The sequence below is a fragment of the Acinetobacter suaedae genome, assembly GCF_008630915.1.
GTDB classification, from domain to species: domain Bacteria; phylum Pseudomonadota; class Gammaproteobacteria; order Pseudomonadales; family Moraxellaceae; genus Acinetobacter; species Acinetobacter suaedae.
Genome location: NZ_CP043909.1, coordinates 980,415 through 1,038,085, shown reverse-complemented (window position 1 = coordinate 1,038,085; position 57,671 = coordinate 980,415). Strand labels below are relative to the sequence as shown.

Annotated in this window: 54 protein-coding genes (1 of these 54 only partly in view); 28 read left to right on the top strand and 26 right to left on the bottom strand. The window is 39.3% G+C overall.

Features of this window, described 5'->3' with window-relative positions; translation table 11 throughout:
• Window positions 1-510 carry the 5' portion of a phosphoribosylformylglycinamidine synthase gene (gene purL / locus F2A31_RS04810; protein ID WP_150025431.1) on the bottom strand. The gene continues 3,321 nt to the left of window position 1, outside the view, so only the first 510 of its 3,831 coding nucleotides appear in the window; the start codon lies at window positions 508-510; its stop codon lies beyond the left edge, outside the window.
• Between the two features lie 352 nt (window positions 511-862).
• On the opposite strand from purL, the gene F2A31_RS04805 reads away from it, so the two are divergent.
• The 10 genes from F2A31_RS04805 (at window position 863) to pal (ending at window position 10,564) form a co-directional block, all read left to right on the top strand.
• On the top strand, window positions 863-2,203 hold the full coding sequence (locus F2A31_RS04805; RefSeq protein ID WP_150025430.1) for a deoxyguanosinetriphosphate triphosphohydrolase: 1,341 nt from the start codon (window positions 863-865) through the stop codon (window positions 2,201-2,203).
• A gap of 132 nt (window positions 2,204-2,335) precedes the next feature.
• Window positions 2,336-2,941: a Holliday junction branch migration protein RuvA gene (gene ruvA / locus F2A31_RS04800; RefSeq protein WP_005089630.1), complete on the top strand. Its 606-nt coding sequence runs from the start codon at window positions 2,336-2,338 to the stop codon at window positions 2,939-2,941.
• Window positions 2,942-2,948: 7 nt separating this feature from the next.
• A complete protein-coding gene (gene ruvB / locus F2A31_RS04795; RefSeq protein WP_150025429.1) occupies window positions 2,949-3,953 on the top strand; it encodes a Holliday junction branch migration DNA helicase RuvB in 1,005 nt (334 codons plus the stop codon).
• A gap of 207 nt (window positions 3,954-4,160) precedes the next feature.
• Window positions 4,161-5,501, top strand: a complete 1,341-nt coding sequence (locus F2A31_RS04790) for a M20 family metallopeptidase (protein WP_150025428.1) — start codon at window positions 4,161-4,163, stop codon at window positions 5,499-5,501.
• Window positions 5,502-5,704: 203 nt separating this feature from the next.
• Window positions 5,705-6,118, top strand: coding sequence for a tol-pal system-associated acyl-CoA thioesterase (gene ybgC, locus F2A31_RS04785; RefSeq protein WP_004640100.1), 414 nt, complete (start codon window positions 5,705-5,707; stop codon window positions 6,116-6,118).
• Between the two features lie 19 nt (window positions 6,119-6,137).
• Complete coding sequence (tolQ, locus tag F2A31_RS04780; protein WP_150025427.1) at window positions 6,138-6,836, top strand: protein TolQ; 699 nt, start codon at window positions 6,138-6,140, stop codon at window positions 6,834-6,836.
• Window positions 6,836-7,288, top strand: coding sequence for a protein TolR (tolR, locus tag F2A31_RS04775; RefSeq protein ID WP_150025426.1), 453 nt, complete (start codon window positions 6,836-6,838; stop codon window positions 7,286-7,288). Before tolQ ends, tolR begins: the two co-directional genes overlap by 1 nt.
• Before the next feature lie 3 nt (window positions 7,289-7,291).
• The gene (gene tolA / locus F2A31_RS04770; protein WP_150025425.1) at window positions 7,292-8,596 is read left to right on the top strand and encodes a cell envelope integrity protein TolA; all 1,305 of its coding nucleotides are present in this window, start codon (window positions 7,292-7,294) and stop codon (window positions 8,594-8,596) included.
• A gap of 98 nt (window positions 8,597-8,694) precedes the next feature.
• Window positions 8,695-9,978, top strand: a complete 1,284-nt coding sequence (gene tolB / locus F2A31_RS04765; RefSeq protein ID WP_150025424.1) for a Tol-Pal system beta propeller repeat protein TolB — start codon at window positions 8,695-8,697, stop codon at window positions 9,976-9,978.
• Between the two features lie 22 nt (window positions 9,979-10,000).
• Window positions 10,001-10,564: a peptidoglycan-associated lipoprotein Pal gene (gene pal / locus F2A31_RS04760; protein ID WP_150025423.1), complete on the top strand. Its 564-nt coding sequence runs from the start codon at window positions 10,001-10,003 to the stop codon at window positions 10,562-10,564.
• Window positions 10,565-10,605: 41 nt separating this feature from the next.
• Here the strand turns inward: pal and F2A31_RS04755 are convergent, their stop codons facing one another.
• Window positions 10,606-10,794: an NF038105 family protein gene (locus F2A31_RS04755; RefSeq protein WP_150025422.1), complete on the bottom strand. Its 189-nt coding sequence runs from the start codon at window positions 10,792-10,794 to the stop codon at window positions 10,606-10,608.
• Between the two features lie 178 nt (window positions 10,795-10,972).
• Between F2A31_RS04755 and F2A31_RS04750 the strand changes: the two genes are divergently transcribed.
• From F2A31_RS04750 to F2A31_RS04725, 5 genes are all read left to right on the top strand, one after another.
• Complete coding sequence (locus F2A31_RS04750) at window positions 10,973-11,947, top strand: class 1 fructose-bisphosphatase (RefSeq protein WP_150025421.1); 975 nt, start codon at window positions 10,973-10,975, stop codon at window positions 11,945-11,947.
• A gap of 53 nt (window positions 11,948-12,000) precedes the next feature.
• A complete protein-coding gene (locus F2A31_RS04745; RefSeq protein WP_150025420.1) occupies window positions 12,001-12,777 on the top strand; it encodes a TrmH family RNA methyltransferase in 777 nt (258 codons plus the stop codon).
• 158 nt (window positions 12,778-12,935) lie between these two features.
• Complete coding sequence (locus F2A31_RS04735; RefSeq protein WP_150025418.1) at window positions 12,936-13,547, top strand: RNA polymerase sigma factor; 612 nt, start codon at window positions 12,936-12,938, stop codon at window positions 13,545-13,547.
• Complete coding sequence (locus tag F2A31_RS04730; protein ID WP_150025417.1) at window positions 13,540-13,863, top strand: hypothetical protein; 324 nt, start codon at window positions 13,540-13,542, stop codon at window positions 13,861-13,863. Before F2A31_RS04735 ends, F2A31_RS04730 begins: the two co-directional genes overlap by 8 nt.
• The gene (locus F2A31_RS04725; protein ID WP_150025416.1) at window positions 13,853-14,242 is read left to right on the top strand and encodes a DUF3106 domain-containing protein; all 390 of its coding nucleotides are present in this window, start codon (window positions 13,853-13,855) and stop codon (window positions 14,240-14,242) included. The genes F2A31_RS04730 and F2A31_RS04725 overlap by 11 nt, the downstream gene beginning before the upstream one ends.
• Window positions 14,243-14,300: 58 nt before the next feature.
• Here the strand turns inward: F2A31_RS04725 and F2A31_RS04720 are convergent, their stop codons facing one another.
• The 4 genes from F2A31_RS04720 to cxpE form a co-directional block, all read right to left on the bottom strand.
• Window positions 14,301-16,808, bottom strand: a complete 2,508-nt coding sequence (locus F2A31_RS04720) for a CSLREA domain-containing protein (protein WP_150025415.1) — start codon at window positions 16,806-16,808, stop codon at window positions 14,301-14,303.
• 14 nt (window positions 16,809-16,822) lie between these two features.
• Window positions 16,823-18,697: a rhombotarget A gene (gene rbtA, locus F2A31_RS04715; protein WP_150025414.1), complete on the bottom strand. Its 1,875-nt coding sequence runs from the start codon at window positions 18,695-18,697 to the stop codon at window positions 16,823-16,825.
• Between the two features lie 114 nt (window positions 18,698-18,811).
• A complete protein-coding gene (locus tag F2A31_RS04710; protein WP_150025413.1) occupies window positions 18,812-19,510 on the bottom strand; it encodes a DnaA ATPase domain-containing protein in 699 nt (232 codons plus the stop codon).
• Window positions 19,511-19,530: 20 nt separating this feature from the next.
• Window positions 19,531-20,727 (bottom strand): chloramphenicol efflux transporter CxpE, encoded by a 1,197-nt coding sequence (cxpE, locus tag F2A31_RS04705; protein WP_150025412.1) that lies wholly within the window; start codon window positions 20,725-20,727, stop codon window positions 19,531-19,533.
• A gap of 133 nt (window positions 20,728-20,860) precedes the next feature.
• Here cxpE and purM point away from each other — a divergent pair, with 133 nt between their 5' ends.
• The gene (gene purM, locus F2A31_RS04700; RefSeq protein WP_150025411.1) at window positions 20,861-21,931 is read left to right on the top strand and encodes a phosphoribosylformylglycinamidine cyclo-ligase; all 1,071 of its coding nucleotides are present in this window, start codon (window positions 20,861-20,863) and stop codon (window positions 21,929-21,931) included.
• Complete coding sequence (gene purN, locus F2A31_RS04695) at window positions 21,928-22,557, top strand: phosphoribosylglycinamide formyltransferase (protein WP_171490632.1); 630 nt, start codon at window positions 21,928-21,930, stop codon at window positions 22,555-22,557. Before purM ends, purN begins: the two co-directional genes overlap by 4 nt.
• 46 nt (window positions 22,558-22,603) lie before the next feature.
• On the opposite strand, the gene F2A31_RS04690 is transcribed toward purN, so the two are convergent.
• Both F2A31_RS04690 and sppA read right to left on the bottom strand, forming a co-directional pair.
• Window positions 22,604-23,401: an alpha/beta fold hydrolase gene (locus F2A31_RS04690; protein ID WP_150025409.1), complete on the bottom strand. Its 798-nt coding sequence runs from the start codon at window positions 23,399-23,401 to the stop codon at window positions 22,604-22,606.
• A 145-nt stretch (window positions 23,402-23,546) separates the two neighbouring features.
• Complete coding sequence (gene sppA, locus F2A31_RS04685; RefSeq protein ID WP_005089605.1) at window positions 23,547-24,569, bottom strand: signal peptide peptidase SppA; 1,023 nt, start codon at window positions 24,567-24,569, stop codon at window positions 23,547-23,549.
• Window positions 24,570-24,708: 139 nt separating this feature from the next.
• Between sppA and F2A31_RS04680 the strand changes: the two genes are divergently transcribed.
• A complete protein-coding gene (locus tag F2A31_RS04680) occupies window positions 24,709-25,665 on the top strand; it encodes a lysophospholipid acyltransferase family protein (protein WP_150025408.1) in 957 nt (318 codons plus the stop codon).
• Here the strand turns inward: F2A31_RS04680 and F2A31_RS04675 are convergent.
• From F2A31_RS04675 to F2A31_RS04665, 3 genes are all read right to left on the bottom strand, one after another.
• Window positions 25,654-28,092: a DNA internalization-related competence protein ComEC/Rec2 gene (locus tag F2A31_RS04675; RefSeq protein WP_150025407.1), complete on the bottom strand. Its 2,439-nt coding sequence runs from the start codon at window positions 28,090-28,092 to the stop codon at window positions 25,654-25,656. The two genes, F2A31_RS04680 and F2A31_RS04675, sit on opposite strands and share 12 nt — an antisense overlap.
• 83 nt (window positions 28,093-28,175) lie before the next feature.
• The gene (gene lolD, locus F2A31_RS04670) at window positions 28,176-28,862 is read right to left on the bottom strand and encodes a lipoprotein-releasing ABC transporter ATP-binding protein LolD (RefSeq protein WP_004640139.1); all 687 of its coding nucleotides are present in this window, start codon (window positions 28,860-28,862) and stop codon (window positions 28,176-28,178) included.
• The gene (locus F2A31_RS04665) at window positions 28,855-30,090 is read right to left on the bottom strand and encodes a lipoprotein-releasing ABC transporter permease subunit (RefSeq protein ID WP_150025406.1); all 1,236 of its coding nucleotides are present in this window, start codon (window positions 30,088-30,090) and stop codon (window positions 28,855-28,857) included. The genes lolD and F2A31_RS04665 overlap by 8 nt, the downstream gene beginning before the upstream one ends.
• Window positions 30,091-30,115: 25 nt before the next feature.
• On the opposite strand from F2A31_RS04665, the gene F2A31_RS04660 reads away from it, so the two are divergent.
• Window positions 30,116-30,700 carry a PilZ domain-containing protein gene (locus tag F2A31_RS04660; RefSeq protein ID WP_150025405.1) on the top strand — a complete coding sequence of 195 codons (585 nt, stop codon included), beginning with the start codon at window positions 30,116-30,118 and terminating at the stop codon, window positions 30,698-30,700.
• A gap of 15 nt (window positions 30,701-30,715) precedes the next feature.
• Here the strand turns inward: F2A31_RS04660 and F2A31_RS04655 are convergent, their stop codons facing one another.
• Together F2A31_RS04655 and F2A31_RS04650 are read right to left on the bottom strand one after the other, a co-directional pair.
• A complete protein-coding gene (locus tag F2A31_RS04655; protein WP_150025404.1) occupies window positions 30,716-31,609 on the bottom strand; it encodes a DMT family transporter in 894 nt (297 codons plus the stop codon).
• Between the two features lie 7 nt (window positions 31,610-31,616).
• Complete coding sequence (locus tag F2A31_RS04650) at window positions 31,617-32,087, bottom strand: YaiI/YqxD family protein (RefSeq protein ID WP_150025403.1); 471 nt, start codon at window positions 32,085-32,087, stop codon at window positions 31,617-31,619.
• Window positions 32,088-32,297: 210 nt separating this feature from the next.
• On the opposite strand from F2A31_RS04650, the gene F2A31_RS04645 reads away from it, so the two are divergent.
• Together F2A31_RS04645 and F2A31_RS15760 are read left to right on the top strand one after the other, a co-directional pair.
• Complete coding sequence (locus F2A31_RS04645; protein ID WP_150025402.1) at window positions 32,298-33,236, top strand: hypothetical protein; 939 nt, start codon at window positions 32,298-32,300, stop codon at window positions 33,234-33,236.
• Window positions 33,237-33,271: 35 nt separating this feature from the next.
• Window positions 33,272-33,415: a hypothetical protein gene (locus tag F2A31_RS15760; protein ID WP_004757630.1), complete on the top strand. Its 144-nt coding sequence runs from the start codon at window positions 33,272-33,274 to the stop codon at window positions 33,413-33,415.
• 77 nt (window positions 33,416-33,492) lie between these two features.
• Here F2A31_RS15760 and serC read toward each other — a convergent pair whose 3' ends face one another.
• Window positions 33,493-34,572 carry a 3-phosphoserine/phosphohydroxythreonine transaminase gene (gene serC / locus F2A31_RS04640; protein ID WP_150025401.1) on the bottom strand — a complete coding sequence of 360 codons (1,080 nt, stop codon included), beginning with the start codon at window positions 34,570-34,572 and terminating at the stop codon, window positions 33,493-33,495.
• Between the two features lie 347 nt (window positions 34,573-34,919).
• On the opposite strand from serC, the gene F2A31_RS04635 reads away from it, so the two are divergent.
• From F2A31_RS04635 to F2A31_RS04620, 4 genes are read left to right on the top strand one after another with little or no spacing between them, the layout of a single operon-like run.
• Window positions 34,920-36,416 (top strand): TolC family protein, encoded by a 1,497-nt coding sequence (locus F2A31_RS04635; protein ID WP_150025400.1) that lies wholly within the window; start codon window positions 34,920-34,922, stop codon window positions 36,414-36,416.
• A gap of 12 nt (window positions 36,417-36,428) precedes the next feature.
• Window positions 36,429-37,589 carry an HlyD family secretion protein gene (locus tag F2A31_RS04630; protein WP_150025399.1) on the top strand — a complete coding sequence of 387 codons (1,161 nt, stop codon included), beginning with the start codon at window positions 36,429-36,431 and terminating at the stop codon, window positions 37,587-37,589.
• A 3-nt stretch (window positions 37,590-37,592) separates the two neighbouring features.
• Window positions 37,593-38,723, top strand: a complete 1,131-nt coding sequence (locus F2A31_RS04625) for an ABC transporter permease (protein WP_150025398.1) — start codon at window positions 37,593-37,595, stop codon at window positions 38,721-38,723.
• On the top strand, window positions 38,720-39,832 hold the full coding sequence (locus tag F2A31_RS04620; RefSeq protein ID WP_150025397.1) for an ABC transporter permease: 1,113 nt from the start codon (window positions 38,720-38,722) through the stop codon (window positions 39,830-39,832). Before F2A31_RS04625 ends, F2A31_RS04620 begins: the two co-directional genes overlap by 4 nt.
• 24 nt (window positions 39,833-39,856) lie before the next feature.
• On the opposite strand, the gene gyrA is transcribed toward F2A31_RS04620, so the two are convergent.
• The 7 genes from gyrA to F2A31_RS04580 all read right to left on the bottom strand — a co-directional run bounded on the left by gyrA (window position 39,857) and on the right by F2A31_RS04580 (window position 48,811).
• The gene (gene gyrA, locus F2A31_RS04615) at window positions 39,857-42,589 is read right to left on the bottom strand and encodes a DNA gyrase subunit A (protein WP_150025396.1); all 2,733 of its coding nucleotides are present in this window, start codon (window positions 42,587-42,589) and stop codon (window positions 39,857-39,859) included.
• 344 nt (window positions 42,590-42,933) lie between these two features.
• Window positions 42,934-43,581 (bottom strand): hypothetical protein, encoded by a 648-nt coding sequence (locus tag F2A31_RS04605; RefSeq protein WP_150025395.1) that lies wholly within the window; start codon window positions 43,579-43,581, stop codon window positions 42,934-42,936.
• Between the two features lie 239 nt (window positions 43,582-43,820).
• Window positions 43,821-44,777 (bottom strand): MBL fold metallo-hydrolase, encoded by a 957-nt coding sequence (locus F2A31_RS04600; protein WP_150025394.1) that lies wholly within the window; start codon window positions 44,775-44,777, stop codon window positions 43,821-43,823.
• 90 nt (window positions 44,778-44,867) lie between these two features.
• Complete coding sequence (locus F2A31_RS04595) at window positions 44,868-45,710, bottom strand: helix-turn-helix transcriptional regulator (RefSeq protein ID WP_150025393.1); 843 nt, start codon at window positions 45,708-45,710, stop codon at window positions 44,868-44,870.
• Between the two features lie 77 nt (window positions 45,711-45,787).
• Entirely contained in the window at window positions 45,788-46,723 is a 936-nt protein-coding gene (locus F2A31_RS04590; protein WP_150025392.1) for an FAD-binding protein, read from the bottom strand.
• A 12-nt stretch (window positions 46,724-46,735) separates the two neighbouring features.
• Window positions 46,736-47,485 carry an electron transfer flavoprotein subunit beta/FixA family protein gene (locus tag F2A31_RS04585; protein ID WP_150025391.1) on the bottom strand — a complete coding sequence of 250 codons (750 nt, stop codon included), beginning with the start codon at window positions 47,483-47,485 and terminating at the stop codon, window positions 46,736-46,738.
• 438 nt (window positions 47,486-47,923) lie between these two features.
• Window positions 47,924-48,811 (bottom strand): tyrosine recombinase XerC, encoded by an 888-nt coding sequence (locus F2A31_RS04580; protein ID WP_171490631.1) that lies wholly within the window; start codon window positions 48,809-48,811, stop codon window positions 47,924-47,926.
• A 157-nt stretch (window positions 48,812-48,968) separates the two neighbouring features.
• Here F2A31_RS04580 and F2A31_RS04575 point away from each other — a divergent pair, with 157 nt between their 5' ends.
• Window positions 48,969-49,580 (top strand): LysE family translocator, encoded by a 612-nt coding sequence (locus tag F2A31_RS04575; RefSeq protein WP_150025389.1) that lies wholly within the window; start codon window positions 48,969-48,971, stop codon window positions 49,578-49,580.
• Here F2A31_RS04575 and F2A31_RS04570 read toward each other — a convergent pair.
• The 5 genes from F2A31_RS04570 to F2A31_RS04550 all read right to left on the bottom strand — a co-directional run bounded on the left by F2A31_RS04570 (window position 49,577) and on the right by F2A31_RS04550 (window position 54,423).
• Entirely contained in the window at window positions 49,577-50,191 is a 615-nt protein-coding gene (locus tag F2A31_RS04570) for an alpha/beta fold hydrolase (RefSeq protein ID WP_215899260.1), read from the bottom strand. The genes F2A31_RS04575 and F2A31_RS04570 overlap by 4 nt on opposite strands.
• Window positions 50,192-50,250: 59 nt before the next feature.
• On the bottom strand, window positions 50,251-51,105 hold the full coding sequence (dapF, locus tag F2A31_RS04565) for a diaminopimelate epimerase (protein WP_150025387.1): 855 nt from the start codon (window positions 51,103-51,105) through the stop codon (window positions 50,251-50,253).
• Window positions 51,106-51,110: 5 nt separating this feature from the next.
• A complete protein-coding gene (lysA, locus tag F2A31_RS04560) occupies window positions 51,111-52,361 on the bottom strand; it encodes a diaminopimelate decarboxylase (protein ID WP_150025386.1) in 1,251 nt (416 codons plus the stop codon).
• Between the two features lie 22 nt (window positions 52,362-52,383).
• A complete protein-coding gene (lptM, locus tag F2A31_RS04555) occupies window positions 52,384-52,623 on the bottom strand; it encodes an LPS translocon maturation chaperone LptM (protein ID WP_150025385.1) in 240 nt (79 codons plus the stop codon).
• 300 nt (window positions 52,624-52,923) lie between these two features.
• Window positions 52,924-54,423, bottom strand: coding sequence for an alanine/glycine:cation symporter family protein (locus F2A31_RS04550; RefSeq protein WP_150025384.1), 1,500 nt, complete (start codon window positions 54,421-54,423; stop codon window positions 52,924-52,926).
• Window positions 54,424-54,777: 354 nt separating this feature from the next.
• On the opposite strand from F2A31_RS04550, the gene radA reads away from it, so the two are divergent.
• Entirely contained in the window at window positions 54,778-56,166 is a 1,389-nt protein-coding gene (radA, locus tag F2A31_RS04545) for a DNA repair protein RadA (protein ID WP_150025383.1), read from the top strand.
• Window positions 56,167-56,248: 82 nt separating this feature from the next.
• Window positions 56,249-57,265, top strand: a complete 1,017-nt coding sequence (locus F2A31_RS04540) for a Tim44 domain-containing protein (RefSeq protein WP_150025382.1) — start codon at window positions 56,249-56,251, stop codon at window positions 57,263-57,265.
• Window positions 57,266-57,671 lie beyond the last annotated feature (406 nt).

Genomic DNA, 57,671 nt, shown 5'->3' with positions numbered 1-57,671 from the left:
ATTATTCGCTTTAACTAATGCTTCTTTACCTTGACCCAAGATATCAATTGAGTTGAGTGGCTTCGGCGCAGTTTCTGAGAATAAAGCTTTTGCCTCATCAATTTGAGCAAAAACTGTTTCCGTCATACGGTCATGAAGTACTTGTTTCACTTCATTCGTAATTTCAGTCACACCTTTTAACGTGAATAAAAGACCACGTTCTAAACGGTGTACTGGTGTATTACAGTTTTGGAAAATATCAGTTGCTTTAGACGACCACGGAGAGATTGTGCCAACACGTGGAGTTACTAAAATTTGGATTTCATCACTTGCAGCTTGGCGAAGTTCGAAAGATTGACCATCGTTTAAAAGTTGTAATGCCGATTGATGTTGCTGCTCGTTGAGCGCTTGATCAAACAAATAAACCCACTGGCTGTCAAAAGATTGAACAGAACTCATTGACGCTAAACGGTTTAAGAGTTGAGCTTTCTTAAAAGAAGAATGTGCTGATGCACCGGCCACGATAAACATGTTGACTTTGGCTCCACGGGCAGATCGAACAGACCCACCGCAATGTGACTTATGAAAGAGCGCATATTCTACTGTGAAAGCCTCTTTTCAGCTAGCCATATCCAACTTAAAAATCAGAGTTTTCGACGATGAATGCCCTATTTCTGTCTCGCCTGATCTATTTTACTTTATTCGTAACAATTCTTTTATTTTGCAGAACAAATCACATTTCAGTTTTTTAAATATTTGACCGATTATTTTAGTGATTATTCTGATTTAGTTTTGTATCAACAAGACAATCTATGTCGCGCTAAGCTAGTGCTTTAATCTTTTTTTTGGCATGATGAAGCGAACTTAGTTTGAATAATGATAAATGGAACAAATGCGTTGGTTGGAATTGCTATCTGCAATTCGTTTAGGTAGTAAAAAAAGCAGCAATGAGTTGGCTCGAAGCCCATTCCACAAAGACTACGACAGAATTATATTTTCCCAAAGTTTTCGTCAACTGAATAGAAAAACACAGGTTCACCCTCTGACTCAACATGATGGGATTCATACACGTCTGACTCATTCACTTGAAGTCTCTTGTATTGGTCGTTCACTCGGTATGCTAGCTGCAGAAAAAATCAAAGATGAATTACCGATGTGGATTTCCCCTGCCGATGTTGGTGCAATTATTCAAGCAGCATGTTTAGCTCATGACATTGGAAATCCCCCTTTTGGTCATGCAGGTGAATATGCCATTCGTGAATGGTTTGATGATGCCTCACATCGAGACTTTCTGACCAAACTGACTCCAGAAGAAGAAGCTGATGTAAGACAGTTTGAAGGCAATGCTCAAGGGCTACGCTTACTCAGTCGTATTGATTATCACCCTAATGATGGTGGTATGCGCCTCACCTGTGCCACACTAGGTGCTTATCTCAAATATCCGTGGTTATCCAAAACCATTAATGAACAAGGTGACACACCTTCACATCAACGGGCAAAATTCGGTTGTTATCAATCCGAAAAAGAAATCTTAAAACAGCTTGCGGAACAACTCGGTTTGATTCAACTCGGTGACTATCATTATTGTCGTCATCCATTGACCTACTTATTAGAAGCTGCTGATGATATTTGTTATGCACTGATTGATTTAGAAGATGGCATTATTCTTAATATGTTGGATTATGATGAAGTTGAACCTATCTTTCTGAATTTAATCGCCGATTTTGGTCGCCCAGAAGAACTGCATTTACCACATACCACTTGGCAACAAAAAATTGCCGCTTTGCGTGGGCGAGTCATGAAACGCTTAGTTGACGAAGTAACGACTGCTTTTGCAAAACATCATTATGAGATTATTACAGGTCAACTCAAAGGTAGTCTTTTACAATATTGCTCACCAGATATTGAAGTAGGCATTCAAACGGCAAAAAACCTTGCACGCGACCGTATTTTTGAACATCCACAAAAATCTGGCTTAGAAATTATTGCACATCAAAGTTTGCAAACCATTTTGGATGCTTTTGTTCCACTAACAATGCCTCATAAAACATTAAGTTTTAAAGAGCAGCGTTTACTTTCTATTTTGCAGCACTCAGGCGCAAACTTCCAAAGCAACCATTATCAAAATATCATGCAGGTTTTGGATATTATTAGTAAATTCTCTGATCACCAAGCCTATAGCTTGGCGCAAGAGTTGAAAGGCAATAAAGTTGGATTCTTTTAATCAAAGAACTTACTTAGGCTATTTTATACTGTTTTATTTGCATAATAGTCACGCAAAATTCAGAAAGCCATTTTGCGTTTAGAACAAATGGCATCTACTATTCAACCATCAACAACTAAGTGAAAAGACTCAATGATCGGATGTTTAATTGGCGAAGTGTTTGCCTTAGAAGCCCCAACCGTCTTACTCAATGTAAATGGTGTTGGCTATGAAATTGACACGCCACTTTCAACATTTTGCCAATTACAAAAAGGACAGAAAGTGACTTTATGGACACATCTTGTGGTTCGTGAAGATGCCCAACAACTTTATGGTTTTAGTGATGCACAGGAAAAGACAATTTTCCGAACCTTACTAAAAGTCAATGGTGTTGGTCCTAAAATGGCTTTAGGTATCCTATCAACATTGAGTGTTGAGTTACTGATTCATACCATTGAGCATGATGATATCAATACACTGATTAAAGTTCCTGGTGTCGGTAAAAAAACTGCCGAGCGTTTAATGATTGAATTACGTGATCGTTTTAAAGCTTTGGCAAATTCAACTGGCGGCACAACAAATACGGCAGCCGCTCAAATTCAATTTATGGCAAACTCACCTGTTGCCGAAGCAGAAGCTGCATTACAATCGTTGGGTTATAAACCTGCTGAAGCACAAAAAGCTGTAGCTGCTGTGAAAGCAGACTATACTGAGTCTGCCGATATTATTCGTGCTGCGCTTAAATCCATGATGAAGTAATAGATATATGCAAGATCGTCTTATTAGCGGAACAGAAAAACCAGAAGATCATTTTGATCGCGCCATTCGCCCTACGTCATTGGCTGACTATATTGGTCAACCTGTAGTCCGTGAGCAAATGGAAATCTTCATCGGCGCAGCTCGCGGTCGTGGTGAGGCCTTAGACCATACCCTGATTTTTGGTCCACCAGGTTTGGGTAAAACCACACTGGCAAACATTATCGCGCGAGAAATGGGTGGCAATTTAAAGTCAACCTCTGGCCCAGTACTGGAACGCGCTGGTGACTTAGCAGCAATGCTGACCAATCTTGAAGAAGGTGATGTTCTGTTTATTGACGAAATTCATCGTCTTTCACCCGTAATTGAAGAAATTCTCTATCCGGCAATGGAGGATTATCAACTCGATATTATGATTGGTGAAGGTCCTGCTGCCCGTTCAATTAAGCTTGATTTACCACCATTTACACTCGTAGCTGCAACCACACGAGCTGGCTTACTGACCTCTCCTCTACGCGATCGTTTCGGTATTGTACAGCGTCTTGAGTTTTACTCTGTCGAAGACTTAACTCATATTGTTACTCGTTCAGCAAACCTCATGGATGTACCAATCACGCATGACGGCTCAATGGAAATTGCACGTCGCTCACGTGGCACACCTCGTATTGCTAACCGCCTATTACGTCGAGTTCGTGACTATGCTCAAGTCAAAGGGACTGGTGAGGTTACTCAAGACATGGCGCAACGCGCCTTAGATATGTTAAATGTTGATAAAGATGGCTTAGATACATTAGACCGCCGTTATTTGTCTATGCTTTTAGAACGTTTTGAAGGACGACCAACTGGTGTTGAGGCTTTGGCTGCGGCAATGGCTGAAGACAGTGGAACACTGGAGGATGTGATTGAACCTTATTTGATTCAGCAAGGCTATGTGATGCGAACTGCACGTGGTCGTATTGCAACCAATATGGCTTATTTACAATTTGGTATGACACCGCCTGAGCCTAAAAACTAAACAGAGGAAGAGAAAATTCTCTTCCTTGTTAAATTTCAGTTTTGTTTTTTAAAAGAATAAATATCGTCTTATCAATCAAATAAAACTTCCATACTTTTTAAGTATTTTTTTATACCTTATTGATTTTTTGATATTCTAAAAAACTGAATTATAAGAAACCTATAACAAACCAAACTTGATCAACAATTATATTTTGAGGATAAATATATGTATAAAAGAGTTGCTTTACTTCTTCCACTTACCTTAATAAGCCAATTGAGCTTAGCTGATTGGGTAAAAGATGCTACAAAGCAAAATGAAAATCACGTAATTCAATTAAGACAACACATTCACCAATATCCTGAACTAGGTAATATGGAGTTTAAAACATCAGCCCTAGTTCAAAAAGAATTAAAGTCTTATGGTATTCAAGTCAAAACAGGTTATGCAAAAACTGGTGTTATTGGCATATTAAAAGGAGATAAACCTGGTCCAATCATTGCGCTGCGAGCTGATATGGATGCTTTACCCATGGAAGAAAAGAGCGGTGTTCCGTTTGCCAGTAAACAAAAGGCAATTTATCAAGGTAAGGAAAGTTATGTCATGCATGCTTGTGGCCACGATGCACACACTGCAATGCTGTTAGGTGCGGCAAAAATTTTGGCTGCCCATAAAAATCAAATATCAGGCACAGTCATCTTTGTTTTTCAACCTGCCGAAGAAGGAGGTGCAGATATAGACAACTTCACACACGGTGATCAAATAGGTTCAAGAAAAATGATCGCAGATGGTGCATTTAAAGATTATAAACCCGAAGCAATTTTTGGAATACATGTCGCTGCTGGCATGAAAAGTGGTCACCTTTATTATAAAGATGGTGCAATTTTAAACAGCGCTGATCACTTACGTATTCAGGTCAATGGCAAACAAGTTCACGGTTCAACGCCTTGGTTAGGCAGAGACCCAGTTTATGCATCGGCTCAAATGATTAATAATTTACAAAGTCTTATTAGCCGAAGAACAGACTTAACTCAAGGTATGGGCGTAATCAGTATTGGCAATATTCAAGGTGGTACAGCAGGTAATGTCATTCCTGAACAAGTCAATATGGTAGGTACTATCCGTTCTAATAACGAACAAATACGAGACAATATCCTAAAAAGTTTACCATCGCTAGTTGAACATAATGCTCAAGCCAATGATGTAACAGCTAAAGTTGAAATTGCACCTTATGCCCCGGTAACCATGAATGATAAAGTACTTACTCAACTGATCCAACCAACATTAGCTAAAGTTGCTGGAGATTCTAAACTGCATGTTTTAGATCACAATGAGAGCGCAAGTGAAGATTTCGCCTATTATGGAAAATTAATGCCCTCACTCTTTGTTTTCTTAGGTGCAACACCAGAGAATCAAGATCTAAAGCAGGCAGCTCCGAATCACAACCCTTATTTTATTGTAGATGATGCGACATTAAAAACAGGAACAGAGTTACATATAAGATTTGTGTTGGATTACCCCAATATATCTAAGCAAGTTCAAGCAGCTTGGAAACAACCCAAGCAATAAATCACCTACCGCGTAGGATGTTCCGTTTTAGACAATAAATACGGCAATCGCAATTGAAAGGTTGTGCCATAGGACTTAGTATTCAATCTGCTAAACTGCCCCGTATTTAAAGCTGGTTTATGATATTGAATAGAACCAAAGTTTTATTCAATAGTCATATATTAAATACAAAGCTCCATAGTGAACTAAAACGGAATACTCTCATGGCGAATCATTTTGAATTTAACATCCGTGTATATATTGAAGATACAGATGCAGGCGGTATCGTCTACCATGCTAATCACATTCGCTTCATGGAACGAGCACGTACCGAATGGTTACGCGCAGCCGGTGTAGATCACTACTGGCACCAACAAGACTACAACTTCGTTGTGCACCAAATTCAAGTCAAATATGTACGCCCTATATTAATGGATGATTTGATTACCGTTACAGCACGTGTTATTTCGTGTAAAGCTGCATCTTTTGTATTGCAACAAAATATATATCGTGGTGAAATCTTGCTGGCTTCTGGTGAGGTCGTATTGGCATGTTTAAACAAAGAATTAATGCCTCGACGACTCCCTCAAGAGATTCGTGATCTGATTCAAAAAGAATTAGCACAGGACGAAAAATAAACCTTTGGCACAGTGACTTATGGCAACTAATTTAGAATCTTCAATGCACATTTCTGACCTTATTTTACAAGCAAGCCCTGTTGTACAACTGGTCATGCTGATCTTATTACTTGCCTCAATATACAGTTGGTATGTGATTGCTAAATTACATATGAGCTTTAAAAAAACTGGACAAGATGATGAGCATTTTCAAAAAATGTTCTGGTCAGGTGCTGAACTCAACACCTTATATAACAATGCTCAACTCAATACCAAACGTCGCGGCTTAGAAGATGTTTTTTACCAAGGTTTGTCTGAGTTTTTTAAACTAAAAAAACGCAAGGCAGATACGAGCCAAACCATTGAGGGCACTGAGCGCATGTTACGTGTTGGTTTAAGTCGCGAACAAGGTGATTTAGAGCAAAACTTAGGCGTACTAGCAAGTATTGGTTCCGTTGCACCATATGTAGGTTTATTCGGTACCGTTTGGGGCATCATGAATGCCTTTATTGGTCTTGCTGCAGTTGATCAAGTGACTTTAGCCACTGTTGCCCCAGGGATCGCGGAAGCATTGATTGCAACTGCAATTGGTCTATTTGCTGCGATTCCTGCAGTACTTGCTTTTAACCATTTTACAGCGAAAGGTGAAGCTATCTATTCAGATCGTGCTCTTTTTGCTGAAGAAATGGTGGCGCTGTTGCAACGTCAATCGATTGGAACGGCACAGGAAGATGCATAATGGCGATTCAACGATCAGGGCGCTTTGAACGCATTAAAAAGCCTCTCAAAAGCGATATGAATGTCGTTCCTTATATTGATGTCATGCTTGTGCTGTTAGTCATTTTTATGGTTACAGCACCAATGATTACTAGTGGAATCAAGGTTGATTTGCCACAAGCAAATAACAATCCAATAGAGTCAAAAGAACGCCCTCCTATCGTTACGCTCGGTAGTAATGGCAATATTTATTTAGAATACAAAGATCATGATAAAAGTCAGGTTCTATCATTTCAGGAGTTAGAAAGTATTTTAAATGATGCTCAAACCAAGGCTGAGCAAGAAAATAAAACGCTAACCGTCTTGGTCAATGGTGATCAATCACGCCCTTATGGTGATGTGATTGCTCTAATGGCAAGTTTACAAAATGCTGGTCTAACTGAAGTAGGCTTGCTGACTAAGCCGTTAGAATAAGCTATGAAAAGATTTCAAAAGCCACCTTTTAAACAAAAACAAAATGCGATCGCGCTAGGTTTTACGCTTGGTATTCATGCTGTAGCTATTGTTGGCCTATTGTATTTAGGTATGAGCAAACCTCTTGAGCAACCAAAAAAAGTAAAAACGATTTTGGTTAATCCAGATGACCTACCTCAAACAATGGATTTTGAGACGACAGCTGAAAATCAAGCCGAAGAAATTCAAAGTCCTATTATAGATGAAACGCTGCCACAAAATTTACCAGCAACACCATCACAGCCGACAGAAGATGAACTTGCAGCTGAAAAACAAAGGGTAGAACAAATCCAACGGGAAAAACTAGCTGCACAACAACAAAAAGCTGACGCAGATGCTAAACGCAAAGCCGAAGCAGATACTAAACGTAAGGCTGAGGCTGATGCTAAACGCAAAGCCGAAGCAGATGCCAAAGCAAAAGCGGAGGCTGACGCTAAACGTAAGGCTGAGGCTGATGCTAAACGCAAAGCCGAAGCTGATGCCAAAGCAAAAGCGGAGGCTGACGCTAAACGTAAGGCTGAGGCAGATGCTAAACGCAAAGCCGAAGCTGATGCCAAAGCAAAAGCGGAGGCTGACGCTAAACGTAAGGCTGAGGCAGATGCTAAACGCAAAGCCGAAGCTGATGCCAAAGCAAAAGCGGAGGCTGACGCTAAACGTAAGGCTGAGGCAGATGCTAAACGCAAAGCCGAAGCTGATGCCAAAGCAAAAGCCGAGGCTGATGCCAAAGCAAAAGCCGAGGCTGATGCTAAACGCAAAGCCGAGGCTGATGCTAAACGCAAAGCCGAAGCAGATGCTAAACGCAAAGCCGAAGCAGATGCCAAAGCAAAAGCGGAGGCTGACGCTAAACGCAAAGCCGAGGCAGATGCCAAAGCAAAAGCCGAGGCTGACGCTAAACGTAAGGCTGAGGCAGATGCTAAAGCAAAAGCTGAAGCCGATGCTAAAGCAGCAGCTGCAAAACAGGCGGAACAAGAGGCTGCACAGAAAAAGGCTGAATCTAGACGTATTGCTTCAACAGCTAAACGTGATTTCGAACAGAAAATTTACCGTGCTTGGAATATGCCATTAGGCTCATCAGGTCAAAGAGCTAGTGCCCGTGTAACATTAAGTGATAGTGGTGCGGTCTTATCTGTTGTTGTAACAGCAAGTGATCCTGATGTTAAAGCCAGTGTTGAAGCAGCGATACGGGCAGCAGCACCTTACCCGATGCCAGAAGATCCAGATGCAAGACGTGAGGCTCGAAGCTTTACTTCAAATTTCACAGCAAAATAGTAATAAATGGTTAACGTTACATGCTTGTAATAGCACAAAGCATGTAACTATGTTAAATAATCAACAGCCACAAAAAACGAGAGCAAGTAATTGTAACTATGGAAAAGACTCGTAAGCATCTCATCGCAATTGCCGTTTTTACTGCAATTAGTGCCGCTATTCCAATGACAGCTTTTGCGCAGCTTCAATTGGAGATTGCAAAAGCACCTGAAAAAGCACCCAAAATCGCTATTGTTCCATTTACAAATGACAATGCGATCTACCCCATTGTTGAAAGTGACCTGAATCGTTCTGGTCGTTTTACTAGTGCCTCACAAAACTTACCTGCAACTGCCAGCATGAATCAGATTCAGGCAAGTGATTGGCAGAACGCGGGTGTTCCGTATGTTGTGGTTGGTCAAAGTAAGGCGATCAATGCCAATACCTTTGAAATTCACTATCAGCTGTATGATGTACAAAAACAACAATACTTACTTAATGAGGTTTTGACTGTACCTGCAGGCCGTGTACGTCAAGCTGGGCATATGATCAGTGATGCTATCTATCAAGCATTGACTGGCATTCCAGGTGACTTTAGTGGTCGTATTGCTTATGTACTCCGCAATCAAGCAAACCCAGCTCAACGTTACACTTTACAAATTGCTGATACAGATGGCGAGCAGCCGAAAACCGTACTTTCGTCACGTGATCCTATCCTCTCTCCGACCTGGACGCCTGATGCAAAGAAAATCGCTTACGTTTCTTTTGAAACCAAACGCCCAGCCATTTATCTACAAGATTTATCTACAGGTCAACGTGAAGTACTCGCAAGCTTTAGAGGATTAAATGGCGCGCCGAGTTTCTCACCTGATGGTCAATCGATGTTATTTACCGCATCGATGCATGGTAATCCTGAAATTTACCAAATGAATTTAAATACACGTCAAGTACAACGTATGACCAATGATACTGCGATTGATACTGAGGCGCGTTATGCACCAGATGGTAAATCATTTATTTTCACTTCTGATCGCGGCGGTTCACCACAAATTTATCGCTATACCTTTGCTGATAAATCTGTACGACGCTTAACTTTCCGTGGTGCATTCAATGCACGTGGAACCATAAGTGCGGATGGTAAAAGACTCGCTCTAGTCCATCGCCCAAGTGGAAGCAGCTATAAAGTTGCACTCCAAGATATTAATACAGGGATTACAAATATCTTGACCCCAACCAGCTTGGATGAATCACCAAGCTTCTCACCAAACGGTCAAATGGTTGTTTATGCAACACGTGAAGGCAATCGTGGCTTGCTGTCAATCATGTCTACTGATGGTCGTTTCCGTATGAATTTACCAAGCGAGCAAGGTGAAGTTCGTGAACCTGCTTGGGCACCAAAATAAATTTACTTGATTGGAGAATCACATGAATATGAAGTATCTTAGTCTTTCACTTATTGCTGCAACACTAGTTTTTACAGGTTGTGCGAGCCGCAAACCAGCAACTGACGCTACAACGGGAAGTACCCCAACAGGCGCTACTGTAAGCACTGAAGGTCTAAGCGAAGATGCTGCACTAAATGCACAAAATTTAGCTGGTGCATCTGCTAAAGGTGTGACTGCTGCAAACAAAGCATTCTTGGCAAAACGCGTTGTTCATTTCGACTATGACAGTAGTGAATTATCAAACGAAGACTACCAAACATTACAAGCACATGCACAATTCTTAGTTGCAAATGCGAATTCACGCGTTGCCTTAACAGGACATACTGATGAACGCGGTACTCGTGAATACAATATGGCATTAGGTGAGCGTCGTGCGAAAGCAGTTGAAAGCTTCTTAGTAACCAATGGTGTAAACCCTCAACAACTTGAAGCTGTAAGCTACGGTAAAGAGTCACCTATCAATACTGGCCATAATGAAGCAGCTTGGAAAGAAAATCGTCGTGTAGAAATCAACTATGAAGCTGTACCACCTTTACTGAAATAAGCTTGCCCTAATAAAAAATGCTCACATCATGTGAGCATTTTTTATGTTTGTTGAGAAACATCATCTTCATTGGGCTGCATTGATTCGATCAAATCATGCTTATTAAATTTTTTATACTCGGGTTTAGCCTCGTACTCTTTCCAAGCATCCTTGACACTCTCTTTAGAAATCTCATCTAAATTAATCGGCTCACCTGCTGTCGGTGTCGCATCAAAAGTCTTAGTTGACATTTTCATTCTCCAACGTCCTGTTCAATATCTATTCAACATAGCATGTAATGCCATATTTGTAATCATAAAAGCAACATAAATAAAGTAAGATAATTTTTATTTTAAAACGATCTCATCTAGAATAGGCACATTATTTTTTTATCCATTTTTCGACACAGCTAAACCGGAGCTATTGAATATGTCAAACCTAACTTTGTCTCAATATTTAGAACAACAAAATGGGAATTTGACTCCAGAATTGGCTCAAGTGATCGAAACAATTGCTGAAACCTGCAAAACAATTGACCAGGCTCTACAAAAAGGCGCTTTAGCAGGAATTCTTGGTAGCGCAGGCAATGAAAATGTTCAAGGTGAAACACAAAAGAAATTAGATGTAATTTCAAACGATTATTTAATCGATGCGTTAAAAGTACACCCTCAAGTCGGTGGTTTAGCATCTGAAGAGTTAGACGATTTCACCCCTGCTCAAGAAAATGGAAAATATTTAGTGTTATTTGATCCACTAGATGGTTCTAGTAACATTGATATCAATATGTGTGTCGGTACAATCTTCTCAATTTTACCTGCAAAAAATGCAGTCACTCAGTCTGCAGACTTTATGCAAGCAGGTACTGAACAAGTCGCTGCTGGCTATGTACTTTATGGCCCATCAACCATGCTGGCGCTTACAGTCGGTGCAGGTGTGGTGTTCTTTACTTTAGATCCAAACTCACAAACTTTCTTATTAACCACTGAAAATGTACAAGTATCAGCAGATACCCAAGAGTTTGCAATCAACGCATCAAATCAACGTCATTGGGAAAATCCTGTAAAACGTTATATCGATGAGCTATTAGCGGGAAAAACATCAGTACGAGAAAAAGATTTTAACATGCGTTGGGTTGCATGCATGGTAGGTGATATTCATCGTATCTTATGTCGTAGTGGTATTTTCCTTTATCCATATGATTTAAAAGATCCGAAAAAAGCAGGACGTTTACGTCTTATGTATGAAGCCAATCCTATGAGTATGTTAATTGAACAAGCTGGTGGTGCCTCTACAACTGGTCGAGTTCGTATCATGGAAATTCAACCAACCGAGCTTCATCAACGTGTCCCTGTCATTATTGGCTCTAAAAATGAAGTTCAACGTGTAACGAGCTATCATTCATAACCTAATTACTTCGGGCATCATGTAATCTTGATGCCCTCTCGGATGTTTTTATTATGGCGGTTATTTTTTTAGAATCAAAAGACAATGCAAAAATTAAACATTTGCGTGGCTTAATTGAACTCAATAGTGCTCGAAAAAAACATCAACAAACCGTTTTAGAAGGTACTCATCTTTGTATCGCGTGGTTACAGCAACAGGAAAAAATATTTTCTTTATTTACGACTGAACAGGCGTTAGCCCATCCAGACCTACAAAAAGTGATAGAGCTACACCAAGGCCATATTTTTGTGATTAGTGAGGTACTCTATAAAGATCTAAGTACTCTAGGTACGACACTTCCATGCTTAGCCATTATTGATCTACCTAAAACAGCATCAACAATTGACTTTGGTGTTGATACCTTGATTTTGGAAAATATCCAAGACCCGGGCAATGTAGGAACATTATTACGTTCAGCAGCCGCAGCAAATATCAAACAAGTCATTTGTACGCAAGGCTCTGCAACACTATGGTCTCCAAGAGTACTGAGAGCAGGCATGGGTGCTCATTTTAGTTTAAATTGCTTTGAAAATTTTCAACTCAATGACATTCTTCCAAAATTTCAGATTCCTGTTTTTGTGACCAGCTCCCACAAATCTACGAGTTTATACTCGAAAGATTTGACTCAACCTTGCGTATGGATTTTAGGAAATGAAGGTCAAGGTGCAAGTGATTATGCGCTTGAACACGCCCAAGCCGTAACGATTCCTCAACCGGGGGGACAAGAATCTTTAAATGTTGCAATCGCAGGTTCAATCTGCTTTTTCGAGATGGTCCGTCAACGTCTATAAAACGTTAAATTACATTAAAGCCGATTTTTTTGTTGGAAAAATCTATTACACTACAAAAAATAATTGCTTAAGTTGTCAACGCATCCACCATTTTCAACGTTATATGATTAATGAATTGATAATAATGGTGGGTTTCCATGACAGGATTTTCCATCTCTATGGATTTAGCACCGAAACAGGCTCGAACCAACAACAGTACTGATGTCAGTACTGTTGAACAACGTCTTCGTTTTTTTATGCAAGATGTAACTGGTCGTGCGCTTGTGATGATGGAGAGTGCAACACAAGGACAACAAGGAATCGCAATGGATTTAGTGCAAGAGGCATTTATTGCTTTGCATAAATCTTACTCCGAAAAAAGTACTGAAGAATGGTATCCCCTGTTCTATACGATTCTCAACAATAAATTGCAGGATTGGAGAAGAAAAGAAGCGCGGCGAGCAAACCCATTTTCATTATTCAAAAAAATTAATTTAGATGATGATGACGAAATTACTGATATCATTGATGAATCTACACCGAATCCATTTGAGTTTCTTAATCAAGAAGTCACAATGGATGAAATTCAAGAAGCCATTCATCAATTACCAGTTCGCCAACAACAAGCGTTTATGCTGAGAGCTTGGGAGGGTTTCGACACGATGACTACCGCTCAAATTATGGACTGTAGTGAAGGTAGTGTAAAAACACATTATCACCGTGCAATTCAGGGGCTACGAGTTGCTCTCGCGCATTTAAATCCACATACGGGAGGATCATCAGATGAATAAAGATGAGTTCACTAAACAAGTGACTTCCAAACTTGATCAACTTGCAAAAGAACAGCATCACAATAAGCTCATGGTGATGAATAATGTTTTGGATAGCGTCCAAAAGAAACCGACTTCCTATTACAGTATTTGGAAAATGTCAGGTTTTGCATTAGCCGCTGCAATTACAGGTATTGTGATTTTACCGAACTCTTTACAATTGACGGATAAACCACAAAACCAAGTTGTGATCAATCCAAAACTCTCCCCACAAATGGTTGAAGATATGGAAATGTTAATGGTCTTGGGCGAGGATAAGGTTCGACATGGCAGCTAAAAGATTAGCACTTGTTGTATGCACAATCGGTTTACTACAGACTAGTTTCGCTGGTTCAGACCGCTTTTGGCCATTTTCCAAGCCAGTTAAAACAACAACTGAAGAAGCATGGGACGATTTATCCCCTGAAGAACAACGTGCACTTATCAAGCGTTATCAAACCCTTAAAGAAATTCCCAATGATCAGAGTTCTCAGCTACAGCAACGCATGGAATGGTTTACCCAACTCCCCGATGATGAAAAACAGAAAATGCGTGATGTATGGCAGAGAATGAGTACACAAGAACGTACAACATTACGTAAGCGCATGCAAAATGCAAGTTTAGAAGAACGAGTAAATATCAGAGAAGAGTATTTGACCAAATATTCTGAACACTAGAATTACTTATTGACTAACGTAAAAATAGCGCCATAAGGCGCTATTTTTTACATCGATCTTACTTTCTTCTTAAACAGCGGTACGCTAACAAGCCAAGTAGACCAAACAATGATAAAAGTGTTGTACTTCCTCCACCGCTCTTCGCATTACGTTTATTATCTGTCGTATTAGCAGTGCTAATAACCTTAACCGTACCTACATTTGAAATTGCAGGTGTTGGAAGCTCATTATCATAAACTTGATAATTAAATGAAAAATTAAATTGGTTAAAAGCATTTGCTTCTTTAATATAAATATTACCACCATAACACTTTTCTTGTTGATCAGGAGCAGGACAATTCCCCACTCGATCAGCAGTAATAATTAAATTACTAGAAACATTGGATAAACGGATCGGCAGTTCTACACCTTCTTCATTATGCCAAAAAGCAGATTTATTTGGCTTTAACTCAGGACCTGAGCCATTAGGACCTGTATCCCCATCGTCATTGGCAAAATCTAGTAAATTTAAAGTAGCAGTTTCATTTTTTTGATACTTCAATGTTACTGAGGTATCTTTGACTACAGGTGCAATGTTCACAAAAGCTGCCTGCAACAATCCAGTAGAAGTGATTTTTCGATTTGCTATAGATGTAATGGTATATTTACAATAGTACTTGTCACCAGCTTGAGTTATTTCATCATCAGTACGATAAATCATAATCTGTTCTAGGGCAGCATTCCACTTACAGACAAGCTCCTCTTCTGGTTCAATACCAGCAATCGCACCATCAATCTGCCCTTTTCCTAATGCTTCAACCTCAATATCATAGTGCTCAGGACTAAAAAATTGTAAAGCATGTGTTTTTCCATCAGATGTAAGAACTTCTTCAGGCAAAGGTAGCTTTTGATTGCGTAAATCTACATAAATCGCACGATATTTTAAGGCATCCTGTCTTTTTTCTGGGTCAGCAAACACATCTAAAACTTTTTTGTATTGCGCTAAACGGAATTTATAATACGTAAGGAATTCTGAATTATTTGGGTTTTTAACTAAATTTTCAAATAATTCGTAACTACCTTGATAATTATCGATCATTTTACTAATTGAACTATTTGATAGATCAAAAATATCACCAGCAGTTAAACGCATTAACTCAACAGAACCAATATCACAAGTATTTCGCGCGTCTGGATCTAGATTTAAAGCACCATCAGTAATTCTAGACAACCCTCGCTGATCAATTGTACTGCAATCAGTCACCCCTGTATTAATTAGATCCTTAACTTTTTTATCTTCATCCTGCTCGAATCTATTCTTATCGATAGGATAATATAAGGGTAAAAATCCCGTGTGGACTGAAGCAGGGATGTACGCACTTAAGTATGTACCGATTGGTTTATCACTTACGTCAATATTGCTTTCATTTTTAACAAAAACCTCTTCTGGCAAATCACAATAATTTGCACTGGCTTCATTTTTTACAAAAGCGTTATATGCAAAAAGAAGTCCGACATTTTCTTGCTTTTTAGCTGAACCTAACAAATAACGACAAGCATAAGTCCCAATCTCACCATTATAAGCTAACACATTAAAAGTTATACGTTTTAGCCCAATTTTGTCATACAAGAATGTAGTGTATGCACTATTCTCAACAATGGTATTATTTTCTAGCGTTAAACGACTCAACGTACTTAATACACTAGAGCGGTTACCTGTACCCTGTCCAGCCTCTGTATCCCCAGTGAACTTGATAAGATTACCATATGTAGAATTTGCTATATTTTTAGCAATCGTATTAGATTCCAATACAATTGTTGGTTCTCCGACAAACTCAAACATACTCTTGGAAGTAGTTGAACCATTTTTAACTAAACTACTTGAGTTAATTGTAATATTGCGCTGAGTATACCCTAAGTCATTCTTATCATGCATTGCAAGCACACTTCCGATAGGTGCCTGATTACCTTGAATTAAACTTTTAGAGATAGTTAAACCACTACTATTTCCAGCCAAATAAATCGCACCACCGGCCTGCTCTGCTTTCGAATCTAAAATTTGGCTACTCAATAAAGAAACATCATCACCAGCATAAATCGCCCCCCCCAACCCAGATGTGTATCCACCTCTTAAAATCAGGTTACTCAACACTAATTTCTGTTTACCAACAGTGGTATTAAAAATACGAGAATTTTCTGCTTGTATTGTCGTTTGCAATGGAATTTGTGCTGGGTATTGATTAACCACATCATTTAATAAAACATTTTTATTTTCCCAATCCACAGGACCTGCACCCAAAATTGATACATTAACTTGAGGTTGAAGTTCACTTTTTAATGTATAAACACCTTTTTCAAGTTGAATCTTTTTTTGTGTACTTGAACGAGTATCTGTTACCACACATCCACCATAGGAAGTACGGCGTTTTGCAGTTTCAAGTGCCTCACGAAGTGAACAAGCTTTTAGATTTTCACCATCTTCATCCACAAATGTCGTAACTTTAATGGGTTCATCACTTGTCTCTGCTATCAGAGACATTGAGGCCAACACCATTGATGCCAATAACGCTTTCTTATAATTTTTCATCTCATCATCCTTGATTATGACTTAAACCGACGTAACCCTAGTAAGCCGAATAACATAATAATTGCGCCAAATCCAATACTTCCTCCACCAACATTTACAGTCTTACTTTTAAAATTATTCTTAGGATCTTGTACAATGGTTGTTGGAATCTCAATATAATTATTTGAAATATCATTAAAGCGCGTTGTTGTTGTTACGATACGCATTTTAAATATATCTGCACCATGCCAATTACTATACGGAACATAGGTAACATTTCCGTCTTGATCTAAAGTCAAAGTTCCCTTCGATGGTGTTTGATTCTGAACAACGTCCAAACAACCAAACTGCCAAGCTTGTCCATCAGAGCGTTTACCTAATACTTTTTCACAAGTTACAGGATCAAGTAGCTCACCATCGACTAAACTTTCAGTAATATTAAACTTTGCGACTTCATTAAAATAAATATCCTGCCCAGCGATAGGAATATTACTGCGATCAACAACCAACTCTATCGCGCCCATATCACATAGTTCAGTATAACCACTACGACTTATGCCTCGCTGATCTGTTGCTTCACAACTCGCCAAACTAAAATTTGTTCCATCACTATAAATTCGTCCTTTATTCACAATAAGTGAATCAGACAAACTGTTATATGAAGCTAATAATCTAGGCTTAAAAAAGCCTAACATTTTATCCTTTGGCGTATTATATGGGCACAATAAACCATCCGCTGGAGGTGCGTTACAGACTCCGACATCTTCACTTCCAGCAATCAGCTTATTATTCCCTATCATAAAGTTAGGTAAACGATCAGCAGAGTTATGATCACACTCAACCGTTGTCAAATTACTCTGAACTACAGTTGTATCATTTGTTGTCGCTGTACAATTTTTATTTCCATTTTCGACAATAATACTGTTCGAAACATATGATTTAGGATATGGCGTTACTTTTTCCTCTGTCGTGCCATCCTCTTTAACGACTGTTGTGACTTTTTCTTTTAATGCTTGTAAATACAGACCTGCAGCGTTTTTAATCATCGTTAGATTATTAAAAACCATTCCCTCTCGAATATTAGCAACATATCCACCTTTATTATGGAAAATTGTACTATTTCTTATTCCTGTCTCTCCAGTAGCAGGAAAGCTTCCAATCGTTTGATCACTTAAACCTGTTTGAATATATATTAATGCCCCTTCTGGACTAGCAGTCCCCTCATTATCACGAATAACAGAATGTGAAATTAAATAACGAGGTATTTCACTATATATTACAGCCCCTTGATCAGCTTTATTATATTCAAAAATACTGTTTTGTATTCTGATTCGTCCTGCTGTCTTTTGTGCATGAGTACCAGCATTATAAATTGCGCCGCCTTGGTTTGCATGTCCATTAATAAAACGAGAGTGTTCAACCTTCAAATCCTCACGATTTAAAATGAGCCCACCGTTATTGGAGAGACGCTCAGAAGATCCTTTTAAATTAAGTTCTTTAAAACTAACAGCGATTAAATCATTTTCAACATTACCATCATCAATGACAAATAAACGATTTTTCCCTGTGACACTGATTGTCGCATTATTCAAGCCTTTCTTTTGATCGTTAAAGTCCGTACTTTTGGCTGTTGCAATAGTCATTGGAGCTTTAATTTCTAACTGACTCTTTAATTTATATTCTTGATCTCGCTTTAATATAATTGTCGAGCTAGAGTTTTCATCACCACATCCGTTGTAGCCATTTTTATATTGATCTTGCGATCGATTATTTAAAAAGAATATAGCTTCACGTAATGAACAAACGGAATCATTTTTGTCTTCATCCACTAATGTTGTAACTAGAATATCAGCTGAATATGCATGTCCAGTAATCGCAAACAAAGCACAGGCAAGCGTCCGCTTGAGCATACCGTTCTCCTTCTATTTTTTCATTTTTCTAGGTATTGCAAAAATCCTATTTTGCAACCACATCCTTTGTGCGTACTTTGTCACAGCTCTCAAAATTACTCAAGAAATTTTATGCTATTGGCGATATTCATCAATCAAGGCATAAATTTGCTTTAATGTCGTATTAGATAGCTTGGTTTTTTCACCTTTTAACATTTTTTCTAGTTGAGCCAATGTCTGTAAAAGAATTGAGGCTTGGTGAGGGCCATTATGCAATAAATAATCTACAATTTGTTGATCAAAGTGAATCCCTCTACGTGTCATCACAGATTGTAATAATGCCTGTCGATCAACAAAAGAGCTTCCATTCGGTGCTTTTACGCTCACAGCCTGTGTCAATCTTGATTGCAAATCAGGAAGTTCCAATTTCAACTCAATCGGAGCAACTCTAGATGAGAATACCAATTGTCCCTCATGGTTGTTCATCAGATGAAAAACTGCTTTCTGCCAATGAGGCACCCCACTAATTGCCTCAATATCATCTAATGCCACTAAATCATAAAACTCTAAGGCGGTAATTGCTTCAATTGGCGCATCCAATAAAGCCAACAAAGAAACTTTTATTGCTGGGCGCCCTAGTTCTAAATATGAATCACAAATTGCAGATAATAAGTGACTTTTACCTGTACCAGCACCACCATAAATATACAGACGGCTAACCAACCCCGTATGTAGTTGTCTCACAGCATCAACCACAGGCCCCCAACCTGGCCCCGAAAAATCACTGATTCGGGCATCCAGTTGTGGTTCAATATCCAGTTGTAATTGACGCATAGAGTTAATTTGTTCCCCGCTTACTTGGAATCATCTTTTGAGTTTGAAGTCTCTGTATCTTGAGAGTTTTTTATTTCAAGATCAAGCTCTACTTGATCAGTTTCAACATTGAGATGTTGTGGGGTACTTTCGACAACTATCATTTCTTGAGACAAACCATAGAAACGACTTTTTTCATAACCATCTCTAGCATGTCTTAGCAATACAACGATCACTGCTGCTACAGGCAGTGCTATCAACATCCCTAAAAAGCCTGCGAGCTGTGCACCTGCTAAAACAGCAAATACTACTGCAACTGGAGATAAACCAATTTTATCACCTAATAAGAAAGGCTGTAGAATATAACCTTCCACCATTTGCCCAACAAGAAAGACCGCTCCAACCAAAAGTAGCTGTGTCCAATCTAATCCAAACTGGAATAAAGTCGCAACCACTGCAGCAATAATTCCAACGGCAAAACCAAGATAAGGGATGATACTTGCAAGACCTGCGACCATCCCTATAATCAGCCCTACTTCTAAACCAATCAGTTGCAAACCAACCGCATAAATCACACCTAATAAAAGCATGACTAAAAACTGCCCTTTTACAAAGGCACCTAGCACGCTATGACATTCACGAATAATTTTTAAAGTAGATGCTTCATAAGGACGTGGAATCAAACGACGTAAACTTTGTAGCATTCTTTCCCAGTCTAAAAGGAAATAGAAAGAAATAATCGGAATTAAAATAATAACCCCACCAATCTGGATAAAATTCAACCCCGATTGCGCAAGACGTAATGCAAAGGTCTGAATACTATCGGAACTATAATTTGTTTGCACATATTCCATCACGACTTTTGAGATTTGATCAGTATCAATTTCCATTGGAACCAAATCAAAAGTTTCAGACATCCATGGTAAGAATGTCGCATTTATCCAGTGAATACCCGCTGGAATACTATCCCGAGCATAAATCAATTGCTTCCAAACGAGCGGAGCAAGGAACCATAAAACGACAGTTAATGTCACACCAATACCAATAAACACCACACTAATCGCCAACCAGCGAGGTAACTTGATCTTGACTAACACATCAACCAAAGGACTAAAAAAATATGCAATCAAAAAAGCGCCAACGAAAGGAATCACAATCGGTTTGAGTAAATAAATTACCCAAATCAATAATGCGAGCCCAGCGAGAATAAAGATACGGCGGAGTACCAAATCTTGCATAAAATTTAACCTTTGTTCGTGTAATCGTTATAAATGGAAAAAATTTTTAATAAAGATAGCATTTTCGAGCATAAATAACATAAGAGTTTCGTATATTCAGGTTATAATCTGCCGCCAATGCGGAGACTTCACTATGAGCAACTCAACTTCTACCCCAAATACTGGTTTAAGCTACAAAGATGCGGGCGTCGACATTGAAGCGGGCGACGCACTGGTCGATCGTATCAAATCTGTCGCAAAACGCACCACTCGTCCTGAAGTCATGGGCGGTCTAGGTGGTTTTGGCGCACTATGCAAAATTCCAAAAGGTTATGAAGAGCCTGTATTGGTTTCAGGAACTGACGGCGTAGGTACAAAATTACGCTTAGCCCTCAATCTCAATCGTCATGACACAATTGGACAAGATCTTGTCGCAATGTGTGTAAACGATTTACTGGTTTGTGGTGCAGAACCTTTATTCTTCTTAGATTACTATGCAACTGGACATTTGAATGTAGATGTTGCAGCCAACGTTGTAACGGGTATCGGTAAAGGTTGTGAGCTTGCTGGTTGCGCACTGGTCGGTGGTGAAACTGCTGAAATGCCGGGTATGTATGAAGGTGAAGATTACGACCTTGCTGGTTTCGCAGTAGGTGTCGTTGAACAAAGTAAGATCATTGACGGCACTAAAGTCAAAGCCGGTGATGTTTTGATCGGTGTAGCATCAAGTGGTGCTCACTCAAATGGTTATTCATTACTACGCAAAATCTTAGATGTTAAGAATGTAGATTTAACTCAAATCGTTGATGGTCGCCCACTCGCTGATGTTGCAATGGAACCAACGCGCATTTATGTAAAACCTGTTTTAGAGTTATGCAAACAAGTTGACGTGCATGCAATGGCACATATCACAGGTGGTGGTTTACCAGGTAACCTTCCTCGCGTTCTTCCTAATGGCGCACAAGCTGTCATTGATGAATCAAGCTGGGAATGGTCTGAGTTATTCCAATTACTACAACGCGAAGGTAATGTAGAGCGCTTCGAAATGTATCGTACATTTAACTGTGGCGTTGGTATGGTCATTGCAGTTGATCCAAGTGAAGCAGATAAAGCAGTTGAAGTCTTAAATGCTCAAGGTGAAAAAGCTTGGAAAATTGGTCATATCCAAGAAAATGCTGAATCTGTTGAAGGCGCTGACGAAAAAATTCGTGTGATCTTTGCATAATGAGAATTGCGGTCCTTGTCTCTGGCAACGGTAGCAACCTACAAGCCCTGATAGATACAAATCTGTCAGGGCAAATCATTGGTGTCTTATCTAACAAAGCTGATGCTTATGCATTACAACGTGCCAAAGACGCCAATATTGCAGCCGCAGTCATTTCACATAAAGACTTTCCAACTAGAGAAAGCTTTGACGAAGCAATGCATCAACAATTGATCGCATGGCAAGTTGATCTTGTGATCCTTGCGGGCTTTATGCGGATTTTAACCCCAAACTTTGTCAGCAAATGGCAAGGTAAGATGTTGAATATCCATCCATCTCTGTTGCCTTTCTATAAAGGTATTAATACACATCAACGTGTCTTAAATACAGGAGATCGCCTGCATGGTTGTACGGTTCATTTTGTAACAGCAGAATTAGATGCTGGTCAAAGCATTGCGCAATCTGCAATTCAAGTCAGTCTAAATGACACGGTAGAAAGCTTAGCGCAACGGGTACACCAACTTGAGCATTTCATTTACCCTCAAGTTGTACAGTGGTTTTGTACGGGGCAGTTAACTTGGCAAAATGGTCAAGCCCACTTCAATCAAAAACCATTGGCTCAACCCATTCAGTTTGCACAATGGTAATTTAACCATAACCAGCAAATTTCGATTTGCTGGTTAATGCTTTCCATCATCTCTTAACAATTAAGCTTTTGACCTTATCTACTGTTTCCAACGGATATTCCAGTGGGAACATATGGCCACCCTCAACCACAGAAAAAGGAATTCCCAATTTCTTTTGTGCGGCTTGAGGAAATTTTTCTTTTAAGAAAACACTATCACGACCAACCACTAAATGAACTGGAACGGGTGGTTTTGGCATCGGCAACCACCACATTGAAGGTGTGGTTCTAAATAATGCAACTTCATCTGCTTTAGGAATCGTTAATGTCACCCCACCTCGTTGTGGATCATTGGTTAATGCATAGTCAATATATGCTTGAAAACAGTCAGGATCAAAATGTTGGTAGAAACCTCTTGAACCAAGCAATTCGGCAGCTTGTTCACGTGACTCCCAATGATCTCGACGGCGAGCCGATAGACCTGCTGGAGTGATCTTGTCGACTAGTTTAGGCTTAAAAATTTTAGCCAGATGAAAAACAAAAGAAGCCTTACCAATAATTAAAGGTGGATCCAGCATAATCACTTGAGAAAATAACTCAGGACGACGATAAGCTGCCATCAATGTCAGCACCGAACCTAAAGAATGTCCTAAACCTATCACCTGTCGCCCTTGTGCTTGTTGCACAACACTATCAATTACTTGGTCTACCAAATGTGACCAGCCATCTGTGATGGGATAACGCTTATCTGTTCCTATCTCAGCAACATAAATAATGTCGTATTGATCTTCCAATTGCTGAAAAAGCTTTTGATAAACTTTAGATGGAACCCCATTGGCATGGGCAAAATGAATAATAGGTTTCATAACAGTCTTTTTAAGCGTATAGATTGATAAAGTATCTTCCACTTAAACAGTGTAGCAACCAAAAAGGAAGAACTGAGTAGTTATTTTTGAAAAAACTAGGGCTGCAATGAAGTACAGCCCTGAAGATTAAAATATTTTAGCGGCGTTATTGTATTTTTGCGTTTTGTTGAGCCTGAAGTTGATCTGCAAGTGAACTACTAATTCCCTCGCCGATCTTTGCCCCCATACGCCCTAAAATAGACTCGAAAGGATTACGTTGAACAGTATAATCAACTTTTTGACTCACATTTAGATCACGCATTAATGTCGTCATACTACCACTACGGTCCGCGACACCTAAGGCAACTGCCTGTTCACCTGTCCAAAATAGACCTGAGAAAATCGCAGGATCATTCGATTTCAAACGTTTGCCACGACCTTCTTTAACCGCATTAATAAAATGAGCATGCACATTATCCAATACTGATTGCACATGCTGTTTTTGTGCCGGATCAAGAGGTTTAGTCATACTCAAAATATCTTTATTACTACCTGAGGTTAAAGTACGATCCTCTATCCCAAGCTTTTGAGCCAATCCGCTTAGACCATAATTTGGCATAATGACACCGATTGATCCCACCAAACTCGATGGATTGACAATAATCTCATCTGCTGCTGAAGCAATATAATAAGCACCGGACGCACCCATATCGCCAATCACAGCATAGACCTTCTTATCAGGATGTTGTTTCTTCAGGTAACGGATTTCTTGCCAAATTTCATCAGATTGCACAGGAGAGCCACCTGGTGAGTTGATATTCAAGGCAACTGCTTTACTACCACTTGCCTCAAAAGCACGTTTGAGTGCCTTATTTGTATCATCACTGTTTACAGTAGAAGAACCGCTGGAAGAGTCGATCGTTCCAATAATATCCACAACTGCCAAATGATCACTGGTAATATTGGTCGTTGTTTTCGTCGAAGACGTCGAACACCCTTTACCCATTGCAATCAACACGAAAAGTAAATATGCAAAACCTAGGAATTTAAAAAAGATACTCCAACGTCGGCTTCGACGCTGCTCTTCGACAGAAGCCAATACGGCCTTTTCTAAAATCTGCCATTCTTTGCCTGTCACATTATTCGGATTTGTGGGTTCATTTTGTGGTTTTGGTGGCCAATCGGACATAAGACTCCAATCCAATATATTTTAAAAGTGGCTTTATTATATACGCTGATTTGAGCAAAACTGTTTAAATAACTTATTTTAACTTATAATTATTTTTTACCTTATACTCTCACTTTGTAATTTTTCGCATTTAAAATACATGGCTCAATCAAAATCTAGCAACACTAGTTACCGTCTAATCAAATTTCTGAGTCGCCAGCCGATTCAACTAGGACGTTTCTTTGCACGTATGCTTGCTGGATTTCTCACGAGTTTTCAACTTTCTAAGATATCAAAAATTATTGGTTTGAATATACAGATTGCTTTCCCGAATATGGATCTACAGCAACGACAACAGTTGACCAAAAAAGCAATTCAAAATGAATTAACCTCATACTTTGAATTTTTAAGTATTTGGGGTTCTTCTAATCAAAGAAATATTCAACGCATTCAAAATGTATCTGGTGAGCAATATTTACATGATGCTTTAGCAGAAAAAAAAGGAATTGTTTTGATCGTTCCACATTTCGGAACTTGGGAAGTCATGAATGCCTGGCTTTCTCAATACACAGAAATGACGATTCTCTACAAACCTGTTAAAAATCCTGATGCAGATCGTTTTGTGCGAGAAGCGCGCAGTCGTGAACAGGCACATCTAGTACCAACAGATGAAAGTGGCGTTCGTCAAATCTTTAAAGCATTAAAACAAGGCGGCACAACTGCTATCCTACCTGATCACACACCTGATCATGGCGGAGAAATGATCAATTATTTTGGTATTCCTCTCGCTTCAAGTAGTTTGAGTGCAAAGTTAATTCAAAAAACTAAGGCAAAGGCACTACTCATTTATACAATGCGTAATGATCAAGATAGCTTTGATATGTATATTGAGCCGATTGACCCTCAAATTTACCAAGGCAGTGCCGAAGATGGAACATTAATTATTCATCAGACTTTAGAACAATTAATTAAACGCTATCCTGATCATTATCACTGGAGTTACAAACGCTTTAGTGCCAATCAAGAATTAAAAAGAATTTACGATATAGATGAAAATCAAGCATTAGCCAAAGTTGCAGAAGTTCGCCATTTAACTCAGCAAGCATCAATTACTTAGGCTATTTTTGGATAACCATTTTCTTTTTTGTCGATGCTGTAGCAACACCCCATCATGATTATTCATCATAAAGCTAATCGTACCCGCATCTGCTGTATTTAATATTGGAATATTTAAGTGCTGCAATCGTTTTAAAACCTCAGGACTAGGATGTCCGTAACGATTATTAAATCCCGCAGAAGCGATTGTAAGTTTGGGCTTGAGGCTTGCCAAAAATTCGTAAGCAGAGCTGTGCTTACTGCCATGATGACCAAGAATTAACACATCTACTTTTAAATCTGGATACTGCTGTAACAATTTATATTCGGTTTCCCAGCCTGCATCCCCCATAATCAAAAAGTTCTGATAAGGTTGAGCATCTAGAAATTGCACATAGAGCACACAAGAATATTCATTTTTCTGATATTTCGCATAGCTCAATTCATTGGCTCGAGGAAATAAAATTTGGATGTTGATGTTTGGGAATGACCACTGTTGTCCTTGTTGGCAAAATGAAAAATTCTCCTTAAATTGCATTTTTTCATGCTTTTCACTCGATTGAACCAAATCAATTTCAAAACTATTCTGAATCGACGTAAATGCTCCACTATGATCTTGATCCAAATGAGATAACACAACGTGTTCCAATCGCCGAATACCTTGCTGACGTAGAAAAGGAATAACCACTCGCTCCCCCATACTGAATTTGGTTTCATCAAATGACCCACCTGTATCAATCAGGAGATTACCTTTGGAATGTTGTACTAAGATTGCTTGTCCTTGGCCAACATCTAATACGTGCAATGCTTCGGGTTGAGTTTTTATACCCCATAATATCGGTAGGAAACAGACAGCAGCCCAAAAATTTGGAACAATCCCTCTAGGCAAAAACAATAGAAAAATACCAATGATTAAACTTACCATCATCCAAGGGGTGAAGCTTATTCCATATAACTGCGGCGAAACCGATTGAAGCACATCTAAAATCAGCATCAAGAATGACAAAAACACATCATTCATTTGAAATAACCACTGCCCCAATGTAGGAATAATTAACCACACACATGCAGCTAGAATATCTAAAGGAACAATACAAGCACCTAACAATGGGATAGCAATAAGATTAGTTAAGGGGGCAAACCATGAAACTTGCTGAAAGAAAATCAAAACCAAAGGTAATAACGCGACAAAAATTTTCCATTGAGATTCAATCAAAATATGACTGCCCCAGATCATTTTTTGTTTAAATGTCAAATTTACATTTTGTGGTAACTGTATAATCGTCTGATAGATTCTTATCAAAATAAAACACGCGCCATAAGATAACCAAAATGCAGCAGATAAAATGCTAAATGGATCTAAAACTAACAATAAGCTCGCACTATAAACCAACACACTAAATGCCTGAATCGACTGTCTTAAGCACATAAAAGCACTGACAATACTGACTGTTAATAATGTTCTCATTGCCGGAATTTCAAACCCAACAAATGCCACATATAACAAGACACTAAAGATAAAGGGCAACAATAGTAGTAATTGTCGAGGTTGCTTCAAATAGATGCTTGGGCAGTAACGCTGAATCAACTTTTGTAATGACCAAGTCAGTATCAATGCAAATACCAACACATGTGGTCCAGAAATAGCCAATAAATGTGAAATCCCAAGGTGTTGAAATTGTTGTTTTACGGCATCAGATAACAGACTCTCATCCCCTGTGAGCAAAGCCAATAGCAACCCTTTATGTTGGAATGCTGATGCCTGTAGCATTTGTCGAAAAGCCAGACGCTTTTTTTCAACAGCTAATAAGAATATGGCCCAATGAGATTGTTGTTGCTGCAAGTGATGATGATAACCCAGCTGATAGAGTTCATCTTCATGAATAGGCTGAATATTTCGTACAGAAAATCCCGAGTGCACATTTTGTTGTAAAAACCATTTTTCCAGATCGAATGCACCAGGGACGGCATAACTATGGGCGGGTCGAATCTGCCCAGATACACGATAATAATGACCCAATTGAAATTCTGGTTCTACTTTAAATGTGTCTTTCTCTTTCCTTAAATGAAGAAACCAATTCACACTTTGCGCATGTCGATTCAAAACTTCAGCAACTTGTTTCTCGCCATTTTCATTCAGTTCACTGATCTTTTTGATATAAACAATCGCTTCAAATGTTTCAACATTTTGTTCTTTAAAAATAAGACGTTGTTGTAATTGAATATCAGCATAATGATAACCTGTGCAAAATAATGCCCAAGTCGCACTGATTAAAAGCAAGGCTTTATAAGTAGGATAATGAAAATACTGCTTTTTCCAATAAAATCCGAAACCAAAGATCGCGAATGCAATAATCAGCCAAAGCCACCATGTAGATGTAATGATCGGGAAATGCATTCCCATAAGTGCGATACCCGCAACCCACCCCAATAAAATAATTTTTAGCATCAATGATGAATTTAATTTTGATTTTTCTGTGGGCAAAATTAAAGCCCTTTTTCAGGGCTTTAACAAGAGCTTAAATCAATAATTTATGGTTGTTCAATCCATAAACCATCTTGCATATGTAAAATTGAATCTGCCGATTGTGCCAATTGCTCATCATGGGTCACAATTAACATCGCCATATTGAGTTCATTTTTCAAGTCCGTCAATAATTCAAAAACACTCAATGCTGTTTTCCGATCCAAGTTACCTGTTGGTTCATCTGCGAGTACAACAGCGGGCTTAGTCACCAAAGCACGAGCAAGTGCCACACGTTGACGTTCACCACCAGATAACTCACCAGGCTTATGTTCCATACGATGTGACAAACCCACGCGGTCCAATAAATACTCTGCTTGAGCTTTAGCAGACTTATATTGCACATCACCACGGAACATCAGTGGCATCGCTACATTTTCTAAGGCTGAAAATTCAGGTAACAAATGATGGAATTGATACACAAAACCTAAATATTGATTCCGTTTGAAACCACGATCGGCTTCACCCAAATTATCGAAACGCTGCCCTTGCAAAAATACTTGACCTTGTGAAGGTTGCTCTAAGCCACCCAAAACATGCAATAAAGTACTCTTACCCGAGCCACTCGCTCCAACAATTGAGACAAACTCACCCGCATTGACTTGAAGTGATAAACCTTTGATGACTTCAACTTTACTTTTGCCATCATCAAAATGCTTATAAATTTCTTTAGCTTCTAAAACAATCTTACTCATAACGCAGCGCCTCAGCAGGTTGAACTTTAGCTGCACGTAATGCAGGGTAAATCGTTGCCAAGAAACTTAATAATAGTGACACGATCACGATCACAACCACATCTTGCCATCTGAGATATGACGGTAAGTAATGAACAAAATATGCATCAAATAGATTTAGTCCTAGAACCGTATTAAACCAAGAAATGATGTCACTAATGGTTAATGCCAAAGTCACCCCTAAAATTGTTCCTGCAATTGTTCCAATGACACCGATCACAGTACCCTGCACCATGAAAATTTTAGTAATCATGGACGGCGAAGCACCAAGAGTCCTTAGAATAGCGATATCTGATTTCTTATCAGTCACTACCATCACCAAAGATGAAACGATATTAAATGCCGCAACAACAATAATGAGGAATAGAAGCAAACCAACTAAGGTTTTTTCCATTTGAATCGCATTGAACAGATTCCCGTGGGTATATGTCCAATTAGATGCGTAAAAATTGCTCGGTAATTCACTAACTATTTCATTTGCTACTTTAGGCGCTGCAAAAATATTATCTAACTTTAAACGAATACCCTGTGCACCATCTGGTAAACGTAATAAGGTTGAAGCATCATTCAACGCAATATAACCCACCATTGAGTCCACTTCTGCACCCACACTAAAGATACCGACAATCTTAAAACGTTTAAAACGCGGTACCACACCAGCCGGTGATGGTGTTGCTTCAGGAAGAACCAAAGTAACATTGTCATTTAGTCCCAAACCAAGTGCATCAGTCATGTCCTTTCCAAGAACAATACCAAACTCGCCCTTTTGTAAAGCATTTAAATCACCTGTCACCATATGATCTTGGATGATTGAAACCTGTTTTTCATATTCAGGTTCTATACCCGTGACCATAATCCCCGCGACCTGCCCATGAGCAGTCAACATCCCCTGCAATTGAGTGAAAGGTGCCACACCCGTGACATGTGGATGACTCTCAACTTTTTTTGCAAGTTCTGGCCAATCTGTTAAAATTTGAGTAGAAGAAACAGTAGCTTGTGGTACCATTCCGAGGACACGAGTTTTTAATTCTCGATCAAAACCATTCATAACAGATAAAACTGTAATGAGAACAGCAACGCCGAGAGTCAAACCAATCATGGAAACCAAGGCGATAAAAGAAATAAAATGATTACTCCGCCGAGCACGAGTGTATCTCAACCCTATATACAGCGAGATTGGCTTAAACATACCATCTAGTCCGAGGTGATTTATTATGGAAAATGCACAACATCATCTTGTTGACGACAACACTGAACGTCGTGTGATGTCTCGTATTGATGCTGTGTTGAGAATCAACTATCAAATCATTCCAGATGATGTTGCACTGAATGATCCGTATGACTCTCATTTTGTACTACCGCGCTATTTTCTACTACTTGCTGAATTAGATCAATTTGATCATGCATTTCGCTACGAATTAGAACAATTAAATGAAAAAGATCAACAAATTGCTCGCATCCTATCCCTTTTTAATCAGAAATTAAATCTCATTACAGGCTCTTTTTACGACAATATCGTACAATCTCAACTCCCTGTACCCGAACAAGTCAATTTTTCTGAGAATGGTCTAAGTTTTTTTAGTTCTCAAGATATTAACGAAGGAACTTATATTCATATTACCTTAAGCCATCCTGAAAACTTCTTTCATATCGCTGCTACTGCGCAGGTGGTCTACAGCACAGCAGACGAACAAGGAAAATTTCGTATCGGAGCATATTTTATTACGTTAAATCCACAAGACCGCGCAAAACTTGCTGCGAGTATTCAGCAAGCTAAAAAGAATGAAGTCCATAATTAATCAACAAATCAAGACTCATACTTTAAAACGCCGATATACGCGTAGATCTTTATAAAAATAAAGTAACAAACCAAATAAAATAATACTGGCGCCTATAAAGACTTGGGCTGACAATTGTTCATGATTCAAATAAGCGCCTATCAGAATCGCGAGCATCGGCGTCATAACAGTCGTTAAAGATAATGTCGTTGCTTGTAAGTTTTGAACCAGTTTGAAATAACAAAACATTGCAATCAACGAGGCCATGATTACCGTATAAGTCAACGCCAATAACGATTTTGCGGAAGGAATCTCTGTAGGTGCAAATTGCCAGATCCAAGGAAGTAATAACAAGGCAAAAAATGTCGAAACGAATATCGAACCTGTTGCCTGTGCCATAGGCTGTACCGTCGCATTAATCTTTTTCACCCAAAAAATAGAGAGCGAATAAGAAAAAACACTCAGCAACATCAATAGGATTCCAAGTGGTTGGACATGTTTTTGATTCCCACTCAGACAGATCATCGTTAACCCAATAATCGACGTCCCCATCCCCAACCATTGTGGCGTTGCTAATTTTTGCTGAAAGCCAAATCGTCCAATTAGACCTGCCATAATCGGTGCTAGACCAAACATCAAGGCGATCAGCCCCGAACTCAGATAAGTTGTAGCTGCATAAGTAAAAATTTGCGAACCAATCAAACTCAGAGACCCTGCAACATAGCTTAACCACGCTAACTTATGCATGGGGAACTTGACACTCAAACAAAGTAGAACCGTAATGGCCAATGGCAATGCAATCAAAAAACGTAACAATAATGCCCACATTGGATGTAAATCAGATACACTCCAAACGATTGCCAATGGCGTTGAAGCCCAAATAAAGACCAGCAGCCCATAAGTTAGCATTAAGTTAAGACGAGATGGCATAGATTGCTCAACAAGCAGTTTTGCGTTTTTGTTTTAGAATTGTTTGATCTAGAGCACTCGAAAATTCTCGTTTATCTCGCTCTGAAATTGGTGGCGGTCCACCCGTTTGTACACCTGCACCACGTAAAGTATCCATAAAATCACGTAAATGTAATCGAGCCTTAACATTCACAGTTGTATAAATCTCACCTCTCGGATGAATTGCAATTCCTCCCTTTTCAATCACTTGAGCTGCAAGCGGAATATCTTGTGTAATGACAATGTCATTCTCCTGCATGCGATCTACAATTTCCTGATCAGCTCGATCTGCTCCACTCATCACTTGAATTGATTTAATTCTGATTGAAGGCGTGATCCCTACATTTTGATTGGCAACAAAAGTGACTTCAAGTTGGTAACGATCCGATGCACGTAAAATTACTTCACGTAAAATCTTGGGTAAAGCATCCGCATCTACCCACAATTTAAATGGCAGCACGTTGATAAGCGCTCACAACAATAAAAAAATATAGTTTAGCAGATTACAGGAAAAGTAGAGTGATGATCATAAACCTACTCTCCTCCACGTCTGATTATGGTCTTGCAAGATAAAACAAATAAATTTTCGTAGAATTACATATCCAGACTTGAAATATGACAGTTGCACTCGATTAAATAGATTAAGTTCAATCTTTTTGCATCGTGCTTTATGAAAAATCAAAACAGTCCAGAAACTATTACAATTCAAGATCAAAATTTCGGTAATCATGCTGAGCATTGGAATCTGTTAACTGAAACACCCGAAACGGATGTTCCCAAATGGTTAGGGTTAGCACTTGATGCACCCATCATGCCGATGGGACTTTGTGAAAATGAACAAGAAATGGATCAATCATTTTGGTTGATTCGAGGACCAAGTAATCAAAATATTTCAATTAATCAAATTATCGAAGTAGAAGATCAAAAACCTCGTGCATTAAAAACAGCATTTCCAAGTTTTGAAAGTCCATATAAATATGATGCACAGATTGAACGAATTATTACCTGCAATTCAGCAACACAAGCAGTACTACGTTTAAATTTAAATAAAAATACGGTGATTTATGCATTTGATAATTTATTTAGTGTAAATCGCTGTCAATATGATAAAAATCACACCTATCAAGTCCAATTTAATGCTTGGGCATATGAATTAGAAGCCGTTTCTGAAGATGAAAAAATCATTGTTGATGATCCAGCTTCTATTAAACATCACAGAGCATTAAATGCAATTCTTGCTGAGCATAATGGAATTGCACCTGAAAACTTACAAGAATTAATTAATGAATGGGAACCAAAAACACCTGAAGATCAAGAACCTGTAACTGTTGACTTTTCTAAAATGGTCGCCTATTTATTTGGTGAGACATTAGGTCAGGAAGATGAAGCCTGGTTCCAAGGTAATATTGTTGGTAAAACTACAACGCAGTTTATGCAAGATGAATATACCCTTTATGATGTCACTTTAGTTCTAGAAGATAATTTACCTGCAATCCTCATTCGTATCGCAACTAAAAATGATTTGTATAAAAACTTTAACATTGGCGAATATATTCGTGGAAACCTATGGATTCAGGCCAATATTTATGCTAAAAATGCTTTAAAGTGACAAAAAATCACATAAATGGCATTTTAGGCGTTCTAATGAAAATTATACCAGAACAAACGACCACCAGTCTTATTCATTCAAGTGATCAAGGTCTTAAACTTGATGTTGGTGCTTATTGCTTTTTTCTACTCGGTATGTTTTTAGCAGCACTTATTTTTCATCAAGTTGGCTTGTTCTAATTTTTGACCATATTCGTAATGTAAAATAATAAAAGCCCTCAGTTTAGAGGGCTTTTATTTTAAATAAACTTTATTACTTAACCATGACGTTTAGCAAATTCATCCATAAAGTTCACAAGTGCCTGCACACCTTCCAATGGAACAGCATTGTAGATACTTGCACGCATACCACCCACTGAACGGTGTCCCGCTAAATTTAGCAAATGATTTGCTTCAGCTTCTTTCAAGAAGGTCTTTTCCAATGCTTCATCTGCCAAGGTGAAAGGGACATTCATTATTGAACGATTTGCAACTGCAATCGGGTTATTATAGAAATCACTAGCATCGATATAACCATAGAGCAGTTTTGCTTTTTCTTGATTCACTTTATGAATCGCTTCTACCCCACCCTGTTCTAGCAACCATTCAAAAACTAAACCAGCCAAATACCAAGCATAAGTTGCAGGTGTATTCACCATTGAACCATTCTTCGCTTGGTCTGCATATTTTAGAATACTAGGAATTTCTGGTTTCGCTTGATCCAGCAAATCATCACGGATAATCACAATAGTTAATCCAGCAGGACCAATATTCTTTTGTGCACCTGCATAAATGAGCCCAAATTTATTTACGTCTATCGGCGCAGATAAAATACTAGAAGAATAATCACAAACTAATGGTGCTTTTACATCTGGAACATTTGCGAACTGTAAACCACCAATGGTTTCATTATCAGCATAATGTACATATGCTGCATCATTTGAAAGATTCCAAGTACTTTGTTCTGTGATCGCATGTTTACCATCAAGCAAAGTAGCTGCTTCTACAACATTCACATCACCGTAGCGCTTTGCTTCTTTTAATGCTTTCTCAGACCAAATCCCAGTATGGATATAATCAGCTTTGTTATTTTTACCCAACAAGTTAAGTGGAATTGCCGAGAACTGGAGAGATGCACCACCTTGTAAGAATAGCACTTTATAGTTATCAGGAATATTCATAAGCTTGCGTAAATCTGCTTCAGCTTTCTCAGCAACAGCAACATAGTCATTGCTACGATGACTCATTTCCATGATCGACAGCCCCTTACCCTGCCAATCCAACATTTCTTGTTGAGCTTTTTCTAAAACGGCAGTAGGTAATGCAGCAGGACCAGCGCAGAAATTATAAGCACGCATGAATTTTCCCTTGTCAAAGTGAAACAAATTGAGATAGGAATTTAAGCACAGATTGGCGAAGCTTGCAGCAGCTTATCTAATAAATATTTCAATCTAATTATCTAAATCGTATTACTTTTTCAATCATCTTTGAGCGTCTCTAAGATTTTAATTCCCCCCTTTTTTCTATTTATTTATAACCCAACAAACCAATTTTAAGGACATTTATTTAGATTAAAAACTCTACTTTTTACAAATTTGATACACCAACATCGGCAATATAACTATTTAATTAAAAACATATTATTTTAATTTTATAAAAAGAATTTAGACTCACTCAGGATATTATTAAAGTGCGACATACCATAATGTTGAAGCGACATAATCGACCGAGTTCTAAGGTCACACGGTTTCCAAAACAGCTAAGTCTCTGTATTAGTTTAATCAGTTATGCCTTATTTTCTACATCTACACTTGCTCAGACACTCAGCTATAGTGAAGCAGAGAAATTTGTCGTAGAAAATGCATATTCAACTCAAGCCCAGCAGGCACTTCAACAAGCATCTCGCTTAGAGATGGAAGCTGTCAAACATTTAGGGCTTCCGCGAATTGATTTAAATGCACGTGCTTATTCTTTTCATAGTGAAACAAGTGTTCCTTTAGAGTCAAGTAAACGCCGATTAGAAAACTCACTTACACGTGGTTTTGATGACAAGTTATCTCAATGGGAAAATGTGTTCCCCCCAGAAGTCATTGATCAAGTCAGCCAAGGTTTTGATCAAACCGTCAGTGATGGATTAAATAAAGTACCGAATAACTTGGATGTGACTATTAAAGATCATGATGTTAGAACATCTGTCTCTATGGTCATGCCACTTTATACAGGCGGAAAAATTAATAGTGCTAAACAAATTGCCAGTATTCAATCCAAGCGTTCAGACATCAGTGAGAAGCAGCAACAAGATTCTCAGCGTTTTGAAATGATCCAAGCCTATTTTAATGTGCAATTACAACAACAATTACTAAATACCAGTCTGTTCAATTTAAATGCAATGCAAGAACATTATGACAATGCATTAAAGTTAGAAAAGCAGGGTTTTATAAATAAAGGACAACGCATGCAATTTGAAGTTGCTCGTAATAATGCGCAACGTACCTATCAAAATGCACAGTCAAATCTACAAGCAAGTCAGTTTAGTTTACAAAATTTATTGCAAACTAAAGCACCATTAAGTCTGAGCACTCCTCTGTTCGTAAATACAGATCAAAATCACTCCTTAGACAAACTACTTGCAAACTACGACCAGAATTCAAGCCTCATAAAAAAACTGCAAATGGACACACAACTAGCCAATGAGAATGTCCGAATTCAGCAAGCAGCTAAAAAGCCAAGTGTCTTTGCTTTTGGTGAATATGGTTTAGATGAGAAAGAAAATTGGATCATTGGCGTTATGGCAAAATACAATTTGTTCTCTGGTGTCGATAAAAATAAAAACGTACATGCAGCAGAACTAAAACGTTATGCGGCAGAACTCATGACCGAACGTACCAAGCAAGAAATTGAAAATGTGCTGTATAAATCCTATAGCGAATTGAATGCATCGCAAACGAGTCATCAACTATTGGCTCAAAACACCAAAGCAGCACAAGAGAATCTACGTATTCAACAACTTTCCTTTAAAGAAGGTATGGGAACTGCAACTCAAGTCATCGATGCACAAAATGCATTGAATGCATTGAGAAGTGAAATGGCAATCAATGCGTATAAATATATTTTATCTTTAGCAACTTTACTTCAAAGCTATGGCTCGATTGACGAGTTTAAGCTCTATGTTAATCAACCACGTACCGACTTTATCCGTTAATTGGAGACATTTATGAGCCAAAATCAATCACCATCCAATTCAGAACGCGATACAGACAACGTGAAAAAAGTGGATGAAACTCAAACAACTAACGTCGTAAATGAGCAAGCATCGTCAACAGAACAAACCAAGACTACTGAGAATACTACGCCATCGAATACGCAAGAACCACCAGCGCAACCACCTCAGAAAGGTAAAGCTAAAATTATTGGTCTCATTATTCTATTTATTTTGTTTGGCTTAATTGCATATGGTTTGTGGAAAGCATATCAACCTCAAGCAGTCGAATTGCAAGGACGTGTAGAGGCTGAAACGATACATATCAGCACCAAAGTACCAAGCCGTATCGAAGAATTTTATGTGACTGAAGGGCAAGTCGTTAAAAAAGGACAAGCGCTTATTCGCTTTGTGAGTCCTGAACTTGAAGCAAAAAAAGAACAAGCTAAAGCAGCCTTACAAAGTGCAATGGCATTCCAGTCAACAGTTTATCGTGGTTCGCAACAGGAAAATATTGAGACTCTGTATGCCAACTGGCAAGCTTTAAAGACGCAGGCAGAGCTGGCAGCAACAACCTATAAAAGGGGTGAAAACCTATATCAACAAGGTGTGATTTCTCGTCAACGCCGTGATGAAATGCTTGCGGCACAAACCTCTGCCCGTGAAACTGCCGAGGCATCTTACCAACAATATGCACGTGCTAAACGTGGTAGCACCGAACAACAAAAATCAACAGCCGATGCACAAGTCGCCATGGCACAAGCAGCGGTCAAAGAAGCGAATGCATTGACAGAAGAAACCAAGCTCTATTCACCTATCGACGGTACAGTATCGAAAACCTATGGCAAACCGACAGAATTAGTTGCAACTGGTGTACCTGTCGTCAGCATTATTGAAGATCATGAGATGTGGGTCAGTTTAAATGTCCGTGAAGATATGTATGAAAGTGTATATCAAAACAAAACTTTAGAAGGCTTCGTACCAGCACTAAATCAAAAAGTTACATTTAAAGTGAAGAACATTGATGTCGAAGGTGACTTTGCAACTATTAAAACCACACGTCAAACCGGTGGTTATGATATTCGCAGCTTTAAATTCCACTTAGTACCAGAGCAATCTATTCCAGATCTTAAAGTTGGAATGAGCGTACTCTTTAAAATTAAAGAGGCAAAATAACCAATGTTTGCTGCAATGCTTCGAGAGTTGCGTTATTTAAAATGCCATAAAGTAGATGCATTTATGGCAATCATTATGCCTTTATTGATCATCATCTTTTTTACCAGCATGCTTTCGGCTGGAAAAGCTGAGCACTTACCGATTGCCATTGTTGATCAAGATCAAAGCCAGTTAAGTCGACAAATCATTCACAACCTCAGTATTAACCCAAGTCTAAGCGTAAAAACCATCAGTTCAAGTCAAGATGAAGTTGAACATATGATTAATAATACTCAGGTTTGGGGTTTTGTTTTCATTCCTGAAGGTGCGGAGCAGCGGCTTGTTCAGGCGAAAAACACTCAAATTAGTATGGCGTATAACCAATCTTTTTTTAGTATTGGTAATACCATTGCTTCAGCAATGCAAAGTAGTACCCTCAATGCCATTGGCGACTATTTAGGTAATAGTTATTTAGCTAATAAAATCCCTTATGCTGAATTTCCCACACCACATGTCAAAGTCTCTATGCTGTATAACCCCAGCATGAGTTATGAGCTATTTTTAGAACCGTTCATTGTTCCTGCAGTACTCCATTTATTGCTATGTTGTTGTATTGCATTTGCGATCGGGCAAGAATTTAAGCGTCATACCTTTGCAGAATGGTTAGGTTCAACACAGATTGTTTCTCGATTTTTCGGAAAAATTTTATTTTATGTGCTGATTTTCTGTTTCTGGACATGGTGCTGGATGTTCTGGCTCACCCAAGTCAAAGGCTATTTTATCGCAGGCTCACTTAGCTTTCTTTTGAGCGCTCAGTTTGTCTTTTATTTTGCCTATGCCATGATGAGCAGTAGCGTTATTTTAGCAACCAAAGACCTGCCTAAAAGCTTTGGTCTTATCGCACTTTATGGTGGCTCATCCATGAGTTTCGCTGGTGTAACACTTCCCTTAAATAATGCCCCTGCATTTACACAATTGTGGTCAATGATTATTCCTTTTACCCCCTATGCAAAACTACAAACCGAGCAGTGGGTCATTGGAAGTGATGTCATTATTTCAGTTATACCCTTCATTATTCTGCTCGTTTTTGCAGTGATATTTAGCTTATTAAGTCTTCGTTTATTGAAGAAAAATGTTCAGGAGATTCACTCATGAAATCATTTTTCTTTTATTACAAACAAACTTTCAAAAATATTGTGAAGAATAATTCAGTGTTTACCACACTGATTGCGTCTATCCTCATGTATAGCTTTTTCTATCCAACCGCCTATAAAGCGCAAGTTGCAGAAAATATTCCGATCGTGATCGTTGATGAGGAACAAAGTGTTTTAAGCTCTAAAATTATTAGTCAAACTGCTAATAGCCCCCATATCCAGATACAGGCTGTCACAGGGAACTTCCTTGAAGCAGAACAAATGGTGAAAAACCAAAAAGCTGAAGCGATCTTATTACTTCCAGAAAATCTAAGTCAAAGCCTCAGACGCGGGGAAATGGGAGGGATTGGGCTTTATCTCAGTACGGCATATTTTTTACAAACTAAAGAAGCGGCTACAGGTCTTGCGACCTCGATCGAATATACACTGAAAGAGCATTTGGAAAAATTTGGAGAAGCCTCCCAATTTGAAATTGAAATGCCAATCCATGATATTCCATTATTTAACACTTTATCAGGTTATGGCAGTTATATTTTCCCTGCTGTTGCCAGTCTAATCATTCATCAAACTATTTTGCTTGGTTTAGCCATGCTTATTGCGAGTTATCGCGAGCAAGGCTGGTCTGCTCAACCCGTTGAGTTTTGGGCAATATTTGCAACCATCCTTACAATTAGTGGTTTAGGAAGCCTTTATTTATATGGTTTCACGTTTTGGCTATATGAATATCCACATGGAGGGAACTTTTGGGGCATGCTCCTCGCAGTTCCTATTTATGTGAGTTGTGTTATCGGTCTTGGCATGTTACTTGGTTCACTCGTCGATATGCCTGAACGCGTTGGACATTTGGTAGTCGTCACTTCTATTCCTTTATTCTTATTGACTGGCGCTGCATGGCCACATGCAGCCATGCCTGAATGGATGCAGTGGTTTGCATGGACTTTACCATCTACACACGGTGTCCAAATGTTCGTTCAACTCAATCAAATGGGTGTACCCACCTCGATCGTTGTACCCAAACTTATTTACCTCAGCACAGTTGGCGCAGTCTTATTAGCACTATCCTATTACCGTTTAGTCATCATAAAGCCAATAAAAAAGGAAGCTAAATAGCTTCCTTTTTTAGGATGAATAGATTTACGCTTCAGGCGTATCATCTTTCGGTTCTACGGCAGCTTCCTCTGAAGTTGCTGTTTGCACCTCTGGATTTTCTACACCTTCGATCAGCTCTAATTCATCCTCATCTTCTACCTCAACAGCATCAATTGAAACAACACCAACCAATGTTTCTGCATCGCTGAGACGAATTAAACGGACACCTTGTGCATTACGCCCAGTCATTGCGACCTCGGCAGCACGAGTACGGACTAAAGTACCACCATCAGAAATCAACATAAGCTCTTTGGTTTCATCGATTGACACCGCACCGACAAGCTCACCATTACGTTCAGAGGTCTTAATCGCAATTACCCCCTTACCACCACGCTTCTTGGTCGGGAAGTCATTCACTGGAGTACGTTTACCATAACCGTTGGCACTCGCACACAGCACCTCACCGGTTTCAGGCACAACAACGAGAGATACGATACGGCTCAATACATTTGAATCAGACGAATCATCATTATCATCCGAATCATCATTGTCCAAATCTGTGTCTTCACTATCCACCGCAGCCGCTAAAGTTACTCGCATGCCGCGAACACCTTTCGCAGTACGTCCCATTGCACGTACATCAGTTTCAGCAAAACGAATTGCTTTACCTTCATTCGAGAACAGCATGATTTGCTGATTACCATCAGTAATCGCAACACCAATCAAGGTATCCTCTTCATTCAGTTCAATTGCACGTAAACCATTGGCACGGATATTACTGAATTGTGCCAATTCCACACGTTTCACCGTACCTGAGGCCGTTGCCATAAATACATAGTGATTTTCTGGAAACTCTGTCAACGGCAAGATTGCAGTTACAGCTTCATTCGCATCTAAAGGTAATAAATTAATGATCGGACGACCTTTGGCACCACGAGATGCTTGAGGTACTTCGAAGACACGTAAACGATAAACTTTACCCACATCAGTAAAGCACAAGACAGTTGCATGGTTTGACGCCACAATCAAATGTTGGATGATGTCATCATCTTTCATTGCAGTAGCGGACTTACCACGACCACCACGACGTTGAGCTTGGTAATCTGACAACGGTTGAGTTTTTGCATAACCCGTTTGAGATACAGTCAATACAACTTGCTCTTCAGGAATTAAGTCTTCACGACAGAAGTCAACACCTGACTCAACAATTTCAGTGCGGCGACCATCACCATACTGCTGTAAAATTAGAGCAAGTTCTTCACGAATCACATTCATCAATAAGTTAAAGTCATTGAGAATTGCGGTTAATTCTGCAATTTGTCCTAAAATCTCAGTATATTCAGCATGTAACTTATCTTGTTCTAAACCTGTTAAACGGTGTAGGCGAAGCTCAAGAATTGCTGCAACTTGTGTCGGTGATAAACGATAAACATCACCAGTTAAACCAAATGGACGAGCAGGATCTTCACCTTCGATTTCATCTGGACGAACTGAAATTGCACCTGCTTTTTCCAGCAAAGCAACCACACCACCGCCAGCCCACTCTCCTGCTTGTAAACGCTCACGCGCTTCAGCAGGGTTTGCTGAAGTTTTGATGGTTTCAATAATCTCATCAATATTGGCTAAAGCAACCGTCAACCCTTCTAAGATATGACCACGCTCGCGTGCTTTACGTAATTCGAACATAGTACGGCGCGTCACAACTTCTTGGCGATGACGAATAAATGCCGCAATAATATCTTTTAGGTTCATCAATTTAGGCTGGCCGTTGTCTAGACAAACCATATTGATGCTGAACGAATTTTGAAGTTGAGTATGCAAGAATAAATTATTCACAACGACTTCAGCGTTTTCTCCACGCTTCAAATCGATTGCAATACGCATCCCTTCTTTATCTGATTCATCACGAAGCTCAGAAATACCTTCGAGTTTCTTTTCTTTGACAAGTTCAGCAATACGTTCAATGGTTTTTGCTTTATTGACCTGATACGGAATTTCCGTAAAGACAATCGTCGTACGACCTGATTTCTGGTCTTCTTCGAAATGATACTTACCACGGATATGCAAACGACCTTTACCTGTGCGGTAGGCGTCCACAATACCTGATTTACCGTAAATGATACCACCTGTAGGAAAATCAGGACCCGTAATATGCTCCATCAAACCTTCAACAGAAATATTCGGATTATTTGCATAAGCCAAACAAGCATTCACGACTTCAGTCATATTGTGTGGCGCCATATTGGTCGCCATACCAACTGCAATACCGGTGGTACCATTAATTAAAAGATTTGGAATACGTGTTGGCATAACCTGAGGAATACGCTCAGAGCCATCGTAGTTATCTTCCCAGTCAACCGTATCTTTTTCTAAGTCTGCTAAGATCTCGTGAGTTAACTTTTGCATACGGACTTCGGTATAACGCATGGCTGCCGCGCTATCCCCATCGACAGAACCAAAGTTACCTTGACCATCAACCAACATGTAGCGCAAGCTAAAGTCCTGTGCCATACGGACGATCGTTTCGTATACAGCACTATCACCGTGAGGGTGATATTTACCGATCACATCCCCGACAACACGGGCAGACTTTTTGTACGCTTTGTTATAATCATTGCCCAATTCATGCATTGCAAATAATACACGACGATGAACAGGTTTTAGACCGTCTCTAACATCTGGCAATGCACGAGATACAATTACGCTCATTGCGTAATCTAGATATGAATGCTTGAGTTCGTCCTCAATGGCAATCGGTCTGATTTCCGATACGCTCATGCATACTCCTTGTTTACAAGTAGAAGGCTCTACCTGTTTTTATGTCTTCAATCTTGCAAAAATTCAGTTCAAAAAACTTGAACCAAAAATAAAAAATACAGCGGAGAATTATAGCATAGACAACTGATTAACAGGGAATTTAGCTTGGTGAAATTAGCATTTTTTTACAATAAAAACCATATAGATATTAAAGACTTAAAATTACTAGATTCTAAAAATCACGATAAAAAAAGAAAAAATACCTTTTTGGATAAAAGATCAACAATCCTTGTCAGATACGTCATCCTTTCAACAGAATACAAGAGTCAGCAAACAATCAACTTAAAACGCTAAATATAAATGTTTTACTGAGAAAGTTGTCGCGACTCCAGATGTGGAATCGAGATCTTAACGACAGATTTTTTATCTTTTTGCATAAAATAAAAAGCTGAACAAAATAAGGCAAGAATAAATGGCAACTCATATAGTTCTTCTACTATATCTGGGTTAATCGCACTATTAAACAGCCACGTATCAATGAAACGATGATGTTCAACACTATCTGCAAAGAGTAACGAGGTAACTGCGATAATTAAATACCAGAATGGAAATTTGACCGATTGAAATTTGTATTTAATTTCAGCGCGTAATTTTGATGAAAACAACATAAAGACTACGGGAGCAATCACGACAATCGAAATCATTCTAAAATACAAATGTGGAACTTCAGGGAAATAATCACGCCCCCAGCTAATACTTCGTCCAAAGAACATCAACCACCATGCCATCGCCCACAGCCAGAACCATTTCTTCTGTTCGGTGAGTGTTTTAGGTTTCATATAAAACCAAGTAAATGGCACACAGATCAGCAATAAAATTGCCTGAAAATTTTCAATAAAGTGCACATTCAAAGTTGCTAATACTGAAACATGAGTCAAAGCAAAATATAAAATCGCCAACAAAAGCGTGCACAGAACCAGCGCTACAGAATTAAAGCGAAAATCAAATTTCATTCGGGGAGAAAACCTATCCAATACGGATCGAAGTCTCTATTTTAACAAAAGTGTACTATAAAGTACACTTTTTCAACTTAATTGAAATATCTCCATGAAGGATAATTCAAATCGACTCAATATAAATCAATACTTTAAAATAAAAATATAGCTCTATAAAAGAAATGATCAATCTCAAAACTTTTGAACTCAACAGGAGGACTCAACTTAAAAACAGCCCTATATTACCCCTGTCCTCATTAATTTTCTGAACGATACTGTGCTGGAATCCATTGATACCCCTTGGCATTCTTACCGATATGACCAATCCCAGGGAAAGCCACATGCGCAGCCCCAATCCACCATTGGTTTTGATAAGCTTGCTCAAAGATATTTTTACGCACTGCTATAGCACGTTTAGAATCAGTATCTGGTTTATAGCTGGCTTCAGGGTATGGAAATTGTACGGCGGCATAATGTACCACATCACCTAAGCCTAAAAATTTCTGCCCATTCTGTCCGTCCACCAGATAAGAAGAATGACCTTCAGTATGACCATGTGTTGTAATCAATTGCACATTCGGTACATTAAAAGAAGCTTTACTAAAAGCAACCAATTGCCCTGCTTGCTGATAAGGTTTTAATGCATCTCGCGTCATTTTGAATAAAGGTTTAAAGAAGTTACTAGCTTTTGCTTCATTTCGGGTAGATGTCCAGTAATCCACATCTTCTTTAGCCAGATAGACTTTGGCATTAGGATAAAGCATTTTTCCATCTAAGCTAATTCCACATAAATGATCAGGATGAGCATGGGTAATTAAAACCGTATCAATCTGATTAGGTTGTACACCGGCCTTTTTTAAATTTTCAGGGACATGACCCAAGCTTGGACCAAAACATTTTGCAGTGCCTGCATCAATTAAAATGTTCTGAGTCGGGGTTTGCACCAGATAAGCGGAAAAATTGGTCACAATCTGATTATGCTCATCGACAGGCACAAAACTTTCTGCAAATAACTGATTGGCTTTTTCTGATGAAATTCCTAGTAAATCACTACGGGGCAAGCCAAACTCACCATCAAATAGAGCTGTGACTTTCAAATTGCCAATCGGTTGTAAGAAATAACCTGGCACCTGCTTTAGCTGTGAGCTAGATTCCGCATGTACTGTAACGGCACTAAAAAGTAATGCAATCAAGATTGGCTTCAATAATTTCATATTTATCACCTCGATATTAGATTGTTTTCAATCTAACTATTTTTAGTGATCAAAATCGCTCAATCATCGACGTGAATCGCTCAATTTAGCTTAATACAAAGATAAAATAGCAGGATCAACCTCATAACGCCGTATAAAGCGCTCTCGAAAGGTCGCAACCGATTGATAGCCTGATCGTGCTGCAATGGTCTTCATTGGTAACTTGTTTGTATATAACAGTTCCAATGCATAGGCGAGACGCGCATGAGTGATAATTTCTCTTAAAGAGCTGTGTTCCTGACTAAGTTTACGGCGTAATGTGGCACTACTTACCCCTAAGCGAGCTTCAATTTCACTAGATTGCCATTGATGCTGTGGATGTTCGAATACCCACTGGTAAATCTGTTGGGAGAGTTTTGGAGGAGGAACAATAAGTACATCTGAACACTGCTGCTGGCATAGCTGCACCAGTATTGCCGCTATACATAAACGTGCTTTTACTAGATCTTGCTCAAATAAAGCAGCTTGCCACTCATGCAAATGGGGAGAAAAATCATTAATTGAAAAATGGAGAATCGTATCGGTTTTATCGGTAACTGGTTTAGCCCAAATCATTTGCGCAGCGAGAATGACCTCTTCACACATAGGTAACAGAATCGTCAAATATTCGCCTGTTTCCGGGTCCGGTATATTGACTGTATCAGCCACTGTATCTGGCTTGATAATAAACAGATCACCTGCACTAAGGTTCACCTGCTGGCTATACAGCTTTATTTGTTGTTGCCCATACAAAATTATCCCCATGTGCAACTGATTCACTTGAATATTTGAAAGTCCATGCTGATTTTTCGCTCGAATGCACAGATAATCACGAGCCATATCAGCTAAGGCCAATCTGACTAGAGAGCGATGTAAATGCTGTGCCTGTATTTCACCAGCAGAATCAATATTCATCCGAAAACCCATAAGAAAACGCCCTTGCGCAATTTATAGCACAAGGGCGTTTTCTTGAATAAGTGGCAGACTGTAAATTACAGCTTGCTAACCAACTCTGGAACAACAGTGTTCAAATCACCAACTAACCAGTAGTCAGCAACGCTGTTGATTGGCGCTTCTTCGTCTTTGTTGATTGCAACAATAACTTTAGAATCTTTCATACCAGCCAAGTGTTGGATTGCACCTGAGATACCGATCGCCATGTAAAGGTCAGGCGCAACGATTTTACCAGTTTGACCTACTTGGAAGTCATTTGGTACGAAACCAGCATCAACCGCAGCACGTGAAGCACCTTGTGCTGCACCAAGCTTATCAGCTAATGGATCAAGTACTTTGTGATAGTTCTCACCAGAACCTACACCACGACCACCAGAAACAACGATACGTGCAGCAGTTAATTCTGGACGATCAAGTTTCACGATTTCTTCGCTAACAAACTTAGAAATACCAGCATCATTTGCTTCAGCAACAGCTTCAACTGCAGCAGAACCACCTTCAGCAGCAACCGCATCAAATGCAGTACCACGAACTGTACCAACGATGATTGCTTCGTCAGATTGAACAGTTGCGATTGCGTTACCTGCATAGATAGGACGCTTGAAAGTGTTTGCAGATTCAACAGAAATGATGTCTGTGATCATGCTTACATCTAGAAGCGCAGCAACACGTGGAAGAAGGTTCTTACCAGTTGTTGTAGAAGCAGCTAATACGTATTTGTAACCACCTTTCGCGATGTCAGCAACTAAGCCAGCAACGTTTTCAGCAAGTTGGTTTGCATAAGCAGCATTGTCAGCAAGTAATACTTTGCTTACGCCAGCAACTTTAGCAGCAGCGTCAGCAACTGCTTGAGCGCCAGAACCAGCAACTAATACAGTAATATCACCACCGATTTTTTGAGCTGCCGCAACAACGTTTAATGTTGCGCCATTCAAAGTTTGGTTGTTGTGATCTGCGATAACTAAAATACTCATGATTTTACTCCCTTAGATCACTTTCGCTTCATTTTTCAATTTTTCAACAAGCTCGTCCACAGACTTCACTTGTACGCCAGCTTTACGTTCAGCAGGTGCTTCAACTTTAATTGTTTTAAGTTTAGTGCCTGTTGTAACGCCAAAATCAGCAGGAGACTTAGTATCAAGCGGCTTTTTACGCGCTTTCATAATGTTTGGAAGCGCAGCATAACGTGGCTCATTCAAACGTAAGTCAGTTGTAATGATTGCTGGAAGACCAAGCTCAACAGTTTGTAAACCACCGTCGATTTCACGAGTTACTTGAACTTTACCACCATCAACTTTAACTTCTGATGCGAAAGTACCTTGACCAGCGCCAAGTAAAGCGCCAAGCATTTGACCTACTTGGTTAGAGTCATCATCAATCGCTTGTTTACCAAGAAGGATAAGTTCTGGTTTCTCAGCATCTACTACGCCTTTCAAGATTTTAGCAACTTCTAAAGCGCCAACTTCATCAGCAGTTTCAACTAAAATACCACGGTCAGCACCTAAAGCCATTGCAGAACGAAGTTGTTCTTGCGCATCTTTAGTACCCACTGAAACAACAACGATTTCTGTAACCGTCCCTTTTTCTTTTAAGCGAACCGCTTCTTCAACTGCGATTTCACAGAATGGGTTGATAGACATTTTAACGTTAGTAAGGTCAACCCCACTATTGTCCGGCTTAACACGAACTTTAACGTTGGCATCAACCACACGTTTTACAGCAACAAGAGCCTTCATGTAATCCTCGGCTGTTCTAAGCAAGTAAATGTAGTAAAGAGTATTCTAACTCTTCGAATGAAACTTTTTAGGTGCCCTATCTTGCAATGTATTTGGCATTTCGGTCAAGTCACAATTTCCGCTAGTGCAATAAAAAAGATGAAATGCCCAGTTCACTAATTTGAAACAACTATTCATTTATTGGTTTTAGTTTATCAATATAATAAATATTACACATTGATTTTTATAATCTTTTAAATAATTCAAAGACCTAATTCAAACTTTATTCTTCAATTTATAATGATCTGTGACGGATCATTTCTTATCACGTTAAACAGACTTCAACTTTATATAAAAATTGGCAATAAAGTAAGCGTCATGATTTAAGAAACTTTCTAGAGAAAGTGGAAAATTCATCGACTATTAAATAAGCAATTTTGCAACATAATATATCAAGAATTAACTTTTTTGCGCTCGAGGATGAGCTTGATCATAAACTTTTGCTAACTGATCAAAGTCTACATGGGTATATATTTGTGTAGTAGATAAATTGCTATGCCCTAACATTTCCTGTACAGAACGCAAATCTCCACTTGCTGAAAGCATATGACTCGCAAAACAATGTCTTAACAAGTGTGGATGTAAGTCAACATTCACCCCTGCGCGCTGAGCTTGTAATTTCACTCGATTTTCAATTTGCCTCGGCATCAAGGCACGTCCCTGCTGTGAGATAAACACCGCCGAGTCCGCCATAAAACCACCTTGCCAAATGCGATAAATTTTCAGCCATTCAATTAAACTTTGTTTTGCTTTGAGTCCGAAAGGGACGATTCGGGTTTTATTGCCCTTACCTGTGATACGCAATAGTTGGCGATTAAAATCAATATCTTTGATGGCCAAGCCTTGCAATTCAGCCAAACGTAACCCACTCGAATATAAAAGTTCCAGCATGGCTTTATCTCGTAGCCATAGTTGTTGGTCAATCAGTTTCTCTGGTGCAGTCTGATCTAAGATTTGATTGATCGTTTCAATATCAACCATACCCGGTAAAGGTCTAGGTTGACGCTTTAACTTAAAATCAGCGGATGGATTATGCTGTAGGTATCGTCCTTGCGCTGCCCATTTCATAAATTGACGAATAGAAGTCAAATGTCGTTGCAAACTACTAGAGCTCAATTGGTCCTGCTCTACCCGAGATGCCAAATACTCTCTTAAATCGGATGCTTCAACATCTTCTAACTGTAACTGTTTATATTCACAAAATTTAAAGAAATCAGCTAGATCACGTTGATAAGCTGAAATCGTATGCGCTGACTGATTTTGAATCACTCTTTCTTTTAACCACATTGACAACAGCTTTTCAGGAGTTTCCAAGTCATTCTCCATCCTATTTACTCCATCGTGATATTCTAGCAATCTTTGTTCTTTGTATTATACAAATCTCGAAGATCATCGCTTATTTGTAATACAATAAATTTCAAGCATTAGACTTTAGCCCACTGCCATGACAACAATTCTAATCCCTTATCTAATCGCAATTACCCTCCTCACGATCACTCCTGGTCTAGATACGACCTTGATTATTCGTACTGCAACACTCGAAGGTAAATTAAAAGCCTTTCAAGCAGCATTGGGAATTAACTTAGGGTGTATTGCTTGGGGACTCATCGTGGCTGGCGGTTTAGGGGCATTATTAATGACTTCTGATCTGGCTTTTAACATTTTAAAATGGATGGGTGCATTCTATCTTGCATGGCTTGGGCTCAATATGCTCCTAAAACCTCGCGCACAACTTACAAATACAGAAACTACTCACTCAACTCAGAACTGGTTTGTTAAAGGTTTTTTAGGTAATTTACTGAATCCTAAAGTTGGTATTTTTTATATTTCATTTCTACCCCAGTTTATTCCACAATCCGCCTCACCAATTGCTTGGACGATGGGGTTAGTAATGATTCATGTAATCATTGGTTTTATCTGGTCGATGTTCCTGATCTATGCCATGCAAACGGTTTCTCATTACTTGAAACAACCCAAATTTATTCGCTATATGGATCGAATTACAGGTAGTATTTTTATTCTGTTTGCACTCAAACTTGCGTTTAGTAAACGTTAATTTGAATTGTGACGATTCAAATAAATATCAATATATGCTGCTACCTGCTGTGCATGTGTATGAGCAAACTGATGATCACCATCCTTTATAATGTGCAGTTCAGCATTTGGAAAGCATTGATTTAAATATTCCCCGACAGTGGGTGGACTCAATGGATCTTGGTCTCCCCACAATAACAATACTGGAATATCAATTGAACCTAACTCAGCATCAAAATCAATATTGGCTGTCACAAACCAATCTGGATATTGTAAATAATGCTGGCTATACCCTTCACGCCAATCTTGAACATCAAAAGGCTCCAGCGGAATACCACCAGACGTGGCAACCAATACTAATCCTTTTACCCATTCAGGTTTCGTTAAAGCAGAGGCCACTGCAAAAATCCCACCCATGGATTGAGCGACAATCACACATTCTTGTTGAACTTTTCCGATCACATAATCAATCAATGCCTCGAAGCTTTCTATATTTTTATCTGCTTCAACACAACCAAATGACGGATAACCTATAATTTCTTTGTCATATCTATCAGGCAACAAATCACTTACAGGTTGCCAAAAATTTAGATCGCCAGATGCACCCGGTAAAAAAATAATTTTATTCTTCATCAGTAACTTCAAACTATTAAAATAAAAAAGAGCACCATAATCTAGTGCTCTTAAGTGCATTAAGATTGGAAATAACGTAAATCCAAACGCCCTTCATATACATATGCAGTTGGACCCGTCATCCAGACGACATCACCTTCACGCCATGCAATATGCAACTTACCACCTGCAAGTTGAACTTCAACCTCACTCGCAAGTAAACCACGACGCATACCACTTACAGCTGCAGCACATGCACCTGTACCACAAGCTAAGGTCTCACCAACACCACGCTCAAACACGCGTAAACGCACGTGCTTTTCATCCAAAATTTGCATAAAGCCTGCATTGACTCGCTCTGGAAAGCGTACATGCGATTCAACTTGTGGACCAATTCCAGCTACATCAGCGGTTAGTACATCTGGAACAATCGTCACTGCATGCGGATTACCCATATTGACCACATCAATATTGATGCTCTTGTCATCAGCAAGCTCTAAGGAATATAACCCCTCAATATCTTCATCGACTTGAGTTACAAACGGAATCTCGTCTGGAAGAAATTTGGGTGGCCCCATATTCACACGAACCCAACCATTGGCACCCAACTCAGGCTCTACGATACCCGCTTTGGTCTGTACACGAATTTTAGTTTTCGTGGTTAAACGGCGTTCATGCACAAAACGTGCAAAACAACGAACCCCATTTCCGCATTGTTCAACTTCGGAACCATCCGCATTAAAAATTCGATATTTAAAATCTACATCTGGAAAATCGGGTGGTTCAACAATTAAAAGTTGATCGAACCCCACTCCAAAATGACGATCTGCTAAACGTTGAATCGTCACGGTATCTAGATAAGCTCGCTGGGTGATGAGATCAACGACCATAAAATCATTGCCCAAACCATGCATTTTGGTAAATTCTAAAAACATCCAATTTACTCCTCAGGCAACAAACGCTCTTTTTCCCAGAGTGATTCTATGGTTTCGCGCTCGCGAATTAAATAGGCTTGATCACCATTGACCATTACTTCAGCAGCTCGACCACGGCTATTATAATTTGAGCTCATCACAAAGCCATACGCACCTGCACCTAAAACAGCTAATACATCGTTTTCTTGTAGAGCCAAATCACGCTCTTTACCCAAGAAATCACCTGTTTCACAGATAGCACCGACGAGATCCCACGTTTTTACTTCAACATCTGGATTTGGATTAACAGGTTGAATATCCATCCACGCCTCATACAATGCTGGACGAATCAAATCATTCATTGCAGCATCAATAATCGCAAAGTTACGATGATTGGTTGGTTTTAACAAATCAACTTTTGTCAGCAAAGCACCTGCATTGGCAGAAATACTACGCCCTGGCTCCATATAAACTTTCAAGCCTAGTTTTTCTAAAGCAGGACGCATTGAATTTGCATATTCAGCCACCGTTGGTGGTGTTTCATCTTTATAACAAACGCCTAAACCACCGCCGATATCAATATGTTTGAGGTTGATCCCAAGTTTTTTCAACTGCTCAATCATTAAAATAACGCGATCAAGTGCATCAACGAAAGGCTTGGTTTCTGTCAATTGTGAACCAATATGACAATCGATACCCACGATTTCTAAATTTGGTAAGGATGCTGCATATTGATATGTTGAATCGACTGCATCACTCGGAATACCGAATTTATTTTCTTTTAGACCTGTCGAAATATATGGATGGGTTTTCGCATCCACATCAGGATTAACGCGCAACGAAATCGGCGCTTTTTTATCAAGTTTCGCTGCGACTTTTTGAATTCGATCTAACTCGGCATATGACTCTACATTGAAACAAGCAATACCCACGGTTAATGCTTTCTCAATATCTGCCTCTGATTTACCCAAGCCAGAAAAAACGATCTTGGCTGGATCACCACCTGCTGCAAGGACACGCGCAAGCTCTCCACCCGTCACAATATCAAAACCAGCACCTAACTTTGCCAAGACATTAAGAACAGCTAAGTTTGAGTTTGACTTCACTGCAAAACAGATTTGATGATCAATAAAATCAAAAGCACGATCCATATCTAAATAATGTTTTTCCAAGGTTGCTTTGGAATAAACATATAAAGGTGTGCCATATTGCTGTGCGAGCTGATCTAATGAACATTGCTCTGCATGCAATACTCCATTAATGCGAGTGAAACTCATGAGGATGTCCTTATTTACAAACTTAAGGTGAAGTGGTCTGAGATTGGGTCGAAGGTTGTGAGGTTTGGTTTTCCACCTTGCCATCATCCGCATTTACATCAGAAGAAGCTTTGGCTGAAGATGCCTCATTCTTGTAAAGTAAGTATTTTGCACGTTTATCATGATTTGGATCAGACGGTAATTGCAATGCACCGGACTGACCACATGCTGTTAATACAACACAACTCAGTAACACACTGATAGAACAAATGACTGGACGCATCTGAGCACCTAACTTTTACGATTCGCAGCAGTATAGCGTGATCAATCGACAGGCTAAAGTCCAAACATAAAAAAAGCCCATTTCTGTTCATTCTTGTGCTTCATAAGATATGAATCCATCATCTCTTCATTGCTATTCAAAATACACTAAGTCGCTTTGAAACACCCGATTTTCTAAATCAATAACGATTTTGACCACTTACCAATTCATCGCTATATTCATTAATATTTCAAGTAAAAATCAAAAAAGCAGCCATTTTGGCTGCTTTTAAGTAGAACATGAAAGTTATAGCATCAAGAGTTAATCTTTTTTCGATTTATTCTTGAGACGATCTTCCCAGAATGTTGCATTACGGATACCAAGTTTAACTGGATCAAATGTGAATTCTGTTACACCAGCTTTTTGCTGTTTCTCATAATCACGTAATGCTTTAATCGTCGGCTTCCAGATGAAGTAAGTCAAGATAATACCAATGATGTTAATCCATGCCATTAAACCAACGCCAATATCACCGATACCCCAAATATAACCAGTTGCACTAATTACACCATAAACAACTGCTGCAATAATGAAGCATTTTGTGAGGAACATTAATGAAGGCGTTTTTGTGATATAGCTGAGGTAAGTAATGTTGGTTTCAGCAATATAGTAGTAAGCAATAATTGTCGTGAAGGCAAAGAAGAATACTGCCAACGCTACAAAGATTTGGCCAAAACCACCAAAAACAGTACTGACTGCCATTTGAGTAAAGGCTGGCGAGCCAATCTCAACCGTTGGACTTACATTTTGTACAATGAATTGACCAGCCTCTAAAGTCCCTTGAACATTATACATTCCTGTGATCAAGATCATAAAAGCCGTTGCTGAGCAGACAAATAAAGTATCAACGTAAACAGAAAAAGACTGCACTAACCCTTGTTGAGCTGGATGCTGTACCTCTGCAGCAGCTGCCGCATGCGGACCAGTACCCTGACCAGCCTCATTTGAATAAACACCACGTTTTACCCCCCAGCCAATTGCAGCGCCAACACCCGCCATCGGTGTAAAAGCATCAGCGAAGATCATACGAATGACATTTGGAAGCTCTTGAATGTTCATAATAATGATGACTAATGCCATGATGATATAGCCAAGAGCCATAAATGGAACAATAACCTGAGCAAATCGAGCGATACGTTTAATACCACCGAAAATAATGATCGATAATAACGTTACGATCACAACAAGCGCGACAAGCTTATATACACCAACATCGCCAAATACGATTGCTCCCTGACCTGTAATCTGCGTAAAAGCATTCCCTACAGCATTCGCTTGGATACCTGGTAAGAATAGACCACAAGAAATAATCGCAGCGATCGCAAATAAAATACCTAACCAACGCTGCCCTAAGCCTTTATCAAAATAGAAAGCCGGACCACCACGATACTGACCTTGGTATTCAACTTTATAAATTTGACCTAAAGTCGATTCCACATAAGCTGTACTCGCACCTAAAAATGCAACAACCCACATCCAAAATACGGCACCTGGACCACCAAAACCAATTGCTGCTGCAACCCCAGCAATATTACCCACACCGACACGACCTGAAAGCGAAACGGATAACGCTTGGAAAGATGAAATCCCCTGTGCTGAGGATGTTCCTTTAATTAATAATCTTCCCATTTCTTTCAGTTGTCGGATTTGAACAAACCGCGTAAGAATAGAGAAAAATAAACCTGCACCTAAGCATAAATAGATTAGCGCTGGGCTCCAGATAACACCATTAAACCAATCAACAATTTCTGCTGCACTCATAAAAATCAACCTTTATATATGTTGAAAATATAACAACTGTTATATTCCCATTTGTCTGAGCAAGAGCAATATCTATGCCATTCAACTTAAGCTTCACGACAAGAATTGAACAAATGCTCAAAGACCTTCCATGGAAAAAGTGAACTGAAGAAATATCTAGACTCAAAAACACACTGTATCTTACTTGTAAAAGTCTTATATCATGTTATTTTTCTGAGCACTTCCCTTTAACCAGTAATATACGAAAAAACGCCCTTTTTCTTTATCCTTATTCAAGAAAAAATGGACTCGACGCATCGTTTTCGTATTTACTTTACTTTTTAACTAATTTACACAAATTTTTCAATTTTAAATATGGCAAAAATTAAAACTGTTTACCGTTGTGAACAATGTGGTGCTGATCATCCGAAATGGGCTGGACAATGTACTGAATGCGGTGAATGGAACTGTTTGGTCGAAGTACGTATCGAACCGACTGTCTCTCATCGTGGTCAGCCTAAAATCGGAGGCTATGCAGGGCAAGTTGCCAATATTACAACACTTAATCAAGTTTCTGTATCAAATGAAACACGTCTAGCGACGGGTGTAAGCGAATTTGATCGCGTCTTAGGCGGAGGCCTAGTAACAGGTTCAGTCGTACTTATCGGCGGTGATCCAGGTATCGGAAAATCTACAATTCTTCTGCAAACAGCTACTCACATGGCTAGCAAGAACAGTTCTGCACTCTATGTCACTGGCGAAGAATCTCTTTCTCAAGTTGCTTTAAGAGCACACCGTTTAGATTTACCTACTGATCAACTTAAAGTGATGGCAGAAACTTGTGTTGAACGTATTTGTGAAGTTTTGGCACAGGAACGCCCTGCTGTTGCCATCTTAGACTCCATTCAAACCCTATATACTGAGACTTTACAATCGGCACCAGGTGGGGTTTCACAAATCCGAGAATCTGCTGCGCTACTCACACGTTTTGCCAAAAACAGTGGTACTGCTTTATTTATCGTAGGGCATGTAACGAAAGAAGGTGCTCTTGCTGGTCCTCGTGTATTAGAACACATGGTAGATTGTGTTTTGTATTTTGAGGGGCAATCTGATTCACGTTATCGCATGATTCGTGCGGTAAAGAACCGTTTTGGTGCAGTGAATGAGTTAGGTGTCTTTGCAATGACCGATAAAGGATTACGAGAAGTTGCAAATCCTTCTGCAATCTTTTTAAGCCGTTATGATGAAGCGATTCCAGGTTCTATCGTGATGATTAGTCGTGAAGGTACTCGCCCCCTACTCGTTGAGGTTCAAGCATTGGTCGATGATGCTCACGGACAACCACGTCGTGTTGCACTAGGGTTAGAGCAAAATCGCCTAAATATGTTGCTTGCGGTGATGCACAGACATGGTGGAGTACAAACTGCAGGGCAAGATGTATATGTCAACGTTGTAGGCGGATTAAAAATTACCGAAACTGGTTCAGACTTAGCTGTTCTACTTGCTTGTGCTTCAAGTCTACGGGGGAAGGCACTGCCTCAACAACTCGCTGTATTTGGTGAAGTTGGTTTGTCGGGTGAAATCCGTCCTGTTCCCAATGGTCAGGAACGTCTAAGAGAAGCCGCAAAACATGGTTTTAAATATGCCATTTTACCGCGTGCCAATGCGCCTCAAAAAGCAATAGATGGGATTCAAGTAATTGCTGTCGCACGTTTGCATGAAGCGTTGACAGAAGCAATGCAACTGAGTGAAGAATTGACATAAAAAAATATACTTTTTTGATTGAAATTCTGCACAAATACCTGCATAAATACACTTACATATTGGAATTGAATAGGAATTTTCGATGCAAGTACACCAGCGTGGCTTGATGGCAGCTTTATTAATGGCAACTTTGGTTGCTGCACCCCTTGCAGAAGCGAAGCGTGCAGGTGGTGGTAAAAGTCATGGCATGAGCCGTTCTAGTTCAAGTCAATCACAGCCAGCAAATAATCAGTCTTATCAGCAACCACGTCAAACCACGCCGGCACAACAGCCTGCTACAGCACCACAGAAATCTGGTCCTGGTGTAGGTGGTATGGTCGCTGCTGGTGTCGCTGGTGCAGCACTTGGTGCAGTAGCAGCAAATGCAATGGCTGATGATAATAAAGATCCTGCTCAAACTGAGCAGCAAGCTGTAGCAGCGGAGGAAGAGAAACAAGGGCTTCCAAGCTGGATATGGGTCTTACTTGCAGCAGCTGCCGCTTTCTTTGTGTTCCGCAAATTAGGCGCAAAAAAAAAATTAGCAGCCAATAACCCATACGCTCCAAACAATGGTGGCCCGAACCCAAATCAGTTTAGCCGCCAAAGTTCACAACCAACTGCTCGCCAAACAGGTGACAACACCAATATCTTTGGTCAAGCAGTTGGCGGTGGTGCTGCAACACAGTCTCCTTTTGGAAATGCACCAACTCAAGCTCCATTCGGTAGTGCAACCATGAATAGTGGTAATCAATTACCAGATGGCACTGAACCTGCAGCCTTTTTACGTATTGCTCGTCAACGCTTTAACCATATTCAGTCCATGAACACTGCGAGTAATATTCAGGAAATTCGCCGTTATTTAACGCCTGATTTATATGCATCAATGTATCAAGACATTATGGCAAACCAAGACCAAGACGTAGCTGAGTTTAGTAATCTCAATGCGATGGTTGCGGAAAGTACAACCGAAAATGGTCAATATATTGTGAGTGTGCGCTTTACTGGCACTGTAAGTGAAGATCTAAATAGTTTGCCACAACCATTTACTGAGATTTGGCATTTTGTTAAAGATGTTGGTTCACAGCAAGATTGGGTTGTTGCTGGGATTCAACAAGCTTAAAGCACTGTAGTTAAAAAGATAAAAAGAGCTGTTTCGACAGCTCTTTTTTGTCATCAGAATAAACTAACGACTTGAGTCTTGCCCTAGTATTCATTGCCACTTAGGCAGCACCACTATACCCTGTGTGGCATCCTTCATTTATAGACAGTGATAGTCGTATTATTATGTTCTATGTAAGCATCATGCCAACTAGAATGTCATTTTAAAATTTAACTTTATTAAAAAACAAGCCAATGACTATCCCCACAAAGTAGGATGTAGAATAGTATGACCATAGATCATCAGAGATGAAAGGAGCAAAAATTAACATGTATAAGCAAGAAGAAAATGATAATAACCATGCAAAAATTACAGAAAATATTTGAGCAGTTTGTACTCTAAAGCCTATTTGAAGAAAAATAGAATA

Excerpts from the sequence above, each read along its gene's own strand:
- F2A31_RS04805 (WP_150025430.1), top strand. The coding sequence starts at position 863 with ATGGAACAAATGCGTTGGTTGGAATTGCTATCTGCAATTCGTTTAGGT.
- ruvA (WP_005089630.1), top strand. The coding sequence starts at position 2,336 with ATGATCGGATGTTTAATTGGCGAAGTGTTTGCCTTAGAAGCCCCAACC.
- ruvB (WP_150025429.1), top strand. The coding sequence starts at position 2,949 with ATGCAAGATCGTCTTATTAGCGGAACAGAAAAACCAGAAGATCATTTT.
- F2A31_RS04790 (WP_150025428.1), top strand. The coding sequence starts at position 4,161 with ATGTATAAAAGAGTTGCTTTACTTCTTCCACTTACCTTAATAAGCCAA.
- ybgC (WP_004640100.1), top strand. The coding sequence starts at position 5,705 with ATGGCGAATCATTTTGAATTTAACATCCGTGTATATATTGAAGATACA.
- tolQ (WP_150025427.1), top strand. The coding sequence starts at position 6,138 with ATGGCAACTAATTTAGAATCTTCAATGCACATTTCTGACCTTATTTTA.
- tolR (WP_150025426.1), top strand. The coding sequence starts at position 6,836 with ATGGCGATTCAACGATCAGGGCGCTTTGAACGCATTAAAAAGCCTCTC.
- tolA (WP_150025425.1), top strand. The coding sequence starts at position 7,292 with ATGAAAAGATTTCAAAAGCCACCTTTTAAACAAAAACAAAATGCGATC.
- tolB (WP_150025424.1), top strand. The coding sequence starts at position 8,695 with ATGGAAAAGACTCGTAAGCATCTCATCGCAATTGCCGTTTTTACTGCA.
- pal (WP_150025423.1), top strand. The coding sequence starts at position 10,001 with ATGAATATGAAGTATCTTAGTCTTTCACTTATTGCTGCAACACTAGTT.
- F2A31_RS04755 (WP_150025422.1), bottom strand. The coding sequence starts at position 10,794 with ATGTCAACTAAGACTTTTGATGCGACACCGACAGCAGGTGAGCCGATT.
- F2A31_RS04750 (WP_150025421.1), top strand. The coding sequence starts at position 10,973 with ATGTCAAACCTAACTTTGTCTCAATATTTAGAACAACAAAATGGGAAT.
- F2A31_RS04745 (WP_150025420.1), top strand. The coding sequence starts at position 12,001 with ATGGCGGTTATTTTTTTAGAATCAAAAGACAATGCAAAAATTAAACAT.
- F2A31_RS04735 (WP_150025418.1), top strand. The coding sequence starts at position 12,936 with ATGGATTTAGCACCGAAACAGGCTCGAACCAACAACAGTACTGATGTC.
- F2A31_RS04730 (WP_150025417.1), top strand. The coding sequence starts at position 13,540 with ATGAATAAAGATGAGTTCACTAAACAAGTGACTTCCAAACTTGATCAA.
- F2A31_RS04725 (WP_150025416.1), top strand. The coding sequence starts at position 13,853 with ATGGCAGCTAAAAGATTAGCACTTGTTGTATGCACAATCGGTTTACTA.
- F2A31_RS04720 (WP_150025415.1), bottom strand. The coding sequence starts at position 16,808 with ATGAAAAATTATAAGAAAGCGTTATTGGCATCAATGGTGTTGGCCTCA.
- rbtA (WP_150025414.1), bottom strand. The coding sequence starts at position 18,697 with ATGCTCAAGCGGACGCTTGCCTGTGCTTTGTTTGCGATTACTGGACAT.
- F2A31_RS04710 (WP_150025413.1), bottom strand. The coding sequence starts at position 19,510 with ATGCGTCAATTACAACTGGATATTGAACCACAACTGGATGCCCGAATC.
- cxpE (WP_150025412.1), bottom strand. The coding sequence starts at position 20,727 with ATGCAAGATTTGGTACTCCGCCGTATCTTTATTCTCGCTGGGCTCGCA.
- purM (WP_150025411.1), top strand. The coding sequence starts at position 20,861 with ATGAGCAACTCAACTTCTACCCCAAATACTGGTTTAAGCTACAAAGAT.
- F2A31_RS04690 (WP_150025409.1), bottom strand. The coding sequence starts at position 23,401 with ATGAAACCTATTATTCATTTTGCCCATGCCAATGGGGTTCCATCTAAA.
- sppA (WP_005089605.1), bottom strand. The coding sequence starts at position 24,569 with ATGTCCGATTGGCCACCAAAACCACAAAATGAACCCACAAATCCGAAT.
- F2A31_RS04680 (WP_150025408.1), top strand. The coding sequence starts at position 24,709 with ATGGCTCAATCAAAATCTAGCAACACTAGTTACCGTCTAATCAAATTT.
- F2A31_RS04675 (WP_150025407.1), bottom strand. The coding sequence starts at position 28,092 with ATGCTAAAAATTATTTTATTGGGGTGGGTTGCGGGTATCGCACTTATG.
- lolD (WP_004640139.1), bottom strand. The coding sequence starts at position 28,862 with ATGAGTAAGATTGTTTTAGAAGCTAAAGAAATTTATAAGCATTTTGAT.
- F2A31_RS04665 (WP_150025406.1), bottom strand. The coding sequence starts at position 30,090 with ATGTTTAAGCCAATCTCGCTGTATATAGGGTTGAGATACACTCGTGCT.
- F2A31_RS04660 (WP_150025405.1), top strand. The coding sequence starts at position 30,116 with ATGGAAAATGCACAACATCATCTTGTTGACGACAACACTGAACGTCGT.
- F2A31_RS04655 (WP_150025404.1), bottom strand. The coding sequence starts at position 31,609 with ATGCCATCTCGTCTTAACTTAATGCTAACTTATGGGCTGCTGGTCTTT.
- F2A31_RS04645 (WP_150025402.1), top strand. The coding sequence starts at position 32,298 with ATGAAAAATCAAAACAGTCCAGAAACTATTACAATTCAAGATCAAAAT.
- F2A31_RS15760 (WP_004757630.1), top strand. The coding sequence starts at position 33,272 with ATGAAAATTATACCAGAACAAACGACCACCAGTCTTATTCATTCAAGT.
- serC (WP_150025401.1), bottom strand. The coding sequence starts at position 34,572 with ATGCGTGCTTATAATTTCTGCGCTGGTCCTGCTGCATTACCTACTGCC.
- F2A31_RS04635 (WP_150025400.1), top strand. The coding sequence starts at position 34,920 with ATGTTGAAGCGACATAATCGACCGAGTTCTAAGGTCACACGGTTTCCA.
- F2A31_RS04630 (WP_150025399.1), top strand. The coding sequence starts at position 36,429 with ATGAGCCAAAATCAATCACCATCCAATTCAGAACGCGATACAGACAAC.
- F2A31_RS04625 (WP_150025398.1), top strand. The coding sequence starts at position 37,593 with ATGTTTGCTGCAATGCTTCGAGAGTTGCGTTATTTAAAATGCCATAAA.
- F2A31_RS04620 (WP_150025397.1), top strand. The coding sequence starts at position 38,720 with ATGAAATCATTTTTCTTTTATTACAAACAAACTTTCAAAAATATTGTG.
- gyrA (WP_150025396.1), bottom strand. The coding sequence starts at position 42,589 with ATGAGCGTATCGGAAATCAGACCGATTGCCATTGAGGACGAACTCAAG.
- F2A31_RS04605 (WP_150025395.1), bottom strand. The coding sequence starts at position 43,581 with ATGAAATTTGATTTTCGCTTTAATTCTGTAGCGCTGGTTCTGTGCACG.
- F2A31_RS04600 (WP_150025394.1), bottom strand. The coding sequence starts at position 44,777 with ATGAAATTATTGAAGCCAATCTTGATTGCATTACTTTTTAGTGCCGTT.
- F2A31_RS04595 (WP_150025393.1), bottom strand. The coding sequence starts at position 45,710 with ATGAATATTGATTCTGCTGGTGAAATACAGGCACAGCATTTACATCGC.
- F2A31_RS04590 (WP_150025392.1), bottom strand. The coding sequence starts at position 46,723 with ATGAGTATTTTAGTTATCGCAGATCACAACAACCAAACTTTGAATGGC.
- F2A31_RS04585 (WP_150025391.1), bottom strand. The coding sequence starts at position 47,485 with ATGAAGGCTCTTGTTGCTGTAAAACGTGTGGTTGATGCCAACGTTAAA.
- F2A31_RS04580 (WP_171490631.1), bottom strand. The coding sequence starts at position 48,811 with ATGTGGTTAAAAGAAAGAGTGATTCAAAATCAGTCAGCGCATACGATT.
- F2A31_RS04575 (WP_150025389.1), top strand. The coding sequence starts at position 48,969 with ATGACAACAATTCTAATCCCTTATCTAATCGCAATTACCCTCCTCACG.
- F2A31_RS04570 (WP_215899260.1), bottom strand. The coding sequence starts at position 50,191 with ATGAAGAATAAAATTATTTTTTTACCGGGTGCATCTGGCGATCTAAAT.
- dapF (WP_150025387.1), bottom strand. The coding sequence starts at position 51,105 with ATGTTTTTAGAATTTACCAAAATGCATGGTTTGGGCAATGATTTTATG.
- lysA (WP_150025386.1), bottom strand. The coding sequence starts at position 52,361 with ATGAGTTTCACTCGCATTAATGGAGTATTGCATGCAGAGCAATGTTCA.
- lptM (WP_150025385.1), bottom strand. The coding sequence starts at position 52,623 with ATGCGTCCAGTCATTTGTTCTATCAGTGTGTTACTGAGTTGTGTTGTA.
- F2A31_RS04550 (WP_150025384.1), bottom strand. The coding sequence starts at position 54,423 with ATGAGTGCAGCAGAAATTGTTGATTGGTTTAATGGTGTTATCTGGAGC.
- radA (WP_150025383.1), top strand. The coding sequence starts at position 54,778 with ATGGCAAAAATTAAAACTGTTTACCGTTGTGAACAATGTGGTGCTGAT.
- F2A31_RS04540 (WP_150025382.1), top strand. The coding sequence starts at position 56,249 with ATGCAAGTACACCAGCGTGGCTTGATGGCAGCTTTATTAATGGCAACT.